Annotated in this window: 43 protein-coding genes and 1 riboswitch; of the genes, 20 read left to right on the top strand and 23 right to left on the bottom strand. The window is 31.3% G+C overall.

The window, feature by feature from the left end:
* Nucleotides 1-734 precede the first annotated feature (734 nt).
* Nucleotides 735-1,451: a DUF4294 domain-containing protein gene (locus H527_RS0121005; protein WP_035089429.1), complete on the bottom strand. Its 717-nt coding sequence runs from the start codon at nt 1,449-1,451 to the stop codon at nt 735-737.
* A gap of 111 nt (nt 1,452-1,562) precedes the next feature.
* On the opposite strand from H527_RS0121005, the gene H527_RS0121000 reads away from it, so the two are divergent.
* Nucleotides 1,563-2,654: a M42 family metallopeptidase gene (locus H527_RS0121000; protein WP_027414460.1), complete on the top strand. Its 1,092-nt coding sequence runs from the start codon at nt 1,563-1,565 to the stop codon at nt 2,652-2,654.
* A gap of 170 nt (nt 2,655-2,824) precedes the next feature.
* Entirely contained in the window at nt 2,825-3,082 is a 258-nt protein-coding gene (locus H527_RS22890) for a YciI family protein (protein ID WP_051316899.1), read from the top strand.
* Between the two features lie 254 nt (nt 3,083-3,336).
* On the opposite strand, the gene acs is transcribed toward H527_RS22890, so the two are convergent.
* The 7 genes from acs to H527_RS0120955 form a co-directional block, all read right to left on the bottom strand.
* Nucleotides 3,337-5,289, bottom strand: coding sequence for an acetate--CoA ligase (acs, locus tag H527_RS0120990; RefSeq protein WP_027414459.1), 1,953 nt, complete (start codon nt 5,287-5,289; stop codon nt 3,337-3,339).
* A 143-nt stretch (nt 5,290-5,432) separates the two neighbouring features.
* Entirely contained in the window at nt 5,433-5,804 is a 372-nt protein-coding gene (locus H527_RS0120985; RefSeq protein ID WP_035089426.1) for a response regulator transcription factor, read from the bottom strand.
* Nucleotides 5,805-5,832: 28 nt separating this feature from the next.
* Nucleotides 5,833-8,511, bottom strand: a complete 2,679-nt coding sequence (locus H527_RS0120980) for an ATP-binding protein (protein ID WP_027414457.1) — start codon at nt 8,509-8,511, stop codon at nt 5,833-5,835.
* A gap of 318 nt (nt 8,512-8,829) precedes the next feature.
* Entirely contained in the window at nt 8,830-10,617 is a 1,788-nt protein-coding gene (locus H527_RS0120970; RefSeq protein WP_027414455.1) for a sodium:solute symporter family protein, read from the bottom strand.
* A gap of 79 nt (nt 10,618-10,696) precedes the next feature.
* Nucleotides 10,697-10,960 carry a DUF4212 domain-containing protein gene (locus H527_RS0120965; RefSeq protein WP_027414454.1) on the bottom strand — a complete coding sequence of 88 codons (264 nt, stop codon included), beginning with the start codon at nt 10,958-10,960 and terminating at the stop codon, nt 10,697-10,699.
* A gap of 11 nt (nt 10,961-10,971) precedes the next feature.
* The gene (locus H527_RS0120960; RefSeq protein WP_027414453.1) at nt 10,972-12,204 is read right to left on the bottom strand and encodes a hypothetical protein; all 1,233 of its coding nucleotides are present in this window, start codon (nt 12,202-12,204) and stop codon (nt 10,972-10,974) included.
* Between the two features lie 122 nt (nt 12,205-12,326).
* Nucleotides 12,327-12,746 (bottom strand): IS1/IS1595 family N-terminal zinc-binding domain-containing protein, encoded by a 420-nt coding sequence (locus tag H527_RS0120955; RefSeq protein WP_027414452.1) that lies wholly within the window; start codon nt 12,744-12,746, stop codon nt 12,327-12,329.
* Between the two features lie 136 nt (nt 12,747-12,882).
* Between H527_RS0120955 and H527_RS0120950 the strand changes: the two genes are divergently transcribed.
* The 3 genes from H527_RS0120950 (at nt 12,883) to H527_RS0120940 (ending at nt 14,836) form a co-directional block, all read left to right on the top strand.
* Nucleotides 12,883-13,437 carry an NUDIX hydrolase gene (locus H527_RS0120950; RefSeq protein WP_027414451.1) on the top strand — a complete coding sequence of 185 codons (555 nt, stop codon included), beginning with the start codon at nt 12,883-12,885 and terminating at the stop codon, nt 13,435-13,437.
* 93 nt (nt 13,438-13,530) lie between these two features.
* On the top strand, nt 13,531-13,983 hold the full coding sequence (locus tag H527_RS0120945; RefSeq protein WP_027414450.1) for a Dps family protein: 453 nt from the start codon (nt 13,531-13,533) through the stop codon (nt 13,981-13,983).
* Complete coding sequence (locus H527_RS0120940; RefSeq protein WP_051316898.1) at nt 13,961-14,836, top strand: NHL repeat-containing protein; 876 nt, start codon at nt 13,961-13,963, stop codon at nt 14,834-14,836. Before H527_RS0120945 ends, H527_RS0120940 begins: the two co-directional genes overlap by 23 nt.
* On the opposite strand, the gene H527_RS0120935 is transcribed toward H527_RS0120940, so the two are convergent.
* Nucleotides 14,824-15,372 (bottom strand): GNAT family N-acetyltransferase, encoded by a 549-nt coding sequence (locus H527_RS0120935; protein ID WP_027414448.1) that lies wholly within the window; start codon nt 15,370-15,372, stop codon nt 14,824-14,826. The genes H527_RS0120940 and H527_RS0120935 overlap by 13 nt on opposite strands.
* 14 nt (nt 15,373-15,386) lie before the next feature.
* Nucleotides 15,387-19,085, bottom strand: a complete 3,699-nt coding sequence (locus H527_RS0120930; RefSeq protein WP_027414447.1) for a metallophosphoesterase — start codon at nt 19,083-19,085, stop codon at nt 15,387-15,389.
* Between the two features lie 54 nt (nt 19,086-19,139).
* Between H527_RS0120930 and H527_RS0120925 the strand changes: the two genes are divergently transcribed.
* Entirely contained in the window at nt 19,140-20,312 is a 1,173-nt protein-coding gene (locus tag H527_RS0120925) for a Pycsar system effector family protein (RefSeq protein WP_027414446.1), read from the top strand.
* 4 nt (nt 20,313-20,316) lie between these two features.
* Here H527_RS0120925 and H527_RS0120920 read toward each other — a convergent pair whose 3' ends face one another.
* Nucleotides 20,317-22,680: a GAF domain-containing protein gene (locus H527_RS0120920; RefSeq protein WP_027414445.1), complete on the bottom strand. Its 2,364-nt coding sequence runs from the start codon at nt 22,678-22,680 to the stop codon at nt 20,317-20,319.
* Between the two features lie 408 nt (nt 22,681-23,088).
* On the opposite strand from H527_RS0120920, the gene H527_RS0120915 reads away from it, so the two are divergent.
* Complete coding sequence (locus H527_RS0120915; protein WP_027414444.1) at nt 23,089-24,225, top strand: TlpA disulfide reductase family protein; 1,137 nt, start codon at nt 23,089-23,091, stop codon at nt 24,223-24,225.
* Nucleotides 24,226-24,282: 57 nt separating this feature from the next.
* Here the strand turns inward: H527_RS0120915 and H527_RS0120910 are convergent, their stop codons facing one another.
* Nucleotides 24,283-24,933 carry a rhomboid family intramembrane serine protease gene (locus H527_RS0120910; RefSeq protein WP_027414443.1) on the bottom strand — a complete coding sequence of 217 codons (651 nt, stop codon included), beginning with the start codon at nt 24,931-24,933 and terminating at the stop codon, nt 24,283-24,285.
* 451 nt (nt 24,934-25,384) lie between these two features.
* Between H527_RS0120910 and H527_RS0120905 the strand changes: the two genes are divergently transcribed.
* Nucleotides 25,385-25,948, top strand: a complete 564-nt coding sequence (locus H527_RS0120905; RefSeq protein WP_027414442.1) for a Crp/Fnr family transcriptional regulator — start codon at nt 25,385-25,387, stop codon at nt 25,946-25,948.
* A 68-nt stretch (nt 25,949-26,016) separates the two neighbouring features.
* The gene (locus H527_RS0120900) at nt 26,017-26,343 is read left to right on the top strand and encodes a DMT family transporter (protein WP_027414441.1); all 327 of its coding nucleotides are present in this window, start codon (nt 26,017-26,019) and stop codon (nt 26,341-26,343) included.
* Nucleotides 26,344-26,618: 275 nt separating this feature from the next.
* Here the strand turns inward: H527_RS0120900 and H527_RS23735 are convergent, their stop codons facing one another.
* The gene (locus tag H527_RS23735) at nt 26,619-26,879 is read right to left on the bottom strand and encodes a cysteine-rich CWC family protein (RefSeq protein WP_081414669.1); all 261 of its coding nucleotides are present in this window, start codon (nt 26,877-26,879) and stop codon (nt 26,619-26,621) included.
* Between the two features lie 10 nt (nt 26,880-26,889).
* A complete protein-coding gene (gene metE / locus H527_RS0120895; RefSeq protein ID WP_027414440.1) occupies nt 26,890-29,223 on the bottom strand; it encodes a 5-methyltetrahydropteroyltriglutamate--homocysteine S-methyltransferase in 2,334 nt (777 codons plus the stop codon).
* A gap of 192 nt (nt 29,224-29,415) precedes the next feature.
* A riboswitch (cobalamin riboswitch) is annotated at nt 29,416-29,602 on the bottom strand.
* Between the two features lie 231 nt (nt 29,603-29,833).
* On the opposite strand from metE, the gene H527_RS0120890 reads away from it, so the two are divergent.
* Nucleotides 29,834-30,733 (top strand): lysophospholipid acyltransferase family protein, encoded by a 900-nt coding sequence (locus tag H527_RS0120890; protein WP_027414439.1) that lies wholly within the window; start codon nt 29,834-29,836, stop codon nt 30,731-30,733.
* A gap of 53 nt (nt 30,734-30,786) precedes the next feature.
* Nucleotides 30,787-31,686 (top strand): lysophospholipid acyltransferase family protein, encoded by a 900-nt coding sequence (locus H527_RS0120885; RefSeq protein WP_027414438.1) that lies wholly within the window; start codon nt 30,787-30,789, stop codon nt 31,684-31,686.
* A 694-nt stretch (nt 31,687-32,380) separates the two neighbouring features.
* Here the strand turns inward: H527_RS0120885 and glmM are convergent.
* Entirely contained in the window at nt 32,381-33,772 is a 1,392-nt protein-coding gene (gene glmM / locus H527_RS0120880; RefSeq protein WP_027414437.1) for a phosphoglucosamine mutase, read from the bottom strand.
* Nucleotides 33,773-33,997: 225 nt separating this feature from the next.
* Nucleotides 33,998-34,855, bottom strand: a complete 858-nt coding sequence (locus H527_RS0120875; protein ID WP_081414668.1) for an SMP-30/gluconolactonase/LRE family protein — start codon at nt 34,853-34,855, stop codon at nt 33,998-34,000.
* 141 nt (nt 34,856-34,996) lie between these two features.
* Between H527_RS0120875 and H527_RS0120870 the strand changes: the two genes are divergently transcribed.
* Nucleotides 34,997-35,581 (top strand): acyl carrier protein phosphodiesterase, encoded by a 585-nt coding sequence (locus tag H527_RS0120870; protein WP_027414435.1) that lies wholly within the window; start codon nt 34,997-34,999, stop codon nt 35,579-35,581.
* 172 nt (nt 35,582-35,753) lie between these two features.
* Nucleotides 35,754-37,475, top strand: coding sequence for a gamma-glutamyltransferase (ggt, locus tag H527_RS0120865; protein WP_027414434.1), 1,722 nt, complete (start codon nt 35,754-35,756; stop codon nt 37,473-37,475).
* A gap of 94 nt (nt 37,476-37,569) precedes the next feature.
* On the opposite strand, the gene H527_RS0120860 is transcribed toward ggt, so the two are convergent.
* From H527_RS0120860 to dnaK, 3 genes are all read right to left on the bottom strand, one after another.
* A complete protein-coding gene (locus H527_RS0120860; RefSeq protein WP_027414433.1) occupies nt 37,570-37,935 on the bottom strand; it encodes a hypothetical protein in 366 nt (121 codons plus the stop codon).
* An 11-nt stretch (nt 37,936-37,946) separates the two neighbouring features.
* Nucleotides 37,947-39,206, bottom strand: coding sequence for a hypothetical protein (locus H527_RS0120855; RefSeq protein ID WP_155837979.1), 1,260 nt, complete (start codon nt 39,204-39,206; stop codon nt 37,947-37,949).
* Between the two features lie 317 nt (nt 39,207-39,523).
* The gene (gene dnaK / locus H527_RS0120850; RefSeq protein WP_027414431.1) at nt 39,524-41,446 is read right to left on the bottom strand and encodes a molecular chaperone DnaK; all 1,923 of its coding nucleotides are present in this window, start codon (nt 41,444-41,446) and stop codon (nt 39,524-39,526) included.
* Nucleotides 41,447-41,675: 229 nt separating this feature from the next.
* Between dnaK and H527_RS0120845 the strand changes: the two genes are divergently transcribed.
* Complete coding sequence (locus tag H527_RS0120845) at nt 41,676-43,100, top strand: L-serine ammonia-lyase (protein WP_027414430.1); 1,425 nt, start codon at nt 41,676-41,678, stop codon at nt 43,098-43,100.
* 90 nt (nt 43,101-43,190) lie between these two features.
* On the opposite strand, the gene H527_RS0120840 is transcribed toward H527_RS0120845, so the two are convergent.
* Nucleotides 43,191-43,673, bottom strand: a complete 483-nt coding sequence (locus H527_RS0120840) for a nuclear transport factor 2 family protein (protein WP_051316897.1) — start codon at nt 43,671-43,673, stop codon at nt 43,191-43,193.
* 287 nt (nt 43,674-43,960) lie between these two features.
* Between H527_RS0120840 and panB the strand changes: the two genes are divergently transcribed.
* Both panB and H527_RS0120830 read left to right on the top strand, forming a co-directional pair.
* Complete coding sequence (gene panB, locus H527_RS0120835; RefSeq protein ID WP_027414428.1) at nt 43,961-44,779, top strand: 3-methyl-2-oxobutanoate hydroxymethyltransferase; 819 nt, start codon at nt 43,961-43,963, stop codon at nt 44,777-44,779.
* Between the two features lie 158 nt (nt 44,780-44,937).
* Entirely contained in the window at nt 44,938-45,633 is a 696-nt protein-coding gene (locus H527_RS0120830; protein WP_027414427.1) for an RluA family pseudouridine synthase, read from the top strand.
* A gap of 58 nt (nt 45,634-45,691) precedes the next feature.
* On the opposite strand, the gene H527_RS0120825 is transcribed toward H527_RS0120830, so the two are convergent.
* From H527_RS0120825 to H527_RS0120815, 3 genes are all read right to left on the bottom strand, one after another.
* The gene (locus H527_RS0120825; protein WP_027414426.1) at nt 45,692-46,249 is read right to left on the bottom strand and encodes a hypothetical protein; all 558 of its coding nucleotides are present in this window, start codon (nt 46,247-46,249) and stop codon (nt 45,692-45,694) included.
* Between the two features lie 144 nt (nt 46,250-46,393).
* Nucleotides 46,394-47,251 (bottom strand): DMT family transporter, encoded by an 858-nt coding sequence (locus H527_RS0120820; protein WP_035089419.1) that lies wholly within the window; start codon nt 47,249-47,251, stop codon nt 46,394-46,396.
* Between the two features lie 98 nt (nt 47,252-47,349).
* Nucleotides 47,350-48,894: a hypothetical protein gene (locus tag H527_RS0120815; protein WP_027414424.1), complete on the bottom strand. Its 1,545-nt coding sequence runs from the start codon at nt 48,892-48,894 to the stop codon at nt 47,350-47,352.
* A gap of 207 nt (nt 48,895-49,101) precedes the next feature.
* Between H527_RS0120815 and H527_RS22885 the strand changes: the two genes are divergently transcribed.
* The 4 genes from H527_RS22885 to leuB all read left to right on the top strand — a co-directional run bounded on the left by H527_RS22885 (nt 49,102) and on the right by leuB (nt 53,530).
* Nucleotides 49,102-50,271 (top strand): 2-isopropylmalate synthase, encoded by a 1,170-nt coding sequence (locus H527_RS22885; protein WP_035089441.1) that lies wholly within the window; start codon nt 49,102-49,104, stop codon nt 50,269-50,271.
* A gap of 68 nt (nt 50,272-50,339) precedes the next feature.
* Nucleotides 50,340-51,722, top strand: a complete 1,383-nt coding sequence (leuC, locus tag H527_RS0120805; protein WP_027414423.1) for a 3-isopropylmalate dehydratase large subunit — start codon at nt 50,340-50,342, stop codon at nt 51,720-51,722.
* A gap of 2 nt (nt 51,723-51,724) precedes the next feature.
* Nucleotides 51,725-52,312: a 3-isopropylmalate dehydratase small subunit gene (gene leuD / locus H527_RS0120800; RefSeq protein ID WP_027414422.1), complete on the top strand. Its 588-nt coding sequence runs from the start codon at nt 51,725-51,727 to the stop codon at nt 52,310-52,312.
* Nucleotides 52,313-52,414: 102 nt separating this feature from the next.
* Nucleotides 52,415-53,530, top strand: a complete 1,116-nt coding sequence (gene leuB / locus H527_RS0120795; RefSeq protein ID WP_027414421.1) for a 3-isopropylmalate dehydrogenase — start codon at nt 52,415-52,417, stop codon at nt 53,528-53,530.
* Nucleotides 53,531-53,743 lie beyond the last annotated feature (213 nt).

Raw genomic sequence — 53,743 nt, 5'->3', positions numbered from 1 at the left:
CAACGGAATTATAATCGTATCTCTATGATGTTTCTAGTCTTTATTCTTTGTAATAAACTATCTCTAGTCTAATACGCGCTGTCAATCAATATGTCTATGAACTTTTTTAATCACTAAAGCGATCTTCTTCGCTAGTAATTATTGTTTGTATTTAAGGAATCGAACCCCTATAAATGCTTATTAAAACACTTTACTCCAGTACTACTTATTTTTAGGAACTTACCTTGTTTATCAAAGCGGGTGCAAATATACAACCTCTATTTTAATTAACAAGAATTTTTTTTGATTATTTTTTAAAAGTTTTTTCAACTCTAAACCCTTAAAAATACTTTATCCATGAACTCAAAACCTTACTCCGTTTTGCGGATGCAAACCTACAACCTTTTTTTATTCTGACAACGCTTTTTTTTAAAAATTTTTGAAGTTTTTTTACCTCCTAAAACAATCGCTAATCCCCTTTCAATGAACTCAAAACAATACCCGTTTTGCGGGTGCAAACATACACTAAATAATAAGAAACAAAACAACTTTTTTTATATTTTTTAATCCAAAAAAAGGAAAATGCTGATTTTAAAAAAGATAGAGTGCTAATTTACAGAAAAATACTCAAAATGGAGATATTTTTTTTACTATTTTTTTACTTTAAAACTAAAAACACAGCTTTGTAGTACGTATTAATGTATTTATACATCAAGGATAGCGTTGGTGTATAAATATATTTGTTATTTTTTTAATTATTTTTTTGGAGAAGCTTTTTTTGTGCTATCTGTCCATTTATTCCTTAAATCATAAAAACTAAAATCTAAAGCTGTTTTTTGTTCCTTTAGAATATTAGTCTGAAAACTACGTTGTAGTATATCCTCTATCCAATAGTCTTCTTCAATATTTATAGGATCGTACTTTTCTTTTAAAGAGATATTAAAAAGTTTAGCTGTATTATTATACCAAAAAGCTTTCCAACCACTTCTGTATTCTTTCACTAACTCAAACATAGTTTTACCTGTTTGGCGATGAATTAATTTAACCAATATTTGTCCTTCTGTACGTGTGAGTTTTTTTAACTCTTTTGTAAACTCTTCCTCCATATATTTTTGGAGTATTTTTATGTACTTTCTTTTAGATCGTTTAGTTCCTATTCCTTCTAATCTATCGTTTAAAGTTTTTAGTCTATCTGATGCTAATTTTGCATAAGGATATACTTTTCTAGTTTTACGCCTTAGAATAAGGTATTTTCTTTTCGCTAGTTTATCTTTAAATTTTAATTTTCCTAAAATAACTACTTCATCCAAATCTATAGCTTCATGTGGTATTGTATCTCCTTCTATAATATAATATTGTACGTAACCTGCAGTATCTACTTTAGAAGAATCTACCTTGTTTTTATTTTCTTTTTGAGCGTACGTAAGAGTTACAAACCCAAACGATATTATATACAATATATATTTAAACATAATAGGATATATGAGACCTTCTAAAATTATTGTAAAATTAATAATTAACCATTTCTAAACTGTAAAATGAATATGAATATTGTTATTTTAGCATTAAAATGAAATAATAAAATGGCAAAAAAAAGCATTCTTAATAAAAAGTCGTTGACTTTTCTCGAAAAATATTTAAATAATCCTGCTCCTACTGGATATGAATGGGAAGGGCAAAAAATCTGGATGGATTATCTAAAACCATATGTTGATGAGTTTATTACTGATACTTATGGTAGTGCTGTTGGGGTAATTAATCCTAAAGCAAAATATAAAGTAGTTATAGAAGGTCATGCTGATGAGATTTCGTGGTATGTAAATTATATTACTGACAACGGACTTATTTATGTTATTAGAAATGGAGGTAGTGATCATCAAATTGCTACTTCAAAGCGTGTTAATATACATACTAAAAAAGGTATTGTTCAAGGTGTTTTTGGATGGCCTGCAATACACACAAGAAAAGCTGGAAAAGAACCTGCTCCTTCTTTAGAAAATATTTGTATTGATGTAGGATGTGATACTAAGGAAGATGTTTTAAAACTTGGTGTACATGTTGGCTGTGTTATTACTTATCCTGATGAATTTTTTATTTTAAACAAAGATAAATTTGTTTGTCGTGCTTTGGATAATCGTATGGGAGGTTTTATGATTGCTGAAGTAGCTCGCTTATTAAAAGAGAATAAAAAAAATCTTCCTTTTGGTTTATACATTACAAATTCTGTTCAAGAAGAAATTGGGTTAAGAGGAGCAGAAATGATTACACATACTATCCAGCCTAATGTTGCTATCGTTACTGATGTTTGTCATGATACTACTACTCCAATGATTGAAAAGAAGTCACAGGGAGAAACTAAAATTGGCGATGGTCCCGTAATATCTTACGCTCCTGCTGTACAAAACAGGCTTAGAGAACTACTTATCGATACTGCTGAGGATAAAAAGATTCCTTTTCAGCGTATGGCTTCTAGCAGAATGACGGGTACCGATACAGATGCTTTTGCTTATAGCAATGGCGGTGTAGCTTCTGCTTTGATTTCTTTGCCTCTACGGTATATGCATACTACTGTCGAGATGGTTCATAGGGATGATGTTGAAAATGTTATTAAACTTATTTATGAAAGTCTTCTTAATATTAAAGAAGGAGAAAGTTTTAGTTATTTTGAGAAATAATTTTCTCCTACTATAAATTTATTACTACCACAAAAACTTTATTGTTTTTGTGGTTTTTTATTTCTTTTAGATTTTATATTTGCCAAAACTGTATAGTTTACTACTATTTATTTTTGAATAAGTCCAATCTCTATCTAGTTTTCAAAAAATTCTTCTCAAAAAATTATAAAATGTATATTATATCTTTGACCTATAAAGTTTCTTTAGAAACGATCGATTCTTATTTAGATGCTCATATAGAATACTTAAATGAACAGTATAATCTTGAAAATTTTCAAGCTTCAGGAAGAAAAATTCCTAGAACAGGAGGAATAATTTTATCTAAAATCTCTAACAAAAAAGAACTATTAAAGATTTTATACGATTTACGAATAAAAATCTCGCATATAATCGCATTCTTTTTCTACTATATTTTCTTCATAAAATGAAACAATAGCTATGGCTATTCTTTAATTTGATTCATCAATCTAGCGAAAAACCTTTGCAATTATTTATACGCAATTCTCATCCGTAAATCGTATAAGATAAAGATCCTTTTAAAATAAATGGTTTAGCCGAGTATGAACTTACTGAGTTTACACCAAGTAAAACCTGTAAAGAATTAACCTTTTTAATGAAATAAATATAATTTTGTGTGTATTAAACAAAGAAAAGGTGACTTATTTTAAGCCACCTTTTTACTTTATAATGCATTATCCATTATCTCCTGAACTACATCTGGATTTAATAATGTAGACGTGTCTCCTAGATTAGAAGTATCCTTAGAGGCTATTTTACGCAAAATTCTCCTCATAATCTTACCACTTCTGGTTTTTGGCAAGGCTGTTACAAATTGAACTTTATCTGGTTTTGCTATTGGTCCAATAGTATTAGACACTTGCTCTCTTATTTCCTGTATAAGTTGATCACTTGCTTGTTTACCATCATGTAAGGTTACATAGGCATATAATGCTGTTCCTTTAATATCATGAGGAAAACCTACAATAGCTGATTCTGCTACAGCCAGATGTTCATTAATAGCATTTTCTATAGGTGCTGTTCCCAAATTGTGTCCAGATACAATAACGACATCATCTACCCTCCCTGTAATTCTATAATTACCTGTAGCATCTCTATATGCTCCATCTCCTGTAAAATACATGTTGTTATAGGTAGAAAAATATACTTCTTTATACCGCTGATGATCGCCATATATTGTTCTAGCTATGGACGGCCAAGGGAATTTAATTGCTAAACGCCCCTCAGACTGTTGTGATCTAAACTCTATTTCGTTTCCATTTTCATCCATTAAAACTGGTTGAATTCCTGGTAAAGGTAACGTAGCAAATGTGGGACGAGTTGGTGTGATCCCTGCTAATGGAGATATCATAACTCCTCCTGTTTCTGTTTGCCACCAAGTATCTACAATAGGAGAGTTTCCTTTACCTATGTTATCATTATACCAGTGCCATGCTTCTTCATTAATTGGCTCTCCCACTGATCCCAAAACTTTTATTGAAGATAAATCGTGTTGATTTACTAGTTCTATTGGTTGTTTTGCTAAGGCTCGAATTGCGGTTGGTGCGGTATAAAAATGAGTTACATTTAATTTGTCACATATTTCCCAAAAACGTCCATAATCTGGATAACTTGGTACTCCTTCAAACATTACTGTTGTTGCGCCCATTGCTAGTGGTCCATATAATATGTAAGAATGCCCAGTAATCCATCCGATATCTGCGGTACACCAATATATGTCTCCATCATATTTTTTTTGAGGTATTGTATTTGTTGGTGCAAAATGATCACATTGAAAAACATTAGCAAAAGTATAACCTGTATATACCATATACCCTCCTATGGTATGCACCATCCCTTTTGGTCTTCCTGTAGAACCAGAGGTATACAAAATGAACAACATGTCTTCTGCGTCCATTATTTCGGCAGGGCATTCTTTTTCTACTTTTTGTAATTCATCAAACCAAAATTTATCTCTACCCTCTTGCATTGGTGTTGGCTCTACTGTTCTTCTATATACAATAACTGTTTCTATAGAAGGTGTAGTTTTTAATGCTTCATCACACATTTCTTTTAGTTTTACAGGTTTAGCACCTCTATACACCTCATTTGCTGTGATAAGTAATTTACATTTTGAATCATTAATCCGACTAGCAATAGCGGTACTAGAAAACCCTGCAAATACAATAGAGTGAACTGCTCCTATACGAGCACAAGCTAGCATTGCAATTGCTAATTCTGGAATCATCGGCATATAAAGACAAACACGATCTCCTTTTTTAATACCATTATTTTTTAAAACATTTGCAAAATGACAAACTTTTATAAAAAGTTGCCTATAGGTTATATGTCTTGACTCTTCGTCCGGATCATTAGGTTCCCAAATGATAGCTGTCTTATTACCTAATTTTTCAAGATGTCTATCTAAACAGTTTTCTGTTATGTTTAATTTCCCCCCTTCAAACCATTTTACTTCGGGTTTTGTAAAGTCCCATTGTAATGTTTTATCCCATCTTTTATGCCAATAAAATTTTTCTGCAATGGCGTCCCAGAATTTTTCAGGATTTGATATGCTTTCTTGGTAAGCTTCTTTATATTCTGCAAAAGAACGCAGTTGAAGAGTGTCTCTTATTTCCATATTTTGTGATTTTGTGATTTTGGTGTATTAAATTCTTTTAAAACATGTCATCGCCAAAAAATTATCGACGAGTAACCTTTATTAAGGTGTAAACAACTTAAAAAACATATCGTGTTTTATTAACATCAAAACATTTGTTTTTTTTAAGAAGTCATCAGTTCATTTATTTCTGCTACAATTTTTTTTATAGAGAATGGTTTGGTTATATATTTATCTACTCCCATAGTAAATCCTTTTTCGATATCTAATGCTTTATTTTTTGCTGTTAAGAATATAACTTTAATGTTTTTGGTTGTACTATTTTCTCTTATATATTGTAATGTTTGATATCCATCTACATTTGGCATCATTATATCTAAAAGAATTACGTCTGGTATTTTTGATTTTAATATTTCTATAGCTTCTTCTCCATCTCTAGCTATATAAACATCAAAATCTTTTTTTTTAAATGTATATTCTAAAGACATTACTATATTTGGTTCATCGTCAACAATCAATATCTTCTTTCTGTTCAAAATTTACTCTTTTATATTATACAATATATTATTCTGGAATTTCAATAATAAATCGAGCTCCTAATTTATAATTTTCATCTACTCTTATCTTTCCTTTATGTCCTTCGATAATTTGCTTACTAATTGCTAAACCAAAACCACTTCCTACGGGTTTTTTGACATTTTGATTTTTTGACTGGTAAAATTTATCGAAAATATATTTCATATCCTCATTCAAAATACCTTTTCCATTATCTTCAACAATAACCTGTATATAATTTTTATTTTTTCTTGATATTATTTTTACCTCTCCATGTTTTTCTTCTACAAATTTGATAGCATTAGAAAGTACGTTTATCAATACCTGAATAATTCTGTCTTCATCATATCTTGCTGTAAGGCTTTCTTGATGGGTTACAATTTTTATATTTTTTTTCTCTGCAATTAGTTGGACTCCAGAGAGTGCTTTTTCTATAGTTACATTCAGATTATTCATTTTTTTATCTAAAATCTCCCTACCAGATGCTAATTTTTCTAGATCTAAAATATTATTAATTAGTTTCCCCAAACGTTCGGAATCATACAGGATATTATTAAGGAATTGAATTTTTATATTTTCTAGCATATCCTCATTGTCTAATAACACTTCTGATGCTGCTCTAATAGATGTAATAGGTGTTTTTAACTCATGTGCTACTGTGTCTAAAAATTCGTCTTTTAATTTATCTTGTATTTTTAGTTCTTCATTGACTTCTTTTAATTCTTCTGTAAGCTGTGTTAACTCGTTTGATTTATGTTTCAAAAATTTATTAGTAGAAATAGTCTTTTTATTTTCTTCTAAAATCTCTAGTACTTCTACTAAAGTAACTGGTTGTTCTTCTACAACACTTGCTATTAAGATACGAGAGGATGCGCTACCAATACTACCTGTAAGTAGTTTTTCTGAAAAATTAATTAACCTTGCATCTGCTTTTTCTTCATTTCTAGAAAGATCATATTTTAAATAAAATAAATCTAAAGCTCGTTCTGTTCTTTTTTCTCCTAAAAAACGATTCAAAACTCTTCTTATATCCGAAACATAAGCTTCTCCTTTCCATATAAATGCATTTTCTTGTAAGGAATTATAATTGCTATTCACAAACATTTCTCCATAATTTCGTTCTCTATAATTACCTTTAAAAGAAAGAGATACAAAAAGATATACTATACTATTAAAAAACATACTCCAAAAAAAAGCGTGTGTCACAGGATTAAGAAAATCTATACCAAATAAAGCATATGGTTTTAAAAGTTCTAACTCAAAAGGGCCAAAAACAATAAAATCCATGTTCCCAAATATCGCATCTAGAACAAATGGTAAAACAAGAGTATAAGTAGTTACTAATGTTCCTGTTATTATCCCCATTTTTGCAGCTATAGAAGACCCTCTATTCCAAAATAGTCCTATAAAAAATGTAGGTGCTAATTGTGCTATAACAACAAAAGATAGTTGTCCTATCGAAAATAAGGATAATTCAATATTAAAATTAATATAGAAAAAATAAGCTCCTAATATTAAACAAAAAATTGCTATTCTACGAATATTCTTGATGTAATTAGCATTTCGTTCTGGACGACTGTTACTGAATTTATCCAAAAAACCATAAGGTATAATCAAATTATTACTTAGCATAGTAGACAATGCCAATGTAGAAACCACCACCATAGAAATCACTGCCGAAAAACCTCCTAAAAATACTAAAATTGCTAAAAATACATCTCCGTTTTGTAACGGAAGGAGTAGCGAATAATAATCTGGATTTGCTACATCTCCTAAGCGTAATTTACCCCCCCATGCTATAAAAACAACAAATACATTAAATAGTAAAAGGTACAAAGGAAACAACCAAATTGCTGTTTTAAGGTGTTTTTGGTTTGTGTTTTCTATAACCGAAACATGAAATTGCCTTGGTAATAAAAAGATTGCTAAAAAAGATAAAGCCATCATGAAATACCAATTAATACCAGATTCAAGACTATCAAATGTGGTTAAAAATTCGAAATCTTCTGTAATGGATATTTGATTATAAATATCTAAAGTTCCTTCAAAAAGAAAATAAGACACATATATACCTACTCCTAAAAAGAAAACAAGCTTAATTACAGACTCTACTGCCACCGAAAAAATTATTCCTTGTCTACGTTGTGTAGCATCTGTTGTTCTTGTTCCAAAAAATGCTGCAAATATGGCTAATAAAACTGCGATATAAAATGTAGAATCCTTAAAAATAGTACTTGAAGAATTAATAGTGTCTTCAGAAATTATACCAAAAGTTTCTGAAACAGCTTTAAGTTGTAGCGAAATATATGGTAATACTCCTAAAACGCATATTATAGTTACTAATGCACCCAAAAAACGATCGTTACCATATCTAAGAGAAATAAAATCTGCAATACTTGATACTTTATGTTGTTTTGATATTTTGATTATTTTTTTTAGTACTATAATCCAAATAGGAAAAGCTATTACCGGACCTAAATATGTGGTCAAAAAACTGACTCCAGAAGTTGCTGCAATCCCCACACTACCATAATAAGTCCAAGCAGAACAATATACTGCCAGAGATAGTGTATATACATAAGGATTATTTACCCAAGATCTGTTTGCCTTTTTTTCTGCCCAAAAAGCTATTCCAAACAAAAGAAACAGGTACCCTATAATTATGAATATCAAAACGTAACTATTCATAAAACTTCTTTAAAATTATATAAGAAATTAAAATTGAAATTGCCCAAATAAGAAACACAAAAAAGTATAATACAGGAAATCCAAAAATATTTCCAGAGTGATTAAACATAAATATTAATGGTATATTAAATAGAAAAAGCAACGTGATAGAAAGTACTATTAATTTTTGTTGATGACGTTTTTTCATAAAAACATTATTACTTGTGTATACCTTTTTTGAAACCAACTTTTGGATTTCGAAAAACTTAGGATATATTCTATTTAATTTAAACCTCACAGATTTTTAACAACCTGTGAGATTTATTATTTTAGATACCACTAATGTGTAGCTTCTCCTACTCCACTTGGGATTCTTATATTCTCTACTATTTCTTGAACCTCTTTTGGTGGTGCACTTGTAAATTTAGAAACTACCAAGGATACTACAAAATTGATTATCATTGCTACTGCTCCAAATCCTTCTGGAGAAATTCCAAACCACCACTCACTTGGTGGAGGAAGAATTTCATCAAACCAGCCTAGTTTATATTTTATCATGTATAATAACATACATAATATACCTATAACCATACCTGCAATAGCTCCCTCTTTATTCATTCTTTTATAAAATATACCTAACACTATTGCTGGAAAGAAAGATGCTGCAGCTAATCCAAATGCTAGAGCAACTACTGCTGCTACAAAGCCTGGTGGATTAATCCCAAAATATCCTGCTACACATACTGCTGCAACAGCAGAAAGACGTGCTGCAATTAATTCTCCTTTTTCAGAAATATCTGGTTTAATCATTTTTTTGATTAAATCGTGTGATACTGAAGATGAAATAACTAATAATAACCCTGCTGCAGTAGATAGTGCTGCTGCTAAACCACCAGCGGCTACTAAAGCAATCACCCAATTAGGTAGGTTTGCTATTTCTGGATTTGCCAGTACCATAATATCCCTATCCACAAAAAGTTCATTTTTTGTAGCTGCATTTATATTTGTAATTCTACGTTCTCCATGCTCTCCTCTATTTTTTCCATCAAAAATTGGTTTATTTTTATTTCCTTGTACTGCATGACCATTAGCATATTGCACTTGCCCATCACCGTTTTTATCTGCCCATCCTAATAGTCCTGTATCTTCCCAGTTTTTAAACCAAAGAGGTAACTCTTCATATTTTTTATTTTGCACAGATTCTATAAGGTTTGTTTTTGCAAAAACAGCTATTGCAGGAGCAGTTGTGTATAGTATTGCTATAAGTAATAATGCATATCCCGCAGATTTTCGAGCGTCTTTAACTCTTTTTACTGTAAAAAAACGTACAATTACATGCGGTAATCCTGCTGTACCTACCATTAATGCCAAAGTTATCGCAAACACATCTAATGTAGATTTAGACCCATCGGTATATGGTGAAAAACCAAGTTCTGTACTTAATCCATCTAATTTATCCAAAAGATACGTTCCTGAACCATCTGCAATAGTGTCTCCAAATCCTAATTGCGGAATTGGGTTACCTGTCATTTGAATAGAAATAAATATTGCTGGTACCATAAATGCAAAAATAAGCACACAATATTGTGCTACCTGGGTATATGTAATACCTTTCATTCCTCCTAATACGGCATAAAACAGTACGATGATCATACCTATAATTACCCCGGTATTGATATCTACTTCTAAAAATCTAGAAAACACAATACCAACACCTCGCATCTGCCCTGCTACATAAGTAAAAGATACTAATAGTGCACAGAATACGGCTACAGACCTTGCTGTTTTAGAATAATACCTATCTCCTATAAAATCTGGAACTGTAAATTTTCCAAATTTTCTTAAATACGGTGCTAATAATAATGCTAATAGCACATATCCACCTGTCCAGCCCATTAAGTATACGGCACCGTCATAACCCGAAAAGGCTATAATACCTGCCATAGATATAAACGATGCAGCACTCATCCAATCGGCTGCGGTTGCCATACCATTAGCTAAAGGAGACACTCCTCCTCCTGCTACATAAAACTCTTTTGTAGAGCTGGCTCTAGACCAGATTGCAATACCTATATATAAAGCAAAGGTTATCCCCACCAAAATATAAGTCCAAATTTGAACACTCATAATATATTTTTTTAGTTGTTTATAATTTTAGAAAACATGTGTTATGTATAGGATTAAATCCTACTCTTTTTTCTACCTCTTAATCTTTATCGTACCCATATTTTTTATCTAATTTGTTCATTAATCGAACGTAGACAAAGATTAAAATCACAAATACATAGATAGAACCTTGTTGTGCAAACCAAAATCCTAATGGAAAACCTCCCATGTGAAATTGATTTAATACATCTTTAAAAAGTATACCTGCACCATAGGATACAGCAAACCAAATTGCTAATAAAATGAATAAATATCTTACGTTTTCTTTCCAATATGCACTGGCTTTTTTTTGTTTTTCTGACATAATTATAAGTTTTAGAGATAGATCATTGCTTGTAAGGTTATAAAACTTTGAGCATCATTTTCGCCATATTTCGTGTTCAGATATTCTAAGGTAAGTTTAGAATTATGACCATTAAAATAGGCATTTGCTCCAAGCCCAAATGTTGTTGCATTATCATCGATAGCATCTATAGACCTAGTATTAAAAGATGCATACGGTTGAAATTTTGTTTTTTTATTATCATTAGGTATAACATATCCTACATGTCCGTATATCATAGAACCTGTTTCATAGGTTTGTCCTAGAGTATAGTTTTTACCATAATCATTATTTTGATAGGTTGCATATGCTGTAATAGCAGAACCGTTCTCTCCTAAAGGAGCGTCATAAAAAGCATCTATAGCAAATATTGCTATGTCTTCTCCTTCTAAAACCCCATTTGTATCTGCTATTACACTACCTTTTGGATGGTAAAAAAAGCCTGCTCCTACATTAAATACTTTTTTTCCTCCTAAGTAAGAGCCTACTTTGTATGGTAAAAAATTAGATTCTTGATCCATAAAATTATAATCAAAATATCCCGCAAAGTTCTTTCCTGCATCTTTAGATCCTAATAATTTTCTTCCTGCGTATACAGCCGATCCATCATTTACAGGATCTGTTTCTTCTTGAAGATTATTTGTTATAGATTCATTAACCGAAACTCGATATTGTAATTTACCAAAAGTACCTTTAGCATAAATACCAATATGACGAGCAAATTGATCTGATAATCCTATTGTTGCCCATGATTGTCTATTATTATCCAGTGTCATAATATTAAGAGTACTTTGGTTATTAAGACGAGAAATACCATTCCAATAATGTAACCCTCCACCAATTGCATGGTTTGATCCTAAACTATACTGTCCCCAAACTCCGTGAAAGAATAGTTGTGAGCTTTCATCTTTACCTACAGGGCTCATATTATCTGCATTTAAGCTATTTAATCCAAAATGAGTAAGGATTAAAAAATCTTTACTGATTTGTGAATACATTAAAATTCTTGCTCTTCGAATGCTAAAATCTGTATTACTTTCATCATCTGGAACATCATCGGTGTATCTGGCCCAAAATTGAGCCCAAGAAATAATTCTAAAATACTTTGAACCATCTTCATTAAGTTTAACTTTAAGCCCCCCCGTATAATCTGGAGATCCTTGAGAAAAGATTGGGTGCGAAATCAAAAAACTACCTAAAAAAAGTAGCAGTAAAAGCTTTTTCATAATTTAAGAATTTGATTTGTATAAAATAATTATACTACTTGCGTAGTGTTGTGCACTTGCTAAAAGTCTAAAAATTATGTCGAGCAGTAAAAATTAATATAGTTTATTGCTAATTAATATAGTTATTCTCTAAATCGCTCCCATTTTATAAGCATAAATTTATCTCCCAATTCTGTTACTATCACTCCTGCTCCTTTAATATTTGCAGGGTTTTGAAAATATACCCCTAGTTCTGAAGCGTTTAATATTTTGTATGTAGGGTGGTATTCTGCATTGTATGGTCTTTTAATATTATATTTTTTAACCCAATTAATAACACTTACATGAGAAACCCCTAATATTCGTTCTATTTCACGATAGGTCAACCCTTCCAAATAAAGCTGTAATGCTTTGTTAACATAATAGTCGTCAATCCTTTTACCTAGCTTATTAACTGTAAAATAATAATTACAATTTTTGCATCGATATCTTTGTCTATTATCTATTATTCCGCTTTTTATATATTTAGCAGAACCACAATTGGGACAGGAATCCAGATTCATATATAGTATTTTTGCATAAATATATTATTTTAGCAATAAAAATATAACAACTATTTAATATTAATTATAGAAACATTTAACTTTTAAAGCTATTTTAATAGATATAACACTGTTTTTTAAAACAAACAATACACAAATGACAGATGAACTTATAGATATATTAAATGAAATAGGAAAGTTTACGGGAGAAGTAAGATTAAAATCCGAAGCACATCGGTTAGGATTATATCATGCAAGTGTACATATTTGGTTTTACACAAAAAATGGAGAAGTATTATTACAAAAACGAGCTTATAATAAAGATACGTATCCTGATTTATGGGATGTTTCTGTTGCTGGTCATATCGAAGCTGGAGAAACTCCTGAAAATGCTGCTATAAGAGAAATTAAAGAAGAAATTGGCTTGTCCATTTCTAAAATGAATCTAGATTTTATAGGAATATACTTATCCAAAAAAATACCCAAACCAAATCTTTATGATAATGAATTTCATCATATTTACCTTTCACATCTAGAGGTACCAATCACATCACTATTACTCCAAAAAGAAGAAGTTTCTGATACTACTCTTACACACCATAATTTATTAAAGGAGCATTTGCAGGATTCTTTACAATCTAAAATATATGTTCCTCATGACGATTCTTATTATAATTTAATTCTTAATAAAATCATAAATCGATTACAATAATACCCGTATTACAAGTAACTATAGTAACTTCATATTATAATTTTTTATTATCATATTTTTGTATTGAAATCTAACAAACAATAAGAATAAACTATGACCAATTCAAATAAAGAAACAATTGAAGCTTTAAACATATTATTAGCAGATTATCATTTGCATTATCAAAAACTAAGAAATTTTCATTGGAATATTACTGGCCCTCATTTTTTTGAACTTCATGCTAAATTTGAAGAACTTTATGAAGATGCCAAGTTAAAAATAGATGAAATTGCAGAAAGAATCTTAACTCTAAGAGGGAACCCTGTTAGCAATTTTAGTGCATACTTAAATTTATCTAATATTAAAGAAGCGGATTCTACTCTTATAGATCAGAAAATGGTATCCGAAATTCTTGAGGATCATATTGCTCTTCTTAAACAGTTAAAAAAAGTAACTGCTTCTGCTGAAAATGCAAAAGATGACGGAACACTGGATATAACAGGAACGTATATCGGAGAAATAGAAAAAACTAGTTGGATGCTTAATGCGTGGAATCAAAGAAAATAAAATAATGCGATTTTCCTACCTTATCTTTTTGGCAGCTATCTCAGTTAGTTGCCAAAAAAACAAGAAATCAGGTATATCAAATATTCATAGCTTTCCTAATAGTCTTAATGAGATATCAGGTATAACAATGTTATCTAATAATAAGGTATATGCTATTAATGATTCTGGTAATGATAATACGTTATTTTGTTTAGATTTAAAAGGTGAGATATTACAACAAATTAAAATTCCAGAAACTAAAAATATAGATTGGGAAGATTTGGCATACGATCATAAAGACAACATCTATATTGGAGATTTTGGCAATAATAGTAATGACCGAAAAGATTTAAACATTTATAAAGTCTCTGGGATTTTATCTAATTCTTTGTCGGTTTCAAAAATTGAATTCACTTATGAGGATCAAAAGAAATTTCCGCCTAAAAAAAAGGAATTAAATTTTGATGTAGAAGCTTTTATATATCTGAAGAACAATCTATATTTATTTACTAAAAATAGAAGTAAAAAAGCAAAAGGAATTACCAAATTATATAAAATCCCTACTACATCAGGACAACATATAGCCAAATTAATAGGAGAATATGAAATTTGTAACAATAATTCGGATTGTTTTATCACTGGAGCTGCAATTAATAAAACAAATGATAAAATAGCTCTCCTTACTCATGACAAAGTTTTTTTACTTCGTGATTTTAAAGGAGACAACTTATGGAATGGAAATATTCAAAAAATAAAATTACACCACAATTCGCAAAAAGAAGGTGTTTGTTTTAAAAATGACTCTACTCTTTTTATTACAGATGAAAAAACAGGCCATAAAAAAGCTAGCTTATATGAGTATCAGCTAGATTGAGTATCCCAATCTTCCTCTAAAATAGCATACTCATAATTATCTGACCAACCAGATTTAAGAGGTAAAACTTTTCGTTTATGCCCCTCTTTATTCATTCCTGATTTTTCAAGAACTCTAATAGATCCTATATTATCGATAGCGCATCCTGCTTCAATTCTATGTAAATTAAGTTTCTCAAAACCAATACGCAAAATTTCTTTTAATGCCTCTGTAGCATAGCCTTTACCCCAAAAAGATGGATTTAATTTATACCAAACCTCTCCTATTTTATATTTAGGGTTTCCGATTTTAATAGCGATTAATCCTATAAAGTCTTTTTTATCGACCGTTTCTATAGTAAAAACATACTCTTTTTGTAAACGAATAAAATCTATCCATTTAGCTACAATCATTTCTGTAATTTTTATATTATCGGGAATTCCTAATACATTAAATTTATCTACTTCTGGTATAGAATGTAATTGATGAATTTTTTGCGCATCCGTTTTTTCTACTAAACTAAGACAAAGTCTTTTTGTTACTAGTTTTCTATTCAATATTTCTAATTATTTTATATACTCATACCAAAACCAAAAGTAAACCGTACGCCATCATTGCTAGTAAATACTCCTAATTGTCCTCCAACTGTATCTAAGGCATTAATCCATAATCCACCTCCAACAGAGTCATGCCATAGATCCGAATTTTCATAATCCAACCATACCCTCCCTATATCATAACCTCCAAAAACACCAAGTTGTAAGGGCAACAAACCTGTTTTAAATGTATTAAAACTATATCTTAAATCTGCACTAAAAGCTAATGCACTTTGCCCAGTAAAACGTTCTTCTCTATATCCTCTTAATCCATTTAATCCTCCTAACTTTACTCCTTGATAAAATTCAAAATTATTACCTAAATTGATTCCTGCAATGACATCTGTTTTAAGTACTAGCTTTCTATTTTTGGTAATTGAATTATAAAAACTTAATCTTGGATATATATATCCATACGTTTTTTCTATATCTTCTATATTAGTTCTGGCCCCACTTTGTAATTTAAATAACATTCCTCTGGTTGGATTAATAACGTTATCATAGCTTTCGAACTTATAAGTCATCTCTATATTGCTAAAAAACTTACGTTCAAAGAAATCAGAATCTGTGGTTACAAAACTTAACCCTGATGTTATTAGTCTATCTTTAGTATCCTGAACTTCGACTCCTTCATAAGCCGCGTTAATTAAAAATTCACTACCATAACGACTCTTTTTAGAGATTCCTAACCCAATAGACCATATACCTGTTTTTACTCGATTATAATCGAACCCAAGTTTATTGTCAAAATTAGAAGTCTCATTACCAAATCCGAAAAAGTTCTGTGCAAAATTCTCACTGGTATATACACCATCTACCAAAAAATTCCAGTTACCTAGCGCTTTTACAAACTCTCCTGTATAGGATACATCATATCCTTCTGTCTGAAAATAGTATGCTGCTGTAAATTTATGTTTACTATGGTAAGGATCATTTTTAAACCCTTTAATAGTGTATACATCTGTGATATTTATATTAAGTCCATCGTCTGGATTAAAACCTATAAAAGGAGCCAAAGCATTGGTTTTATCTATATACTTATTATAATCATACATATTATAACTATAAATATTACTAAATATAAAATCAGCCCCTCCTTTCTTCTCTATAGTATTAGGTTTTGACTTGTGGTCATATACTTTAATCTTTTTTCCATTTTCAATGTGATATACATCATTATTTTGACCGCCAATGATTCGAATTTTTATTGGATTAGTTCCTTTTCCTTTTACAACAAATTGATCGTCATCATCCAATCCATAAACCCAAATTTCTTTAGTTTCACTAGAGTAAAAAGTTCTATTGCTATAAGGTTCTTTAATTTCGTTCTTTTTTATTCTTGCTATTTTTACCGTTGTTTTATTATCTTCTCTATTTATCTCAAAAAAATCATCTTTATCGGTTCCTGTAATAACAACATGCTTTGATAAATATTTATAATAACGTTTCGCTATGCTTTCAATACTATCTCTTCTATCTTTAAGATCGTTTTTAATTTTTTGGATAGTTTCGTCCTGAAGTTCTTTAGGAATATCTGAAAAAGCATTTTCAATAGACACATCAGACAAGTTTTCTTTAATATATTTAGCTTGTTCTTCCCATATTTCTTTACCCGAATTTTGAATTAATGCTCTATCTAATGGCAAACCAGATTGATTAATCCATCTAACATTTTTAAGTTCGTTATCATACACTTGAAATTTTCTTGCCAGAGGAACTACAAATTTTATTACATCCAAAAGAAATCCATCATAGTTAGAAAAAACCTGATCTCTATCTCTAGGAACTGGTCTATATATATTAGTATTGTCATTATCAAACCTTGCCCAACGCCATTGATCTGAATGGCGATCCCAATCCCCTAAAAGCATATCAAAAAGTCTGGTTCTTATATAGTGTTTTTCATCTATTTGGTATTTTTCGTCTTTCCTGAGTTTTTTTAAAAGGTCATCTGTACTTTCTATATCATTTGGTTTTCCAAAAGAGATTTCCTTTTTATATTCTTTTCCTGGGCGTTCTTCCAAAAAATATATTTCATCTCCAAAATTTTCATTATACACTCCTAAACTAGGGTGTTTAGGTATATAATACAGCTTAGGGTTTGCATGATACACACCTATTGCATCTGCCATTGTACCTACTGCCAAAAATGCATATGGATAACTAGATGTATAGAAATCAGAAAGTACATCTTCTATAATAGTATTATCAAATGTGTTATTTAAATAAGTATACTTAAATGCTCCTTTTTGTAAAAACTGTGTAACACTCTTTCGCATAGCTCTAAGGCTATATCGTTTACCTTCTGTATCTATAATACGTAAAGATCTTGTTACTTGTCCTCCTCCTTGCCTGTCAATAGTAAAGCCCCCCATTAAAGTATCTAAGGTTGCTACAGGAACGTTAATACCTGTTCCATATACATATCGATAATGATCTCCCCATATAAATTTATATAATTTTGATTTTTTTATTTCATTTTTACTATATATAGAAGCCTCTACTTTTTGTTCAAAAGAATCTTTAACATTGCTAAAATCAAATTCTTTTTCTTTTTCATGTACTTTGGTTTGATATACTAATTTAGGTTTACCTTTATCATTTCCAAAAAACCGTACATTAGAAGATCCATCCTTATAAATATCCAACACAGCAAATCCTTGACCTGGATAAGAAAACAGTCCTTCCTTTCCTAAGGAAGCTGCCGAAACCTTAGACCCAGAACCAGAGACTATTTGTTTAAGTCCGTTATCTAAATACTGTAAAGAGTGTTCATGTCCTGAAACAAATACTACTTTATCTACTCCTCGTGCCATAGTCGATAATCGCCTCACTAGTTTATTATAATGCGTATTAGACAAATCTTGGCTCGAAATCCCTCCCTGAGATCTTATTTGAATAGCTAATGATCCTAAAACAGGAATAGGTATTTTGTTTTTTAGAGGAAAGATATGTTTTTTAAAACTATGCTTTCCTCCATGCTCCCCATTAGTAAACAAAGGGTGATGCATTGCTATTACAATAGTTTTTTTGCTATGTTTTTTTAACTCGCTTTCGATTTCAATAAAAAGTTTTTCACGCGTTTTAATATCGCAATTGTCATTAATTGTTGGATTTTTATCCCAATCTGCAAGATACCATTGCGTATCTAAAACCAAAAGATGCACTTTATTACTTATTTCCACACTTTCGATAGGGCATCCATTTTTTGGTAAAAAAGCATTCCTATCACCTATCTTTAATACATATTTTTCTTGTCTCTCCAGCCCTTCTACTCCATTATTATACCAGTCATGATTTCCTGGAATAAAAACAACATTTCCTTTAAACATTTTTACTGCTTCTGTTTGAGCATCTACCCTATGTTCTGCTAAAACCCTATCTACAGCATCTTTCTTGGGCATTCCTTTTTGATAAATATTATCTCCCAAAAAAATAAGATGATCATTTTCTGTCTTTGTCTTATCTAAAAAATTTTTAAGTATAGATAGCCCTTTTGTACTTTCATTAATCTTGGCATATCCTGCATCTCCTATCAAATAAAACCTTTTTTCTATTTCTTTGTCTGGTAATGTCGAATCAAAATTTTCGACTTTATATTTAGGAGAGTATGTTGCGCAAGAACTAAGTAATACTGCAACACAAATAATTAGAATCTTATTATATTTACTCATTGTTTGAAGTATGATCTCTTTTTAAATTATCTTAGTTATCAAAAATTAATAATTATGTCTTCTTTATTAGAAAAAACTGACAATTTTGTTTTAGAACTTTTTGAAAAAAAACTTCCAAACTCCTGTATCTATCATAACTATAGTCATACAAAAAGAGTCTATAAAAGTACTAAAGAAATTATTGACAGTACTAATTTACCAGATGAAGATAAAGAAGCTTTACTTCTAACTGCTTTACTACACGATACAGGGTATTCTATCAGTTCAAAAAACCATGAAGAACATAGTGTAGAAATAGCTAAAGATTTCTTATCAAATCAAAATGTTTCGCAAGGTATCATTAATAAGGTTTCAGAACAAATCATGGCTACCAAAATGGAGCATGAACCCACTAATTTTTTAGAAGAAATTATTAGAGATGCAGATGCTTCACATTTTGCGAAAGATTATTATGGAGAAACCAGCGAATTGTTAAGATGTGAGTTTAAACTTAATAATATTGAGGATATAAATACTTCGGACTGGCTTAAATCCAATATCGATCTATTTAAAAATAAACATCGATATTATACAGAATATGCTATTGATAACTGGAAGCCAAAAAAAGATATAAATCTTTCTAAAATGTTAGTTGAATTAGAAGCATCAAAGAAAAAAAAGAAGAACGAAAAAAGAAAATTAATAAAAGAAGAAAGCCCTGAAAAGGGAATACAAACTTTGTTTAGAGTTACTTTAAGAAACCATTTAAAGTTAAGTGATATTGCAGACACAAAAGCTAATATTCTTCTTTCTGTAAATGCAATTATTATATCTCTTGCTTTATCTAATCTAATTCCTAAACTAGATAACCCTTCTAATCAATATTTGATCTACCCTACTTTTATATTTATTTTATTTTGTATTGCATCTATAATACTATCTGTACTAGCAACACGTCCAAACGTAACTAGTGGCGAATTTACTCGTAAAGAAATTGAAGAAAAAAAAGTGAATTTATTATTCTTTGGTAATTTTCATAAAATGCCATTAGAAGACTATAAATCTGCCATGGTAGAACTCATGGATGACAAAGAGTATATTTATGATATGATGATTAAAGATTTATACTTTCTAGGAAAAGTCTTACATCGAAAATATAAAATATTAAGAATTACATATACCGTTTTTATGATAGGGATTATAACTTCTGTTATATCCTTTATCATTGCTTTTAATAATTTACAATAGTTACTTAATTAAGTTCGTTCATTAAATCCTGATATGTATAATATTCTTTATCATGTCTATTTTTATTATACAAAATATTAACTCTTAAAGCCTTTAAACCTGTAACTCCTTGAAGATTATCTAGATCTACAACCTCTATATTTTCTTCCAGATAGTTTTTGGATTGTAAAAAATTAATATATTTAATATATTCCTTCTCATCTGAGCGTTGAGAATATATAATTACCAATTTTCCTTTTTCTGTAACACGTTTATTAGTCCCTTTTATATTAGATTTATCTACTCGTTTTTTTACTACCTCATATCTTGCGTTATATGTACCATCTACATCAAATCTTTTTTCATCCATTCTAAACCTAACGGATAAAGATGAATTAAATACTAAAACCATAGATGCCACATCCAATGCTATTGGCAAATCGTTTTTCATTTGATAATATGCATTTTCCATTTCACACATTACTTGCAATTGCCACAATCTAAGGTTATAAAGGTATACTTTATTAAAACTTTCTTGTTTCGTTATGGATTCTCCTATATACATATTATGTTCTACTCCATCAGATTTGAAACGCTCAAAATAATGAGGGTACATACCCTGTGCTTCACCCTGCATTTTATCTAATAACGAAGCCATTTTTTTATTAATTTGCATAACTGACTCATCATACGCCTTACGATACTTATAAACCATATTTATTTGAGGATCTAAAATAGTGTCGTACACATTTATAGAACCTTTTAACTCTTCATTTTTTTGTTCTAAATGTTTAAATAGTGGTGTAATTTCTTTTTTAATAAAGTTTAAAATATTTTGTTCACTATCTACTTCTAATTGTTTGGTGATAGAGTTTATATAGAGGCTAGTGGTGTATTTTAATTGCTCATAAATTGGCAAAGGATCTGATTCTATAACTTTATCAATTATTACTAAAATGCTTTTAAGCTGTAATACTAAATCTTTTTGTATAGCTTCATTACGAGCCTCTGAAGAGCCTTTTATATCAATTTGCCCATATAAAGGGTATACATTTTCAAAAACTACTTCTCTAAAAGAAACTGGGTTTTCTTCTACCATTGCTAGCATAAAACGTTTTGCTTCTTGTTTAAATTTCCAATGAACACTTGGATGTATAGAGGTACATTCTTGTTGTATAATTAGTTCTAACTCATTCTCTGCTTTTGCTTTGGAACGTAAAACCGAATCTACTAAATACGGCATTACATCCTGCAACTTATTAGCATTAATACTATTTAATTCATGAACATTAGGAGATACTATTTCTAAAACCCCAAGTAATTTACCCTCACTTACTATTGGAGCTATAATTAAACTATTAATGCCTTGTGCAATCAAGTTTGTATACATCAATTCGTTTGGAGCAGACTGTTGGTATCTTTTTACATCTGAAACTGTAAAATAAGTTGATTTTTCAAACAAATGATGATAAGCTCCACTACAAAGTGCGGACTTACAATTATTTGAATACTCATCACATAATATATAACTATCGACATTCTTAAACGGAACCCGTTCAAAAGATTGGTTTTCAGGATTATAATTAGAAAAGCCAACTTTAATTTCATGAAGGTTAAAAATAGCTCTGAAAATCTTTTGAAAACTCCCTACAAAATCTCCTTGTGTTTTATCATATTTAAGCAAACTGGTTTTAAAATCTGATAAAGACACATCTGTAGTTACATCAAACATGTTAGCAAGGACTATTCCTTTAAAAATCCAACTATTTGGTGGGAACTTTTCTTTCCATATCTCTATATTATCAAAATTATCTAATAATTCTGCTACATCTTCATCGGTTATGTCTTTTGCTTTATCTGTCTTAATGATATCGATAAAATCTCCGTTATACATAATCCTATAATGGCGCATAATCCCTTTTTCATCAGGGATATCATAAAAGAAGGGCCTTCTAAAATCTATTTGATAGTCATAATAACTACCTAAAATGACACTACATCCCATAATATAATAATGATCCTCGTTCATATTCTTAATCTGAGGCTCAAAATCTTTTCCTGCTGCATTTATTATATTTTGATACCGCTTCGTAGATTTTAATACAATATTCTGAAAAGGAATTGTAGCGATCTTTATTTCATTTTGCTGTAATATATTCGCAAACGCATCCTCTAGTACCAAATCAATTTGTGGCATTAGCTCCTGCACACGCTTTGGTTTCGATATCCCCTCTTCCAATTCAGGATAATCTTCTCCGATTTTTAAAATTCGTGAAGCCCTCTCGCTAACAAGTTCATTATTGTTTTCTAATAATTCTCTGTACTGTTCAAAAAATTTTGTAAAACTAATTCTTATATCTAATGGAAAATCTTTCCCCAAAGCTTTCATATCCGTTCATTAATCAATGCTTACAAAAATAAGGCAAACAAAATCGTACGCCTAGATATTAACAATTAATTAAATCATTGTAAAAACTTAGTTATGTTAATTTTTATTTTTTTTTACAAAAAATGTTTTGTTATAATTTCTATAAAACCCCTGAAATCTAATTAACAATTCTTTTAATCTACAATGTTAATTTTTGGAGTTTATGCATTGTATTCTTTATTTTTACAGCCAATAAAAATTAAGGGAGTATAAAATAATATACTAAAGGTTAATCTATACTATGACAATAAAAAAGATTAATCTTTGTTCTACAAATTTATAAGATCAGAGATTCACGAACTTTGGTTTTTAATTATTTTTACGTGAGTAATGTGCAAAATGTTTTGTCACATTTAAAAAAATATACAGATGAAAAGAATTGCATTGCTAGCCACAACTCTACTACTTGTAGCTTGTCAAAAAGATCAAAAAGGATATAGTATTACTGCTGATGCAGCTGGTTTTGAAGATGGAACAGTAGTATACATAAACGCTATAAGCCAATCCAGTAGACCAATAATTATTGATTCTACTACTATACAAAACGAAAAATTTGAAGTAGCATTACCTGCTCCAGAAAGTAATGATTTTAATTATTTAACGTTTAAAGACATTAGAGGAAATGTTTTATTTTTAGCGGAGAACAACCCCATTAAAATGACAATTTATAAAGATAGTATGCGATCCTCTGTTATTACAGGAGGTGCAGAAAATAAATTATTTCATACTTACGTAAATACTCTAAATAAATACAACGAAGAAAAAACAAAATTAAGTAATCAACATCATGTTTCATCAAAATTAGGGGAAGCAGAAAAAGCATTACAAATATCTTCTAAAAGAGAAGAATTGGTTAAAAAAGAAGATCAATTTAGAAAAGATATGGCAGAGAACAATTCAGGTTCTTTAATATCTATTATGGCTCTAACCGATTTATTAAATCTTAAAAAACTAACCCCTCAAGAAGCTAAAACAAAATTTGGAACCCTTAATGATAGTCTTAAAACTACACGATTGGGTAAAAACTTAGAACAACTTATTAATAGTGCTATTACTATGGCTTCGCAAAAAAGAATCGATATTGGTTCTACTGCCGAAGATTTTTCTGCTCCCACTCCTAACGGTAAAATACTATCCTTAAAAGAAAGTATGGGTAAAGTTACTATTATTGACTTTTGGGCCTCTTGGTGCAAACCATGTAGAATAGAAAATCCAAACGTAGTAAAAGTATATAATAAGTACCACAAAAAAGGACTTAATATTATAGGAGTATCTCTAGACAAAAAACAAGATGCTTGGACAAAAGCTATAGCAGATGATAATCTGGAGTGGAACCATGTTTCTAACTTACAGTTTTGGCAAGAACCAATAGCAAGAGCTTATGGAGTAAGATCTATCCCTGCAACTTTTATTCTGGATGAAAAAGGAAATATTATAGCAAAAAATCTTAGAGGTCCTGCTCTGGAACAGAAAATAGCAGAACTATTAGAACAAAAATCTTTATAAAGACAGTATATAAAGCACAAAAAAAAGGATCTTTTTAAAGATCCTTTTTTTTGTGCTTTATAATTTTCCTAACCTTTGCAAAACAAAAAGTATAAGTATAGGAATAGCTAATAAACCAATCATAAAAAGATTTTCTTGAAATAACCAAGGTGCCAATATCAAAGTTATCACATAACCACCTACTGCCCCACCAAAATGTGCATCATGGCCTATGTTACCAATTTTATTTTTCATTCCAAAAATAGAATATAATAAGTAACCAATACCAAATATATAAGCAGGAATAGGAATAGGGATAAACATTAAATATAAACTCATATCTGGTCTAAACAAAATACCTGCATATATTATCCCAGAAACAGCACCACTAGCACCAACTGCACTATAATGATATTCATCCTTATGAAAAAATAAAGAAAACAAATTACCTACCAATAAACTACTAAAATAGATTATCAAAAATTTAATATTTCCTAAAAAACTAACAACTACAGGAGCAAAAAAATAAAGAGTAAACATATTAAAAAACAAATGCATTGTATCTGCATGCAAAAATCCAGAAGTTAGCATTCTTACTTGTTCCCCTCTTCGTATTCCTCCTATATTAAATTTATATTTTTCAAAAAATGAAAAATCATTAAAACCTTTTAATGACATTGCTACATTAGCAACAATAATTAAAATAACAACAATATCTAATCCCCCCATGTATTTATATTTTTTTTTCAAATATACCATATATTTTAAGCTATAAAAACCTTAAGTAAAGGCTTTCTTTAATCTAACCAACAACATCAGAACAAGCTCACGAGGTATGTTTCTAAAAATATATTTTGCTACCGTAAGTATACCTCATACCACCTTAACACTTACTTTGTTTACGTAAACGGCTCTACATATAAGAGACTTTAACTCATTCATTGAAACATTTAATAATTGAACTATATTTACCATTCAAGGCACACAATGGTTAGTAATACGGGCTTTGGTGCTTAACTTAAAGGTTTGAGCTTTAAATGAAGTCCTCCAAATTATAAGAACAGTTTCTTTAAATTTACCGTAATAAAACAGCTTATTTTCTTTTAATAGCAAATTCAAAATACAACTGGTATAATTATAACCGAGACGTTATGTGCTATGCTAAAACAATATATACTAAATGAAAATAGACCAAATTCTTAATAACATATATCCTCTACCTGACACTTCGAAATCGACAATTAAAGAGTGTATCTCAGAAATCAGCTATCCTAAAGGATACTTTTTGTTGAGAGCCAACAAAATTGAAACAAGTATTTATTTTATCAAAAAAGGAATTGTTCGTGCTTATGCCAATTCTGCGGACAATGAAATAACTTTTTGGTTTGGAAAAGAAGGAGATGCCGTTATTTCAATGAAAAGTTATGTTGCAAATCAGAAAGGATATGAAGATATTAAACTGTTAGAGGACTGCGAACTATACGAACTTAAAATCCAAAACCTACAGAAACTCTTTGAGAAAGACATAAACATAGCAAATTGGGGACGAAGATTTGCCGAGCAGGAACTTATTAAAACAGAAGAACGACTTATTTCTCGACAATTCCGAACAGCCAAAGAACGTTATAAAGAACTTCTAAAAAATAACTCTGATTTAATTCAACGAGTACAATTAGGGCATATCGCCTCTTATTTAGGTATAACTCAAGTAAGTTTAAGCAGAATAAGAGCAGAAATAAAATAAAGTCTTTTTTATCATTTGTAAAATTTTCTTTCAACCCCATTTCCCACCTTTGCAAAAAAATAAAAATTATGAATTGGGTTATCTTAGTTATTGCGGGGTTGTTTGAAGTAGTATTTGCATTTTGTTTGGGAAAAGCAAAAGAAACCACAGGAAATGAAATGTATTTTTGGTATGTGGGTTTCCTGATTACCTGTGGTATTAGTATGGGTCTTTTAATCAAAGTAACTCAAACCTTGCCCATTGGAACTGCATATGCAATATGGACAGGAATTGGAGCAGTTGGAACCGTTTTAGTCGGAATCGTTGTATTTAAAGAACCTGCAACACTTTTAAGATTAATTTTTATCACTACATTAATAGGTTCAATTGTTGGATTAAAAGCAGTTTCACAATAAAATAAGAAAAGGCATAAGTATATAATTGAGTTACCTGACACCGTAATTTATTAGCACCTTGAGACTCTCTTAGTTCTACTGAGTTTACCAGAAATACTACCTACCCCATACGGATCTCGTAACAGGTAGTTAACTAAATCGAAGTTTGTTTCTTATTTAAGTAAACATTCCACTTTAAACTGCCTTCAAAAAAGGTGTCCTAATGATTAGTTGTGCTTAGAAAAACGGTTTTAAAGATGTGTTTTTTTTCAATTGCTATATTTATTCTTGTAATATCATTTTGTTTTATGATTAGGCTTTTTGTAAAATACGCCCAAGATGTTTTTTAATTTGTTTTGAAAAAGTTGGTTATGATATTCCGACTTTAATGCCTTCATACAATTTGCACAAAGACAATCGTCATACTTTTCATTAATATAATTTCGCTCTTCATTGCTTAAATTAATTATTGTGCATTGGCATAATAGTATCGAACCTACTTTACATTCAAATTGGCTTTTACATCTTGGGCAATATTTTTCTTCGTGTTTTATCAATAACTTATAACTAACTATTGCTTACTTTTTCTTCTGCTACAAAATATGATGTTGCTTCTTTTGAAGCTTCTACCATAGCAATTAATGCTTTTTTTGTTTCATCCCAATGGCGTGTTTTTAGTCCGCAATCAGGATTTACCCAAAGCTGGTTTGCTGGAATTACGTCTTGTGCTTTTTTTAATAACTGTACCATTTCTTCTTTTGAAGGCACTCTTGGCGAATGAATATCGTAAACACCTGGCCCGATTTCGTTTGGGTATTTAAACTCTGCAAAAGCATCTAACAGTTCCATTTGTGAACGAGAACATTCAATTGTAATAACATCGGCATCCATATCAGAAATGTTTTGAATAATATCATTAAATTCTGAATAGCACATATGTGTATGAATTTGTGTGGCATCATTTACCCCACTTGCCGAAATTCTAAATGCGCAAACTGCCCATTGCAAATATGCTTGCCATTCTGATTTGCGCAAAGGCAACCCTTCTCTTATGGCAGGTTCGTCAATTTGAATAATTTTTATTCCTGCTTTTTCTAAATCAACTACTTCATCTCGAATCGCCAATGCAATTTGGTTACAAGTTACTGAGCGTGGCTGGTCATCACGAACAAACGACCATTGCAAAATGGTAACAGGCCCGGTAAGCATTCCTTTTACCAAACTTTTGGTTAAAGATTGTGCATATTCAGACCAATAAACTGTCATCGGGTTTGGACGATAAACATCACCATAAATAACTGGAGGTTTTACACAACGGCTTCCGTAGCTTTGCACCCAACCGTTTTTAGTAAATACAAATCCCGAAAGTTGTTCTCCAAAATACTCTACCATATCGTTACGTTCAAACTCCCCATGTACCAATACATCTATACCTATTTCATCTTGCCAACGAATAGATTCTTCGGTTTCTTTTTTCAATAAGGCATTATATTCTGCCGCAGAAATATCTCCTTTTTTAAATTTTGCTCTCCAACTTCTAACTTCTGATGTTTGTGGAAACGAGCCAATGGTTGTGGTTGGAAATAAAGGTAATTTTAATTCGTTACGTTGTGTAATTTTACGTATCGAAAACGGATTGTTTCTTTCTGAATCTTTTGCAGTAATACTGCTTACTCTTTCTTTAACTTTTTTGTTATGAATACGTTTTGAAGTTTTACGGCTTTCAATATCCTTTTTATTTCTGTCGTATTTCTCCAATGCTTTTTTATCTGGCTTTTTGGAAGAAAGTTCTTTTAGTGTCACTACTTCATCTAACTTTTGTTTGGCAAAAGCGAGCCATTGTTTTATTTCTGGCAATAATGTTTCTTCGTTAGTTTCCAAATCCAAATCGCAAGGCGAATGTAATAAGGAGCAAGACGGGGCAATCATTACTCTGTCACAACCTATTTTTTTAACCGCTTTTTTGATGAATAACAATGAGGTTTCAAAATCGTTTTTCCAGATATTTCGCCCATCAATAATTCCAAGCGATAAACTCAAACTTTCGGGAATATTATTTAAAACATCGTCTAATTGCTCTGGACAACGTACCAAATCAATATGTAAAGCGCATATAGGAAGCGAAACAGCTAACGAAAGATTATCTTTTAACCCATCAAAATAGGTCGCTATCATTATTTTAAGTTTTGGAAACTTCTTTTTTAATATTGTATAAACAAATTTATAAACTTCTTTTTCCTTTTCACTTAAATCCAATGCTAAAAAAGGTTCATCAAACTGGATCCATTCTGCGCCTTGTGCTTCAAGTTCTTTTAAAATTTCTATATAAACAGGAAGTAGGTTGGTAACTAAATCTAATTTATCAAAACCATCTTCTTTTTCTTTCCCTAAAAGTAAATAGGATACTAAACCAATAATAACAGGTTTGGTTTTTATCCCTACTTGTTTAGCACCTACAAATTCGTTAATTATTTTGTTTGAAAAAAGTGTAAACTCCTGGTTTTTATAAAATTCGGGAACAATATAGTGGTAATTGGTATCAAACCATTTAGTCATTTCCATTGCGGTAATGTCTAGACCATTTTTTTGATAGCCTCTTGCCATTGCAAAATACAAATCGAGTTCGTTATTGAATTTATCCAGTGCTATTTCATTATAGCGCTTTGGAATGGCTCCTACGGTTAAAGACATATCCAAAATCTGATCGTAGTACGAAAAATCGTTAGAAGGAATAAGGTCTATTCCTGTCTCTAGTTGTATTTTCCAGTTCTTAATAGTAAGATTGCGACTGGTATTAGCCAGTTCTTGTGCTGTGATTTTGCCTGACCAATAGTGCTCGCAGGCTTTTTTGAGTTCTCTGTTGCTACCAATTCGCGGATAGCCAAGATTGTGCGTTTGCATTTTCTTTTAACTTTTAAATGATTAAACAATGATTTAAAAGCTCTTTTGTAGAACTTCGCAATACGTTTACGATAAAAATTTATAGAAAGAAAATGTGCATACGAAACGACAAAAGCCAATTATCCCATTCAAGAAACTTGGTCTTGTGTTAAAAACGCATCTGTCTGACTAAAAGCTTCAAATCGCGAAAGCATTGTCCATTCGGAATAGGCAGGTCTCCTGACTTGTAACGGATTTCATCATCCTTCCCGCTTTTTGCAGTGGATATTCGTGGATGAAATCCTTTGGTATGTTACTTACAGTTGCGCGACAGTTCGTGATTTGCACACGATTCCCTATTAATTCACAGCTAAGTAAAACCTTTTCCGTTTGATGAAGTATGTTAAAGAACTTATCAGCTACAAAGTTAAAGTTTATTTTCGATTAGTTACATTTTATTTCAGAAGGTTGTAAAACGTGTTTACAACAAAGTATTCTTCATCTATACATCTCAATGAAGTATTCAAAAATCAAGTATACATACATCTTTCTTTTTTATATTTTTTTAAACAATTTAAAGAGTCATTCCACAAAATACTTTTATTTTCGTTAATCAAACCTTTTTAGATTTATGCAGTTAATTATCTATAAATTAGTGTACCCTATTTTATGGTTTATTTCAAGATTACCCTGGAGACTTTTCTATATTTTTTCGACAGGGATTTTTATTTTAGTATATCATATTATTAGGTATAGAAGAAAAACGGTAACACAAAATCTTACATTAGTATTTCCTCAAAAAAAGCAGAAAGAAATTTATCGGATTAGAAAAGATTTCTATAAACATATGTGTGATATGTTTTTAGAAATGATCAAATCTATTTCTATATCCAACGAGGAAATGAAGCAACGTTTTAAAGTTACAAACATCGAAAAACTGCATGAATTAGAAACAAAAGGAGAAAACATTATAGTTTTTATGGCGCATTATGCAAGTTATGAATGGGCTAATGTGGTAGATATCCAAACAAATTTTCAAGCAGTTGGGGTCTACAAAAAAATCGGAAACATTCATTTTGATCGATTAGTTAAAAGAATACGTGCTCGGTTTGGTTCTAGAGTTGTTACTACCAAAGAAGCTATGAAAGTAATTACAGAAGATCAAGCCAGAGATAATTTATATATGTATGGATTGGTTTCTGATCAATCTCCAAAAATACATAAAGCTACCTTTTGGACCGATTTTATGGGTATTAAAGTACCTGCCTTTTTAGGTGCCGAAGTATTATCAAAAAGATTAGGATTAAATGCATACTACTTGCAAGTAAAAAAAGTAAAAAGAGGCTACTATGAAGCTGAAATTATTACACTTACTGAAGACCCAAAAAATTGTCAAAACTATTCTATTACAAAAAAATATCTACAACTATTAGAACATCAAATTTATAATAAACCCGAATATTATTTGTGGTCTCATAAACGATGGAAGCATCATAATGCTCCTATCCCTAAAGATGCTACCGTAGATTAAAAAAACTCTATATACTAAAAAGCTTATCTTTGTAAGTTTTTAACTACTCACTCATGCAATTAATAATATACTGCTTAGTTTATCCGATAATTTTAGCAATCTCTAAACTACCATGGCGATTATTTTATATGTTTTCTACCTGTATCTATTTATTAGTCTATTATGTTATCAGGTATAGAAGAAAAACAGTAATCGAAAACCTGAATTTAGTTTTTCCTGAAAAATCTGAAAAAGAAATTCAACATATCAGTAAATCATTTTATAAACACATGTGTGATATGTTTTTAGAAATGACAAGATCGCTTTCTATTTCAAAAGAAGAACTCATTAAACGTTATAAAGTCGTTAATCTTGATGAATTTCATGAATTTGAAAAAAAGAACAAAAGTATAATTACACTAATGGGCCATTATGGTAGCTTTGAATGGTCTAATGCAGTTGATCTAGTATCTTTAAATCCATGTGTAGGGATTTATAAACAAATAGAAAATAAATACTTTGATCGATTAGCACATCGTATTAGAGGTCGATTTAATTCTAGACTAATCCCTAGTCATAAAGTAGCCCGACAAATTATTAAGGATAAGCAAGAAGGCACCGTATGTGGATATGGTATGATCTCTGATCAGTCCCCAAAAATAGGGAATGCAAAATATTGGACTGATTTTATGGGAGTTAAAGTCCCTATATTTTTAGGAGGTGAGTTTTTGGCACAAAGACTTGACGTTATCGTATTATATCTACACGTAGAAAAAGTAAAAAGAGGACATTATGAAGTAAAATTTATCCCTATCTCTGAAAATAGTAAAGAAGAAGAAAAATTCTATATCATAAAAAAATATCTTGAATTACTTGAAAATCAAATACGTCAAAAACCACAATACTATTTATGGACTCATAAACGATGGAAACACAGAAATGCCACACCTCCTGAGGGGGCTATAATAGATTAATCGTATGTAATACTGGCTTACTTCTGTAAATACAATATTCTATCTTGTTCATCCCCTATAGGATATATCAGGATTAAATTAGCATAATTCGTTATGCATTTTGACATATCTTACCCCAAAACTTGTAGAATGTATAACGGTTAATCAATAACCTCGGAGCAAGCTCACGAGATGTGCTTCCGAAAATATATTTTGTTTTCGAGGCTCGCCTCGAGAGAATTAAACTCCACAATGTGGATTAAAAAAACATAAGGTTTTTCTATTGTGAAGCAAGTATAAATAACTCTTTGTAGTATGCGGTTTAAAAGATATAGAATCGCAAACAGTGTATCTATCTTCCCGTAGGTAGTAAATCTCGTCCCAGCACTATAGATACCCTTCCCGTAGGTAGTAAACCCCGTCCCAGCACTATAGATACCCTTCCCGTAGGTAGTAAACCCCGTCCCAGCACTATGGATACCCTTCCCGTAGGTGTTTTTATGCTTCCCGGCTGCCGGGACGAGTATATATGCGGCAAGGAAGTGAATAAATATACCCGAGAACTATAAAAACATTACTAGGAAATAATAAAATACTGCACCAATTGCATACAGTATATAGAGGGTACCTAAAAAAAGAAACGGGATGCATAAAAAGTATATACATCCCATTTGTATCCATTAACGATACTCTGTTTTTAGATCTAACCTATAATTTAGGACAACCCTGCTATCTTTTTTAGAGTAGCAATAGTATCTTCTGCCAATTGATCTGCTTGTTCCTGACTTAAGGCTTCTGTATAAATACGAATAATAGGTTCTGTATTACTTTTACGTAAATGCACCCAACGATCTTCAAAATCTACTTTTACACCATCTACGGTAGATACTTCTTCTGAAACATATTTGTTATGAAAACCTTCTAAAATAGCATCTACATCTAAATCTGGAGTTAGTTGAATTTTATTCTTACTCATAAAATAAGATGGATAACTATTTCGTAAAGCACTTACACTACATTTTTTTTCTGCCAAATGTGTTAAAAACAAGGCTACGCCAACCAAAGAATCTCTTCCATAATGGGATTCTGGATAAATAATCCCTCCGTTACCTTCTCCTCCTATAACAGCATTGTTTGCTTTCATTAACTCTACCACATTAACCTCTCCTACGGCGCTAGCCAAATAGGTACCGTTATGTTTTTGAGTTACATCTCTTAATGCTCTACTAGAAGATAAATTAGAAACGGTGTTACCGGGTGTTTTACCTAATACAAAATCTGCACAAGCTACTAAGGTATACTCTTCTCCAAACATTTCTCCATCTTCGCTCATAAAAGCCAAGCGATCTACATCTGGATCTACAACAATTCCAAAATCTGCTTTTTCCTTCACTACTAATTCAGACAAATCTGTTAAATGCTCTTTTAATGGTTCTGGATTATGAGGAAAATGTCCGTTTGGCTCGCAGTATAGTTCTACGACCTCTACACCCATTTTTTTCAACAAACCAGGTATAGCAATTCCTCCTGTAGAGTTAACTGCATCTACAACAACTTTAAATCCTGATTTCTTTACCAATTCGGCATTTACTAAAGATAGATTAAGAACCTCTTCTATATGTTTATCTATATATGTATCATTAACTGTAATGCTTCCTAGGTCATCTACATCTGCAAATACATAGCTATCATTTTCTGCTATATCTAGAATTTTTTTTCCGTTTTCTGCATTTAAAAATTCTCCTTTATTATTTAATAACTTAAGAGCATTCCATTGCTTTGGATTATGACTTGCTGTTAATATTATTCCACCATCTGCTTTTTCTAATGGTACGGCTATCTCTACCGTAGGAGTTGTAGATAACCCCAAATCTATTACATGTATCCCTAATCCTACCAAACCATTCATTACCAATTGCTGGATCATAGATCCAGAAATACGTGCATCCCTACCTACCACTACGGTTGGGTGTTGTTTATTTGTTTCTTGTTTTAGCCAACTACCATAAGCAGATGCAAATTTTACTGCATCTATTGGAGTAAGGTTATCGCCAACTGTTCCTCCTATCGTTCCTCTAATCCCCGAAATTGATTTTATTAATGTCATGTATTATTGTTTTGATTGTATGATATGGGTACAAATGTACAAGGTCTGACAGAGTACCACAACTTTACAATTAAAGTTTACAAAAAAACAATTTTAGAATTTCAAAAAAATCAATTCCGAAAATATATTTTATTTTCGAGGCAAGCCTCGCGGAATTAACCTCTCTATGAGGAATTAATACTCATTAAAAAAGATAGAGCTATCTTGTATAAAGTATTTAAGATATTATAATTTATTTTCGACTATTTCAATACAACCTCTATCAGACATGGTTACATAAAAAGCAGAAAAATCATTACTAAATGTTATATTAGTAGGCTTTTTACCTTGAAGTTTTATTTCTTTTAATAATTTTCCTTTTGGGGATAATACAACAATAGTACCTTTACCAAACCTACATACATATAAATTACCCTTGTCATCACATCGCATTCCATCCAAACCAAAATCTTTAAAAGAGTATAATAGTTTTTTATTTGTTATAGTACCGCTATCCTGAATATCATATACCCATATTTTTTGTTGAACAGATTCATTAACATACAACTTTTTACCATCAGGGCTTACTTCTATCCCATTGGTAGTACCCATATCACTTTCTAGTTTCTCAAATCCTTTACTCTTAGTTATTTTCCAAATATTACCTGTGTTTTTTTTCCAATTTGGATCACTGGCATATATAATTCCAGATGGAGAAATAGCAATATCATTGGGTTGGTTTGCATCTGGATGATGTGCAAAAACCGAAATTTTTCGAGCATCCATATCTACCATCAAAATATTATGGTTTGTATAATCTGCGATATACATTTCGCCTTGTTTTCCAAATCTAATTCCATTTCCAATACTTCCGTTTGGCAGCTCTAAAAACAAGGATAGCTCTCCTTCTGGAGTTATTTTACCTACAGTTCCTTCTTTTTGATAATTAACCGCATAGATATTACCTTCAGAATCTGTTGCAGGGCCTTCAATACCACTAGTAAATGTATTAGGACTTGTAAAATCTTTACTTTTTATTTCTTTTTTACAGGATGCAAGCAAAATAAGGATAATAAAAGAAAGAAAAAATACAGTACATCTCATTAATTATGTTTTTTTAGGTGTGTCCTCAAAACTAAATTATTTTAATCTTGAACCTTACGTTTTTCTACAAGCGATACTTTTAATCCTACAAACGACTATAATTAATCGATATTAATATTGAAAAAATCGTATTTTAACCCAATGAATTTTTTAGCCCATATTTACCTCTCTGGAGAGGATCCAGAACTTACTATAGGAAATTTCATTGCCGATTCTGTTAAAGGAAAAGCATATCTACAATATCCAGATGGAGTGCAAAAAGGAATTATGCTACATCGCAAAATCGACTCCTATACAGATAGCCATCCTATTGTAAAAAAAAGTGTATCTCGGTTATTTCCTAAATATAGTCACTACAGTACCGTTATTGTAGATATCCTTTATGATCATTTTTTAGCTGCCAATTGGAAAGAATACTCTAATACACCTCTAGAGGAATATATTTCTTCTTTCTATACACTACTACAGGAATATTATGAAATTTTGCCTAAACGAATTCAGAATTTTATGCCCTATATGATTAAAGATAACTGGCTTTTAAGTTATGCATCTATCCAAGGTATTGGTACTATTTTATATCAAATGAATCGAAGAACAAAAAATAGATCTAAAATGAATTTTGCGGTTATAGAACTTGAAAAATACTATGATGATTTTGGTAAAGAGTTTCGGTCTTTTTTTGAAGAACTAGAATTATATACAAAAAATGAAATAAGGTTACTATAAAAAGCTCATAATGGGCATTTAATTAAGTACCAAAAAGTAATAACTTTGAAACAAACATCACGATGTATGTTTCTGAAAAAATATATTTTGTTTCCTTAGACAAGCTTTGGAGAATTAAACTCCAAAATGTGGACTAAAACTAACAATCAATCGCTTGTAAATCTCTAAATAGATGAAAATACATTTTACCAAACCCTTATTTTATGCACTTTTATTAACGTTTAGCTTTTCTTGTAAAACCAATACCAAATCCAAATTAAAAACAGAAGTTACTCCTGTTACTGGTCTTATTACTCAAAAGGCAATGGTAGTTTCTGCCAGAGAAGAAGCTTCAAAAATTGGTGCAGATATCCTTAAAAAAGGAGGTAATGCCTTTGATGCTATGGTTGGTACAGAAATGGCTCTAGCTGTAACATATCCATTTGCAGGAAGTCTGGGAGGTGGTGGTTTTATGGTATACAGAAAAGTAAATGGAGAGGTGGGAGCAATAGATTTTAGAGAAAAAGCCCCTTTGGCAGCAACCAAAGATATGTATCTGGATGAAAATGGTAATCCAATACCCGAAAAAAGTCAATTAGGCGCTATGGCAATTGGCGTGCCTGGTACCATTGCAGGAATCTTTGCTGTACATAAAAAATTGGGCTCTCTGCCTATCGAAGATATTTTAAATCCTGTGGTTGCATTAGCTAATAAAGGTTTTGTTATTACGGAAAAACAAAAAAAACGATTTGATCAATACAAAGAGTTGTTTCTCGAAGTCAATCAAGATACTATTCTTTTTGCAAAAAATTATAAAGCAGGAGACACTTTAAAAAATGAGAAACTGGCAGAAACTCTTAAACGTATTATTAAAAATGGTGCTTCTGAATTTTATACTGGAGAAACAGGGAGAAAGTTGGTGGAGCGAATACAATCCAAAGGAGGAATAATAACTATGGAGGATCTGTCTAAATACGAAGTAAAATGGCGTAACCCTGTACGTTTTGAATATAAAGGGCTTTCTGTTATATCGATGTCTCCCCCATCTAGTGGTGGCGTATGTCTTGCCCAAATCATGAAAATGATAGAGCCATATGACCTAAAACAATATGGGCATAACTCCCTTAAAACTATTCAAGTTATTACAGAAGCAGAAAGAAGAGCTTATGCAGATCGTGGTTTTTATCTAGGGGATCCCGACTTTGTAAATATTCCTTTAGACACGTTAATTAGTAAAGAATATCTTTCGTATAGAATGAGAGATTTTAGTTTTGATAAAGCTACTCTATCCTCAGATATTAATTGCGGAATGATTTCTGGTTACGAAAGCGACGAAACTACCCACTACTCTATTGTAGATTCTTTTGGCAATGCTATTTCTGCAACTATAACCCTTAACGGAGCCTATGGCTCTAAGTTATATGTGCCAGAAATTGGTACCTTCCTTAATAATGAAATGGATGATTTTAGTGCGAAACCCGGTACTCCAAATATGTTTGGATTAATTGGTGCAGAAGCTAATGCTATTGCTCCAGAAAAAAGGATGTTAAGCTCTATGACTCCTACTATAGTTGAAAAAGACGGAAAACTATGGATGTCTGTAGGTACTCCTGGCGGATCGACCATTATAACCTCTGTATTACAAACCATTTTGAATGTAAAAGAGTTTGGTATGACTATGCAGGATGCGGTTAATGCCCCCCGTTTTCATCACCAGTGGTTGCCAGACGTGGTAGTTTTTGAACCAGAATCATTTAGTACTAGCTTGATCGACAGCTTAAAACAAAAAGGATATAAAATCAACCAAGAAACCTCTAAAATCATTGGAATAGTAGATGGTATTCTTGTATTACCCGATGGTAGACTAGAAGGTGGTGCGGATAAAAGAGGAGACGATACCGCTATTGGTTTTTAATAGATCTACTTGTTACGTTTTATAATATGGTATTGCTTTATAAAGAAAGTTTTTTTTATAACTGTAACTAGATAACAATGATTGTTATACATAATTATCTCTTTACATAAAAAGTATAAAACTCATCTTGGTTTTCATTTTCATTTACTATTTCAATTATGTAATTATATATAAAGCCTTGTGAATTTCTTCCTTCTGAAGGGAAAATCCTAAAGGTATAGGTATCTAATAGCGACATTAACCTATATTCTTGATTTCCGTTACTACTAATTATACTAAAGTTTTTAAAGATTCCAGAATCATCTTCAATTATTATACTCTCTTGTCCATTAATTTTTATAGAATACTCGTCATAAAACTCATCACCACTCAATATCTGATACTCTGAGTAGTATTTATTAGACTGAGAATAACTTAGAGTACATACTGAAAAGCTAAGAATTAAAAAAAAATATTTCATATTACTAAGGATTATGGGTTTTTGTTTTTCTTTTGTTTTCCGAAATTGTAGGATACTCCAAAAAAATGTCCAAATTTAAATTTGTTTGTAGTTGGTACATTAGCACCTTGTCCTAAATCATATTCGGTAGTACCATCTGCAACAAAAGTATTTTTAATTTCACTAATTCGCCCCATGGATAATCCACCGTGTATAATCCATCTTTCATTTTTTCCTAAAATAAAACCACCACCAGCTAATATTTGAAACTTTTGATTAGAAGTTAATAGTGTCCCAAAATTAATTGTAGGTCTTATCCAAGAGCCTCCTCGTAAAGATATGTTTACCATTGCTCCAAATCCAAAATCATAGTTACCTGCGTCGTCTTTGGTTATTGTAGAGTTATTTACCGTATTACCATTTGCATCGGTTGTTGTAGTAGTGGAATATTGAGCATCAAATAATGAAGTTATGTAAGTACCTGCGCTAACATCAATTTTAAGTCCTCCTCTTATCCATATTTTATATTTATAAATCTCGGGAGTTGTAGGGTTACTTTTATCAATTCTTTCTAATGTAATTTCTACATAATCAACATTATCTCCATTAATGTCTATTGGTAGTATGTATGCATTAGAGTCTATCTTATTCGTCTTAGCTAATTTTGTTTGATTTTCTTCTAATGAAGATTTAACGTTTTTTAATTTTTCTAAAATAGCAGGCTCTACAATTTTCAACTTTTCTATTGCATTTTCAATCAAAGCACTATACAAATTTAAGGTATTAAATTTGTTGATTTTTTTTGTTCTTTCTTTTTTAAACTTTTCTATATCTAAATTATCTACTAATGAAATTTTCAAAATAAAATCATCTAAATCTAGTCCAAATTTATCTACATCAGATTTTAATAGATTTAGTTCGCTTACAACGTTTTCCTTTTTACTTAAATCTATTTTTTGTATTGTGTCTATATCTTTGAGCCCCTTTGAAATTAATCCAGTTCTTTTATCATCCCCTTTTTCCTCTTCTTTAAATTGAAAATTATCCGAATCAAACAAGCTAATATTCTGATAGGTCAATTTGTAGGTATATTTAAAGGGATTACCGTTTTCTAAGCTAATAGCTAGTAGATGTCTGTTTTTTACAACTAACTTGTTTAAACCATCTGAATGCTTAACACTATTCTTTTCTGGTCTGGACAAATCTATAGTAATTACTGTTGTCTCTATATTTTGAGCCATAGTAAACTGAACAAGAAATAACAATGAGATGAAAAGTAAAGAATGTTTCATGTTTTTTGATTATAGGTTTATTTGTTAAAACTAATCAAATTTAAGCAGATTGAAAATACCATTTAAAGGGTATTTTCCCCTTTTTTTTCATAATTTAAAATTTAAAGCCCAATTCTTTTTACTTATTTCTCAGCATACACTTATATATCACATAATATCTTAAAACATTCATTTTTAGAACATTCTTTACTTGTTTATCATTATAATGTAAAATTGAATCAACAATCTCAAAGCAATATTTGCGAATTAGTACTTAAACCAAAAAAGCAGATGACTTACATGCCATCTGCTTTTTTCTATAGGTATATAATTTAAGATTATTTCACTTCTTCAAAGTCAACATCTTCTACATCACTTCCTTCTGCATTACCATCTCCAGAAGCTTGTTCTGCTCCTGCTCCGTCTGGTCCAGGCTGTCCAGCTTTTTGTGCTTCTTCTGCTTGAGCTTTATACATCTCTTCACTAGCTACTTTCCATGCTTCATTGATTTTATCTAGAGCTGGTTGAATTATAGCAAGATCTTTAGATTCGTATGCTTTTTTCAGTTCTTCTAAAGCTTCTTCAACTGGTTTTTTCTTATCCTCAGATATTTTATCTCCAAATTCTTTAAGTTGCTTTTCTGTTTGGAAAATCATACCATCAGCTTCATTAAGCTTATCTGCAGTTTCTTTTGCTGCTTTATCTGCGTCTGCATTTGCCTCAGCTTCTTTCTTCATTTTCTCAATTTCTTCTTCTGTTAATCCTGAAGAAGCTTCGATACGAATATCCTGAGTTTTATTAGTAGCTTTATCTGTAGCTGACACTTTGATTATACCATTGGCATCGATATCAAAAGTAACTTCGATTTGTGGTGTTCCTCTTTGTGCTGGTGGAATACCATCTAAGTGAAAACGACCAATTGTTTTGTTATCTGCTGCCATAGGGCGTTCTCCTTGTAGCACATGGATTTCTACAGATGGCTGATTATCTGCTGCGGTAGAAAATACTTGTGATTTTTTGGTAGGGATCGTAGTGTTAGCCTCGATAAGCTTAGTCATTACATTACCCATAGTTTCGATACCAAGAGATAGTGGTGTTACATCTAATAACAATACATCTTTAACATCTCCTGTTAATACTCCACCTTGAATTGCAGCTCCTACAGCAACAACTTCATCAGGGTTTACTCCTTTACTAGGAGATTTACCAAAGAATTTTTCTACAGCTTCCTGTACTGCCGGAATACGTGTAGAACCTCCTACTAATATAATCTCATCGATATCACTAGTAGATAATCCAGCTGCTTTAAGCGCTGTACGACAAGGCTCTATAGTACGTTTTACTAAATCATCAATTAATTGATCAAATTTTGCTTTGGTCAATGTTCTTACCAAGTGTTTTGGGCCACTAGCAGTAGCAGTAACATATGGTAAATTAATTTCTGTTTGTGCAGAAGATGATAATTCGATTTTAGCTTTTTCAGCAGCTTCTTTAAGACGTTGTAAAGCCATTGGATCTTTACGTAAATCCATATCTTCTTCACTCTTAAACTCTTCTGCTAACCAATCAATTATTTTTTGATCTACATCGTCTCCACCTAAATGTGTATCTCCATCTGTAGACAATACTTCAAATACTCCATCTCCTAATTCTAAGATAGATACATCATGTGTTCCTCCTCCAAAATCAAATACTACTATTTTTTGGTCTGTTCCTTTTTTATCCAAACCATATGCTAGTGCTGCAGCTGTAGGTTCATTGATAATTCTTTCTACTTTAAGACCAGCGATCTCTCCAGCTTCTTTAGTAGCTTGGCGTTGTGCATCATTAAAGTATGCAGGTACAGTGATTACCGCTCTAGTTACATCCTGACCAAGATAATCTTCTGCTGTTTTCTTCATTTTTTGAAGTGTCATTGCAGATAATTCTTGTGGCGTATATAAACGTCCATCAATGTCTACTCGAGGAGTATCATTATCTCCTTTTACAACCTTGTAAGCTGCTCTTTCTGCCTCTTTAGAAGATTCAGAAAATTTATTTCCCATAAATCTTTTAATAGAAGAAATGGTTTTAGTTGGATTTGTAACCGCCTGACGCTTTGCAGGGTCTCCAACCTTAATTTCTCCACCTTCTACAAAAGCAATCACAGAAGGGGTTGTTCTTTTACCTTCGGCATTAGGGATTACTACAGGCTCATTACCTTCCATTACAGAAACACAAGAGTTGGTTGTCCCTAAGTCTATTCCTATTATTTTACTCATCTTTATACTAAATTGTTATACGGTTATTCTTAATATTTTATTGCTGTAAGGTCAATGATTATGCCATTACCATCTATATGACAGGTTGTCATATTTATATTTTTGAACATCGATTATTAAATTACCAATACAAAACAAAAAACAGCTTTTAAGTATACTTCAAAAAATAAGTTTTTTTGTTACCAAAAAGCTATATTTACCACCGAAATTTTATCAATAATTATCAATTATGGAATGTATCAGTATTTTTGATATGCTTAAGATAGGCGTAGGCCCCTCTAGTTCACACACATTAGGTCCTTGGCGAGCAGGAAGACGTTGGATAGCAGAACTAAAAGAAAAGAAAAACTTTGCTGATGTTACCACGATTACTATAGATCTTTTTGGCTCTTTATCCCTTACAGGAAAAGGTCATGCTACTGATATAGCAGTGATTTTAGGATTATGTGGTTACGATCCTCAAACTATCGATGTTTCTTCTATTGACTCTATTATTGAAAATATCAGCGTTTCTAAAAAAATACTATTAAACAACGAAACAGAAGTCTCTTTTGATCCAAAAACACAAATCATTTTTAATAGAGAGTTTAAAGAGTTTCATCCTAATGGTATGACTTTTCATGCTACCCTTAAAAACGGTAAAAAAATATCTTCTTCTTTTTATTCTATTGGTGGTGGTTTTGTAGTAAAAGAAGAACGTAATAGAAAGAAAAAGAAATTAGAGGAGTTTAAGGAGTTCCCTATGCCTATTCAAAAAGGAACGGATCTTTTGACATATTGTATTACTAACAATAAAAAAGTATCGGAAATTGTTTTAGAAAATGAACGCTCCCTAAGAAGCGATGCAGAAATTGATGAAAGAATTGCCCAGATATGGAATGTAATGCTAGAATCTATGTATACTGGTTGTCATACTGAAGGAACTTTACCTGGTGGGCTTAATGTAAGAAGACGAGCATACGACTCTCATAAAAATTTAATAAATTCTGCTTCCTACAGTAATCCAACCGAATGGATTGAAGCGATTCGAAATACCGAAGTTAAATTTCGTCAAATCCTTAAATGGGTTTCTTGTTTTGCTTTGGCAGTAAATGAAGTAAACGCATCTTTGGGAAGAGTAGTTACTGCTCCCACAAACGGAAGTGCTGGAGTTATTCCTGCTGTAATGATGTATTATATGGTTATAGAAAATCATGATGCTAATTTTGACGATATTAAACAGTTTATGCTAGTTGCAGGAGAAATTGGCAGCCTTTTCAAAAAAGGAGCTACTATTTCTGCCGCAATGGGTGGTTGTCAGGCAGAGATTGGTGTTTCTTCTGCCATGGCTGCAGGAGCACTTACAGAACTTATGGGGGGTACTCCAGAACAAGTATTAATGGCTAGTGAAATTGCAATGGAGCATCATTTAGGACTAACTTGTGATCCAATAGCTGGTCTAGTTCAAATACCTTGTATAGAACGTAATGCTATGGGAGCAATAAAAGCTATTAATGCTTGCGAAATGGCTCTGGATACAGATGCCGCAAATGCAAAAGTGCCCTTAGATAAAGTAATCGAAACGATGTGGGAAACTGCAAAAGATATGAATACTAAATATAAAGAAACCAGTGAAGGTGGTTTGGCAGTAAAAGTAAGTTTAAGCGATTGCTAATGCTAAAGTATTCTATTTTTAATTATGTGAGAGAGTATTCAACCTGTATATTATATCTCTCACATAATTAAAATTTAATAAATCTAATATCTACTTACACTCTTCTTTATTTCGAGTATCTGCTATAGCTATTATTTTCCATGTAGTACCATCGTTAAATAATTGAAAAACATTAACCCCGCAATGACTAAATGTATCGTTTAAATAAAACTCATATGGAGTCCAAACATTTGCTATATCTTTATTGGTCTCAATCTTAAAAGACAATAATTTTTCCTCCCATTTTTGATCTTCAGGTCTGCTTTTTATCGTTTTTAAAAAATTTTGTGGTGCTATTTTAATAGTTTCGAATCTACCTTCTTTATTTTTCGTTACTGTCAAAATCGTAATGTTTTGATCCATAACATTTTTCATCTTAACCGTATCTGCTTTATGAAAACCTTCAAAAAAATTTAAAATAGTTTGTTTAACTTCTTCTTTGTGGTTACTAAGCTCCTTATTTGAAAGTGTTTCCTGAGAAAAAACAGCTAACGAAAAAAATAGAGCTATATAAAAAGGTACTTTATACATCATCTTTACTAATTTTAGTATCTATAAAAATAAAATATTTAATCCTACCTTGTCATCTTATATATGCTTTTATTTGATTTTTAGGTTTACTACTAACTTCCTCTAAATCTCCCTTTAAAGGAAGACTTTTACTCCTTCCTTTGAAAGAAGGTTGGGATGGATGTATTTTTAATTCTAAAATAACAAAGTAGGAATACTATACATAAACAAAATAAAAGGAAATCAAAAATAAATTACGTTTGTTACCATATATGTAATTGTTTACTTTTACAAACCTAAAACAATTAGAAATGTCTACAGCAAAAAAAGATTATAAGCGTGTTACTGTAAAATCTCTTGTAGAGATGAAAGCCAATAAGGAAAAAATATCTATGCTTACCGCTTATGATTACACCATGGCAAAAATCGTAGATGGTGCGGGAGTAGATGTCATTCTTGTTGGAGATTCTGCCTCTAATGTAATGGCTGGTCATGAAACTACTTTACCTATTACATTAGATCAAATGATATATCATGCTTCTTCGGTAATTCGTGCAATAGATCGTGCATTAGTAGTTGTAGATCTACCGTTTGGTAGTTATCAAAGTGATCCAAAAGAAGCTTTACGTTCTGCTATTCGTATTATGAAAGAGTCTGGAGGTCATGCGGTGAAGCTTGAAGGAGGAAAAGAAGTAAAAGAATCGGTTAAACGAATTTTGCATGCAGGGATTCCTGTTATGGGGCATCTTGGCCTTACTCCGCAATCTATTTATAAATTTGGAACCTATACTGTTCGTGCTAAAGAAGAAGAAGAAGCAAAAAAGTTAAAAGAAGATGCTCTAATGTTAGAAAAAGCAGGGTGTTTTGCTATTGTTTTAGAAAAAGTTCCTGCTAAATTAGCTAAAGAAGTTGCAGAGAGTGTTAGTATACCAATTATTGGTATCGGAGCAGGAAATGGTGTGGATGGTCAGGTATTAGTTACGCATGACATGATTGGGATGACCCATGAATTTCATCCAAGGTTTTTAAGACGTTATTTAGATCTGTATTCTGAAATGACTAATGCCTTTAAACAATATGTTACCGATGTTAAAACTGTAGATTTCCCTAATGATAATGAGCAGTATTAATTTATGAGAATTTAGATTATTATATAAAAACATATATGAATTTTTGGGTGCTGAATTATGAAAAAACACCTGTGCAGTTCTAAGATTCATGTCATCTCTTCTACATTTAGAGAGTCTAAAAATTTAGGTTTATCCATCAATCGATCTAAAAGTCCAGAATGTCAAAAATCATTTCAAATACATCTAACCTTCAGGTTCTTTATGAGGATAATCATATTATCATAGTAAACAAACGCCCAGGAGACATTGTACAAGGAGATAAAACTGGAGATACTCCTCTCAGCGAAATTGTGAAAGCTTATATTGCTAAAAAGTACAATAAACCAGGTGCTGTTTATCTTGGTGTAGTACACAGACTAGATCGCCCTACAAGCGGTATTGTAGTATTTGCCCGAACAAGTAAAGCACTACCCCGACTCAATGCCTTATTTGCCAATAAAGACGCTAAAAAAACATACTGGACAGTCGTTAAAAACCCTCCTCCAAAAAAACAAGACACCTTAACACACTGGTTAAAACGCAATACCAAACAAAATAAATCCTATGCCTATACTAACGAGGTTCCTGATAGTAAAAAGGCTGTTTTAGAATATAAGTTACTTAAAAAATTAGATAATTATTATTTACTGGAAATTGATTTACATACAGGTCGTCATCACCAAATAAGATCACAGCTTTCTAGTATTGGATGTATTATTAAAGGAGATTTAAAATATGGTGCAGATCGTAGTAATAAAGATGGAAGTATTCATTTACATGCCAGAAAATTATCTTTTATTCACCCTGTAAAAAAAGAACAACTATCTATTATTGCTCCTCTTCCTATAGATCCAGTATGGAATGATTGCAGTTAAAAAAACCTTACGAAATACATTCATAAGGTCTTTATATATTTGTTCTAAAAAAATAATCTTACTTAATTACTTTAATATCTACCAATAATCTATTAGCATTTAAAGCTTTTAATTTAATAGCTCCTTTTTTTCCACTTGCATTTTCAAAAAGAACAATCTTATTTTCATAATCAGAAATACTTATAGTTTCGTTATCATCTACTATAATCAATGATTTTAACTTACTATCATCTGTCATGGCATCAAAATCTGCTGCTGTTAAAGACACTCCTGTAGGCTGATACTTGGTTATTCTTGCTCCTACAATAGTAGGGTCTGTTGCTTTATGCGGGCTATCAAATGCTATAAAAGCCTGGCTGGTTGCGGATACTATATCTATAATTTCAGCATTTTCAGCATTAATTTCAGAATCTTTATAAACTTTTCCAGAGGAAGTAGAAAAAACACGACCATTCGTATTGCTAGAATCTGTTAATGAAAATTCTATATCAGAGTATGTAACTAATGTTACTTCTGTTTCACCTCCAGTATCTGGTTTTCCGGCATCATCATCACCTGAACAAGAAGTGAATAGTAAAGTAAATAAAAATAAAACACTTAAAAATTTAGTCTTCATAAAGGGTATTGGATTTGAAATTAATAATGTTAATTTTCTCTTAAAAAACAATACGAATGTAGTGTTTATTTTTTGATTTTTAAAAAAGGAAAATACACAGAATTTAATCTACTCAATAACAATAACATAGATCTATCATTTAAATCAACGATAAGTACGCACACTTTCAATTATTACTGAGGTAAGAATTAAAACTCCACCTATAATAGTAGAAAAAACAGGTATTTCATTCAAAAAAATTATTGCTATAATAATTCCATATACAGGTTGCATACCACTGATAATACTTGCTGTAGTTATCGAAAACCTTTTAAAACTGACTAAAAATAGGGTATGCCCAATAGCTGTTGTTAAAAATGCTAAGATCAACATAGGAAACCATTGTTGTGTTATACCAGAACTTTTCATTATAAACAAAAATGGTAATAACAAAATACTAACAACAATTAATTGATACCACATTAATACAGAGCCATTATACTCCCCTACCTTTGTTTTCATTATAAGGTTTCTTAAAGAATAACACAAAGCAGAAATAACTCCCAAAACCACTGCTTTGGTATAACTATGGCTAAAATCCAAATCCGGAACTAAAAAATAAATACCAAGTAATACTAGTAACCCTAATAATAAATGTGCTTTCTGAAATTTAGTTTTTAACACTATAGGTTCTAACAAAGCTGTTATAACCGGGTATGTGAATATAGAAAGCATACCTATAGCTACATTAGATAATTTTAAAGCATAGAAATAAGTAATCCAATGCAATCCCATTAGAACTCCACTTAATATAATTGTGGGTCTGTCTTTACTACTTGTTCTAAAAGAAATTTTTCGCCATCTGCAGAAAACAAATAATAATATCCCTGCTAATATTGCTCTAAAACAAATGATTACAGGTACGGGCATGTCTATGTATCTTCCTAATGCTCCCGAAGTACTAATAAGAAGCATCGCGAAATTTAGCTCAAGAATATTTCTAAAATGTAAGTTTTTCTGCATATTATATATTTCCAAATACAAAAATCTGAAATCATTTAAGTATTCACTGTTTACAGTTTCGTTTTATTTTCATGAAAAATGACTGCAAGATAGGTGCTTTATCTAACTTGTTTTCTGGATTTTTCTTTTATAATATCTGCAACAGGTCTATTCTCTATATTGCTCTCTAACCAAGAAAGTATATCTAAATATAAAAAGGCTCTTTTTTCGTAAGGATGATTCTCATATTGTTTTAATCTTTTGTACAGTTTTTTAAATTCATCTTTAATTTGATGCGGAAAAATATCGCCCAAATTTTTAAGAAATTTGATCATTTCTTTTTGCACTTCATGCAAATCGTCCATTTTAATTAAAAACCGATACGTTTCTTTTAATTGAATTTCTAAATGATAATCCTTACCTGCTTCATAATGGGCAACTAAGCTTAATACTCTAGAAAAACACATTAAATCTTCTCGCATCTTTAGAGATTTATTATTGATGATCTTTTCTAAATACTCTATACATTTTTTATGATTTGCCATACCAAAATAAAGGCAGCCAATTTTATAGTAAAGCACCATAATGTGGTGATCGTCTAAGCGATTTTTGTATTCTGAAATTCCTTTAAGTATTTCCTCTACCAAATACTCTCCCTCGGCAAAACTCCCCTCTAAAAAATGTACATTCAGTTTATTATTAAAAATAAATTGAAAAGATAAAACATCAATATTATCATCTTTAGGAAAAGTTTCTGATGTAATTATTTCTTCAAATTGTGCTAATGTTGATTTTACCTGAGTTTCATCTTTAATCAAATACAGCGATTCTAATAAATAATGATTTCCTCTAAGAAAAAATACAGGGTTTTGATTTATCATTTTAGGATACTCATAAAAAAGATCTACCCATTTTTTAGAATATTTATAACAGGATAAAAAATCCTGAACAATAAAACTGTACCATAAATGCGCTTTATACAACCAAAGTTTTTCTCTAAAACCAAGCATACTCCACTCGTACTTAGGTAACTTATTATAAAAATAGTTTGTGATTACAGTATGTTCTTTATCATTACGTACATAACCACTTTTTAGCATTAACCCGTATAACTGCAAAGATAGATTAGATAACTTACTGGTGAGTACATTTTTTATGCTTAATGTTTTGGCTTCAATAGTTAACTCATCTGCCCTACTACTAATACTTCTGGTTATATATTGTGTTTCTATAACTTTTTCGAGTTCTACAACCTCATAAGCAATATTATGTTCTTCATTTTCTGTAGCCAGTGCTTTAGCTTTTTCTAATATTTTTAGACTTTGCTTATATAGTCCTTTATGATATAAAATAGAAGCAAAATCTAATTGTTCTCGTATTTGAGATCGTATGTTTTGATGTAAAGGGCTCAATCTAAGGCTAATTAATATCTGTTTATATAAATGTGCTTTAAGATTAGAAAGTTGCTGTTTTTTTACAATTCCCTTAGAAACGATAATGTCTTCATCTAAGCTATCACTTTTATCTAAATGATTAAAAAGAGCCAGGAATTTAGAATCCGTATTGACTCCCAATCGTCCAACATATACTTTAAATTGTCTCTTTTCTGACTTAGAAAGAGATTTTACTAAAACAAACAAAGGATCTTTTTGATCATTAGTCATTGTAAGAAAATATATTATAATTATTTGATTAAAAGATGTTTACGTATAAATTAAAAGACTTCAACATTGTAAAACCCTTTACTAAATACTTCCTTTTTGAATTCCCAAAATATAAATTCGTAATAGATTAAAGAAACTTCTTTTAATAATATTTTTAAAAGAGGATATTTTTTAAAGATACTAAAAGTAATAATTCACTGTATCCCTATGAGTAATAATAAAGTTCAAATATTCGACACTACCTTAAGAGACGGAGAGCAGGTCCCTGGTTGCAAACTAAATACACAACAAAAATTAGTAATTGCAGAACAACTAGATCTCCTAGGCGTAGATGTTATTGAAGCTGGATTCCCTGTTTCGAGTCCTGGAGATTTTACCTCTGTTAGTGAAATAGCTAAAATTGTTAAAAATGCAACCGTTTGCGGATTAACAAGGGCTGTAGAAAAGGATATTAAAGTTGCTGCTGAAGCTCTAAGTTATGCTAAAAGACCTAGAATTCATACTGGTATTGGTACCTCAGACTCTCATATTAAATATAAATTTAATTCTACCAGAGATAAAGTAATAGAAAAAGGAGTTGCAGCTGTTAAATACGCTAAATCCTTTGTTGAGGATGTAGAGTTTTTTGCTGAAGATGCTGGCCGTACTGATAATGAGTACTTAGCACGTGTATGCGAAGCTATGATAAAAGCCGGAGCTACTGTACTTAATATTCCAGATACAACTGGATATTGCTTACCAGAAGAATACGGTGCCAAAATAAGGTTTTTAAAAGAAAATGTAAAAGGTATAGATAATGTAATCATTTCTTGTCATTGTCATAATGATTTAGGATTGGCTACAGCAAACTCCATGGCTGGAGCAATAAATGGTGCAAGACAAATTGAATGTACCATCAATGGTATCGGAGAACGCGCAGGTAATACTGCTCTCGAAGAAATTGTAATGATCATGAAACAACATCCTTACTTAAATTTAAATACAGATATTGATTCTAGATTATTATATAAAACAAGCCAAATGGTTTCTGACCACATGGGGATGTTTGTACAGCCAAACAAAGCAATTGTTGGTGCTAATGCCTTTGCCCATAGTTCTGGAATACACCAAGATGGGGTTATTAAAAACAGAGAAACTTATGAAATTATAGATCCAGAAGAAGTAGGAGTTACTGAGTCGGCAATAGTTCTTACCGCAAGAAGTGGTAGAGCTGCTTTAGCTTATAGAGCCAAAAAAGTTGGGTATGAATTATCTAAGCTTCAATTAGACGATGTTTATTCTGAATTTTTGAAATTTGCTGATCGTAAAAAAGAAGTTATTGATGAAGATATTCATCAAATCATGAAAAACACAAATGTAGCTGCTGCTGTAGCATAAAAATATATACTAAAAAAAAAAGACCTTCAGAAATTTTAAAAAACCTGAAGGTCTAATAATAGTACCTTATGAAGAAAACTTTATTTGACAAAGTATGGGATGCACATGTAGTCAAAGAGATACAAAACGGTCCACAAATATTATATATAGACAAACATTTAATACATGAGGTTACCAGCCCTCAAGCATTTGGTGAGTTAGAACAGCGAGGAATCCCTGTTTTTAGACCAGATCAAATTGTTGCTACTGCAGATCATAACACCCCTACAGAAAATCAACATCTGCCTGTTAAAGATGCCCTATCCCGAAATCAATTAGAACAATTAACCAAAAATTGTCAAAAAAACGGAATAACCCTATATGAACTAGGTCATAAGTATAATGGTATTGTACATGTAATGGCACCAGAATTAGGAATTACACAACCAGGAATGACTATGGTTTGCGGAGATAGTCACACCTCTACTCATGGCGCATTTGGTACCATTGCATTTGGTATAGGAACCAGCCAAGTAGCACAAGTATTTGCTAGTCAGTGTTTACTACTTCAAAAACCAAAAAGTCTTAGAGTAACTGTAAACGGAAAACTAAAAGCAGGAGTTTTGCCTAAAGATGTAATACTATATGTAATTGCAAAACTAGGTACTAATGCAGGTACAGGATATTTTTGCGAATATGCTGGTAATGTTTTTGAAGAGATGTCTATGGAAGGACGTATGACCGTTTGCAATATGAGTATCGAAATGGGTGCACGCGGAGGAATGATTGCTCCAGACGAAACCACTTTTGAATATGTTAAAGGAAGAAAATTTGCTCCCAAAGGAAAAGAATTTGAAGAAAAAGTTGCATACTGGAAAACCTTACCTACCGATGATGGAGCTACATTTGATAAAGAATATCATTTTGATGCCGAAGATATCGAACCAATGATCACCTATGGCACGAATCCAGGAATGGGAATTAAAATCACCGAAAATATACCTACAGACAACAATGCATCTTTCGAAAAATCATTAGCGTATATGAATTTTGAAAAAGGGCAATCGCTTATCGATCAAAAAATCAATTATGTATTTATCGGAAGTTGTACCAATAGTAGAATCGAAGATTTTAGAGTTGCCGCCGATTATATAAAAGGAAAGAAAAAAGCTACGAATGTAACCGCATGGTTTGTTCCTGGATCTCAACAAGTAGCACAGCAAATTGTAAAAGAAGGATTAAAAGAAGTTTTTGAAGAAGCAGGTTTTCAATTACGTCAACCTGGTTGTTCTGCCTGTCTGGCAATGAACGATGATAAGATCCCAGAAGGAGAATATTGCGTATCTACCTCCAATAGAAATTTTGAAGGCAGACAAGGACAAGGGTCTAGAACAATATTAGCAAGCCCTCTGGTAGCCGCTGCAACAGCAATAGAAGGAAAAATTATTGACATTACTAAACAATTAAACTAATTATGGATAAGTTTATAAAACTAAGATCCTCTGCCATACCATTATCTATAGAAAACGTAGATACCGATCAAATTATCCCTGCACGTTTTTTAAAAGCAACTAGTCGGGATGGATTTGGAGAAAACCTATTTAGAGACTGGCGTTATCATAAAGACGGAACTCCTAATACAGAGTTTGTAATGAACAACAATAGTTATAGTGGCAGTATTTTGGTAGCAGGAGATAATTTTGGATGTGGATCCAGTAGAGAGCATGCTGCATGGGCTATTCATGATTATGGATTTAAAGTAGTAGTATCTAGTTTTTTTGCAGATATTTTTAAAGGAAACTCTCTTAATAATGGTGTATTGCCAGTACAAGTAACTCCAGCCTTTTTAGAAGAGTTATTTACCGAAATTAAAAAAGATGCAAATACACCAATCGAAGTAGATCTCGAAGCTCAAAAAATAACCATTATAGCTAACGGATCCTCCTCTGATTTTGAAATTAATCCTTATAAAAAAACCTGTATGATAAACGGGTATGATGATATCGATTTTCTTATGAGCAATACCGCTGTAATAGAAGAATTTGAAAAAGAAAGAGTATAACTAATTATATACAAATTGTCAGGCAGAGTTTGTCAAAGCCTAAATAAATAGATCCTATAACAAAACACTTCGACAAGCTCAGTGTACAAAAAGAGTAAATTTATGAAACTAGATATCGCAGTATTATCAGGAGACGGTATTGGTCCAGAAGTAACCGCACAGGCCATAAAAACATTAGATGCAATTGCGCACACCTTTAATCATTCTTTTATTTTTAAAGAAGGTTTAGTCGGCGCTATTGCTATTGATCAAACAGGAAACCCTTTACCCGACGAAACTTTAGAACTTTGTGTTAATACAGATGCAGTATTGTTTGGTGCTATAGGTGATCCAAAATATGATAATAATCCTAGTGCAACAGTTCGACCAGAACAAGGATTATTAAAATTACGTAAAGAACTTGGGCTTTATGCCAATATACGTCCTGTAAAAGCATACGAAACCTTAATTGATAAATCTCCTCTTAAACGCGAAATTATAGAAGGAACCGATATTTCTATTTATCGCGAACTAACAGGAGGAATTTATTTTGGCGAAAAAAAATTAAGTAAAGACGGTACAGTTGCTTCCGATCTTTGTGAATACTCCAAAGAAGAAATTGAACGTATCACACATTTGGCATTTAAAGCCGCTCAAAAACGAAGAAAAAAACTTACTCTGGTGGATAAAGCCAATGTATTAGAGTCTTCTCGTTTATGGCGCAAAGTAGTAACCGAAATAGCTACACAATATAGCGACGTTGCATTAGATTTCTTATTTGTAGATAACGCTGCTATGCAAATGATCTTAAACCCAAGCCAGTTTGATGTAATTCTTACCGAAAATATGTTTGGAGATATTATTTCTGATGAGGCAAGCGTTATCGGTGGATCTATCGGTCTTTTAGCTTCTGCATCTGTTGGCAATACTTGTTGTATGTTTGAGCCTATTCATGGCTCTTATCCACAAGCAACAGGTAAAGGAATAGCTAATCCAATTGCAGCAATATTATCTGCTGCAATGCTATTAGAACATTTTAATTTATTAGGAGAAGCTAATGCTATTAGAAATGCTGTAGAAAAAGCATTAGAATTAAACCTTACCACTCCTGATCTAAACTCTACGAACCCGCTTACTACAGAAAAGGTTGGAGATTTTATTGCAGATTATATTTTAAATCCTGAAGATTCGAATATAAATTTTGAGAATATACACGTAGGGCAATCTACAATTATATAATTTTTTATTAATGATTCTGTTTAAAAGCAAGCAAAGAGGTGTCTTTGCTTGCTTTTTTTATCAATTTGTAAATAATATGAAAGTAAAAATTTAAATATAATATAAATTTAAACTTCGGATACTCCACTAGGGCTCCAAAATGATCCACAGTAACTTCAGATCTTCCACTAGAGCCCCAGAATGATCCACAGTAACTTTTGATGTTCCACTAGA

The sequence above is a fragment of the Aquimarina muelleri DSM 19832 genome (genome assembly GCF_000430665.1).
In the GTDB taxonomy this organism is placed as follows: Bacteria; Bacteroidota; Bacteroidia; order Flavobacteriales; family Flavobacteriaceae; genus Aquimarina; species Aquimarina muelleri.
Note: the sequence above shows the minus strand (reverse complement) of the source record. Positions and strands in the feature narration are given on the sequence as shown.

What these genes read in the sequence shown, in the direction of transcription:
- H527_RS0120845 (WP_027414430.1), top strand. Translation starts at nt 41,676, where the DNA reads ATGGAATGTATCAGTATTTTTGATATGCTTAAGATAGGCGTAGGCCCC.
- dnaK (WP_027414431.1), bottom strand. Translation starts at nt 41,446, where the DNA reads ATGAGTAAAATAATAGGAATAGACTTAGGGACAACCAACTCTTGTGTT.
- H527_RS0121000 (WP_027414460.1), top strand. Translation starts at nt 1,563, where the DNA reads ATGGCAAAAAAAAGCATTCTTAATAAAAAGTCGTTGACTTTTCTCGAA.
- glmM (WP_027414437.1), bottom strand. Translation starts at nt 33,772, where the DNA reads ATGACATTAATAAAATCAATTTCGGGGATTAGAGGAACGATAGGAGGA.
- H527_RS0120925 (WP_027414446.1), top strand. Translation starts at nt 19,140, where the DNA reads ATGTCTTCTTTATTAGAAAAAACTGACAATTTTGTTTTAGAACTTTTT.
- H527_RS0120965 (WP_027414454.1), bottom strand. Translation starts at nt 10,960, where the DNA reads ATGTCAGAAAAACAAAAAAAAGCCAGTGCATATTGGAAAGAAAACGTA.
- H527_RS0120900 (WP_027414441.1), top strand. Translation starts at nt 26,017, where the DNA reads ATGAATTGGGTTATCTTAGTTATTGCGGGGTTGTTTGAAGTAGTATTT.
- acs (WP_027414459.1), bottom strand. Translation starts at nt 5,289, where the DNA reads ATGGAAATAAGAGACACTCTTCAACTGCGTTCTTTTGCAGAATATAAA.
- metE (WP_027414440.1), bottom strand. Translation starts at nt 29,223, where the DNA reads ATGCAAACGCACAATCTTGGCTATCCGCGAATTGGTAGCAACAGAGAA.
- H527_RS0120980 (WP_027414457.1), bottom strand. Translation starts at nt 8,511, where the DNA reads ATGAATAGTTACGTTTTGATATTCATAATTATAGGGTACCTGTTTCTT.
- H527_RS0120920 (WP_027414445.1), bottom strand. Translation starts at nt 22,680, where the DNA reads ATGAAAGCTTTGGGGAAAGATTTTCCATTAGATATAAGAATTAGTTTT.
- H527_RS0120915 (WP_027414444.1), top strand. Translation starts at nt 23,089, where the DNA reads ATGAAAAGAATTGCATTGCTAGCCACAACTCTACTACTTGTAGCTTGT.
- H527_RS0120955 (WP_027414452.1), bottom strand. Translation starts at nt 12,746, where the DNA reads ATGAATCTGGATTCCTGTCCCAATTGTGGTTCTGCTAAATATATAAAA.
- panB (WP_027414428.1), top strand. Translation starts at nt 43,961, where the DNA reads ATGTCTACAGCAAAAAAAGATTATAAGCGTGTTACTGTAAAATCTCTT.
- H527_RS22890 (WP_051316899.1), top strand. Translation starts at nt 2,825, where the DNA reads ATGTATATTATATCTTTGACCTATAAAGTTTCTTTAGAAACGATCGAT.
- H527_RS0120860 (WP_027414433.1), bottom strand. Translation starts at nt 37,935, where the DNA reads ATGAAATATTTTTTTTTAATTCTTAGCTTTTCAGTATGTACTCTAAGT.
- leuC (WP_027414423.1), top strand. Translation starts at nt 50,340, where the DNA reads ATGAAGAAAACTTTATTTGACAAAGTATGGGATGCACATGTAGTCAAA.
- H527_RS0120820 (WP_035089419.1), bottom strand. Translation starts at nt 47,251, where the DNA reads ATGCAGAAAAACTTACATTTTAGAAATATTCTTGAGCTAAATTTCGCG.
- H527_RS0120885 (WP_027414438.1), top strand. Translation starts at nt 30,787, where the DNA reads ATGCAATTAATAATATACTGCTTAGTTTATCCGATAATTTTAGCAATC.
- H527_RS0120875 (WP_081414668.1), bottom strand. Translation starts at nt 34,855, where the DNA reads ATGAGATGTACTGTATTTTTTCTTTCTTTTATTATCCTTATTTTGCTT.
- H527_RS0120940 (WP_051316898.1), top strand. Translation starts at nt 13,961, where the DNA reads ATGCGTGGAATCAAAGAAAATAAAATAATGCGATTTTCCTACCTTATC.
- H527_RS0120945 (WP_027414450.1), top strand. Translation starts at nt 13,531, where the DNA reads ATGACCAATTCAAATAAAGAAACAATTGAAGCTTTAAACATATTATTA.
- H527_RS0120840 (WP_051316897.1), bottom strand. Translation starts at nt 43,673, where the DNA reads ATGATGTATAAAGTACCTTTTTATATAGCTCTATTTTTTTCGTTAGCT.
- H527_RS0120950 (WP_027414451.1), top strand. Translation starts at nt 12,883, where the DNA reads ATGACAGATGAACTTATAGATATATTAAATGAAATAGGAAAGTTTACG.
- H527_RS0120815 (WP_027414424.1), bottom strand. Translation starts at nt 48,894, where the DNA reads ATGACTAATGATCAAAAAGATCCTTTGTTTGTTTTAGTAAAATCTCTT.
- leuB (WP_027414421.1), top strand. Translation starts at nt 52,415, where the DNA reads ATGAAACTAGATATCGCAGTATTATCAGGAGACGGTATTGGTCCAGAA.
- H527_RS0120870 (WP_027414435.1), top strand. Translation starts at nt 34,997, where the DNA reads ATGAATTTTTTAGCCCATATTTACCTCTCTGGAGAGGATCCAGAACTT.
- H527_RS0120960 (WP_027414453.1), bottom strand. Translation starts at nt 12,204, where the DNA reads ATGAAAAAGCTTTTACTGCTACTTTTTTTAGGTAGTTTTTTGATTTCG.
- H527_RS0120970 (WP_027414455.1), bottom strand. Translation starts at nt 10,617, where the DNA reads ATGAGTGTTCAAATTTGGACTTATATTTTGGTGGGGATAACCTTTGCT.
- H527_RS0120825 (WP_027414426.1), bottom strand. Translation starts at nt 46,249, where the DNA reads ATGAAGACTAAATTTTTAAGTGTTTTATTTTTATTTACTTTACTATTC.
- H527_RS0120830 (WP_027414427.1), top strand. Translation starts at nt 44,938, where the DNA reads ATGTCAAAAATCATTTCAAATACATCTAACCTTCAGGTTCTTTATGAG.
- H527_RS0121005 (WP_035089429.1), bottom strand. Translation starts at nt 1,451, where the DNA reads ATGTTTAAATATATATTGTATATAATATCGTTTGGGTTTGTAACTCTT.
- ggt (WP_027414434.1), top strand. Translation starts at nt 35,754, where the DNA reads ATGAAAATACATTTTACCAAACCCTTATTTTATGCACTTTTATTAACG.
- H527_RS0120905 (WP_027414442.1), top strand. Translation starts at nt 25,385, where the DNA reads ATGAAAATAGACCAAATTCTTAATAACATATATCCTCTACCTGACACT.
- H527_RS0120930 (WP_027414447.1), bottom strand. Translation starts at nt 19,085, where the DNA reads ATGAGTAAATATAATAAGATTCTAATTATTTGTGTTGCAGTATTACTT.
- leuD (WP_027414422.1), top strand. Translation starts at nt 51,725, where the DNA reads ATGGATAAGTTTATAAAACTAAGATCCTCTGCCATACCATTATCTATA.
- H527_RS0120855 (WP_155837979.1), bottom strand. Translation starts at nt 39,206, where the DNA reads ATGAAACATTCTTTACTTTTCATCTCATTGTTATTTCTTGTTCAGTTT.
- H527_RS0120890 (WP_027414439.1), top strand. Translation starts at nt 29,834, where the DNA reads ATGCAGTTAATTATCTATAAATTAGTGTACCCTATTTTATGGTTTATT.
- H527_RS22885 (WP_035089441.1), top strand. Translation starts at nt 49,102, where the DNA reads ATGAGTAATAATAAAGTTCAAATATTCGACACTACCTTAAGAGACGGA.
- H527_RS0120910 (WP_027414443.1), bottom strand. Translation starts at nt 24,933, where the DNA reads ATGGGGGGATTAGATATTGTTGTTATTTTAATTATTGTTGCTAATGTA.